The following is a 48335-nucleotide window of genomic DNA, read 5'->3' on the forward strand; positions in this document are numbered from 1 at the left end:
AATTCCTTCAAGTTGACGTCCAGTGTTTTGCTCGACAGAACTTACCCGGACATACCCTACTTTTTGGCCTTTCACTTTTTCACGCCCCAATTGGATAAAAATGAACAATTTCGTAAATTATAATTCTTTAACACTAAAGTTACATGTTACTTATGATTAAAAATCATTTAAATGATACATAATTTCATGAACTTTCATATTGTAACTTTAGGGTATACTTTAAAGTTACACAAAACATCTATATGAAGACTAAAGTCCAAATTAGTGTTTATGTTGGTTCAATGTATTACATTTCGTATTTTCTATTTGTAACGTAATTTCAGTAATATTATGATTATGTTTTAGAACTTCTAAGGCCTTTTGATAGAGTTGATCTGTATTGCTATTCGGAGCAACCAAATGAGCAGTTAAATGAATATTTCTTGAGGATATAGCCCAGACTTTCAACTGATGAATCCCTTCAACGCCCTCTAGCTTCAATAAATCATTTCTTAACGACTCAATATCAATCTCATCAGGAACTCCTTCAAGCAGAATATGAATACTTTGTTTTAATAAAATCCAAGTTCGAGGTAAGACCCAGAAGCCAATTAACACAGCGATTACGGTATCAACCCACATCCACTGGGTAAAATAAATAACTATTCCTCCGATAATCACGCCTATCGATCCTAGAGCATCACTAAGAACTTCTAAATATGCACCTTTTATATTTAGACTTCCTTCAGCACTAGCAGAAAGGATTTTCATTGAAATCAAATTTATGACCAAACCAATGACCGCGACAATCATCATTCCAACACTTTGAATTTCAGCAGGATTCGTAAAACGTTGATAAGCTTCATATACAATATATATTGCTACCACAAAAAGCATCACCGCATTAAACAGAGCCGCTAAAATTTCAAATCGCTGATAGCCAAAAGTTCTTTTATCATCTGCGGCTTTTTTACCAATTTTGATAGCGGCAAGAGCAATAGCTAAAGCGGCTACATCAGTAAACATATGAGCTGCATCAGATAACAAAGCCAAACTTTGGGTAATAAAAGCAGCGACAACTTCTACTATTAAAAAAGTAGTCGTTAAACCTAAGGCAACCATTAACTTCTTACTATTTTCTTCAGTAACAACCGCATGGCTATGATCATGATGTTCTGACATAAAATATTTTCCTTATTCTATTTATGATGAGCAGAGATATTGGATAACAGCCAATATCTCTGCTGTAAATCGACTAATCTATTGGATTAAGAAACTTTCTTTTCATTTATCCAACGATAAAGCACGGGTAACAGCACCAAAGTTAGTAATGTTGAAGAGATAATCCCGCCAATCACTACGGTTGCCAGTGGCCGTTGAACCTCAGCCCCTGTTCCGGTTGCCAGCGCCATTGGTACAAAACCCAGTGAAGCCACACAAGCTGTCATCAACACTGGTCTTAAGCGCAAAATAGCCCCTTGCCACACGGCTTTATGCACTGGATATTTGTCCCTTAATTCCTTAATAAAGGTCAGCATTACCAGTCCATTGAGGACTGCAACACCAGATAAGGCAATAAAGCCAATTCCAGCTGACATCGATAATGGAATATCCCTTAGCCAAAGGAACAGCACACCACCGGTCAAGGCAAAGGGTACCCCGGTAAAGACCAATAGACTTTCTTTGACATTGTGAAAGACCGCCATCAGTAAAATAAAGATAGTGATTAAAGCCAGTGGAATCACGATTTGCATCCGTGCTTTGGCTGAAGCCAAATTTTCAAACTGACCGCCATATTCTATCCAATAACCACTTGGCAAAGTGTATGCTTTGAGCTGTGTCTGTACATCAGAAACAAAAGACCCTAAATCACGCCCTTCAACATTCGTTGTAACCACAACTCGGCGTTTACCATTTTCTCGACTGACTTGGTTGATTCCTTCAATGGTCGAGACTTGCGCGACATCCGACAATAAAATACTGCCACCATTTGGAAGCTGAATAGGTAACTGGGAAACAGATGCGACACTACGGTCTTGCTCTCCAAGACGGATAACAAAATCAAAACGACGATCGCCTTCTAAAATCTCTCCCACGCTTTGTCCACCAATACTGGTTGCCACAAGGTCTTGAATTGAACGCACACTCAAACCATATTGTGCAGCCAAAGTTTTATTTACCTCGACATTCAGTAATGGCAAACCTGAGGTCTGCTCAACTTTCACGGCACTGCTACCCGATATTTGCTGAATGATTTTGGAGATTTTAGTCGCCTCAGTATTGAGGACATTCATATCATCACCGAAGATTTTCACACCAACATCACTACGCACACCTGAGATCAATTCATTAAATCGGAGTTCAATCGGTTGTGAAAATTCACTATTATTGCCTGGAATCGTGGCTAAATACGTCACCATACGGCCACGTAATTCATCTAAACTTTCTTTAGGATTTGGCCATTCTGAACGAGGCTTTAACATGATATAGCCATCTGAAATATTGGGTGGCATGACATCTGTTGCAACCTCGGCTGTACCCGTTCTGGCAAATACTGCCTTAATTTCAGGGAAACTCTTTAAAAGAAGTTTTTCAGTATTCTCCTGAATACGTAAAGACTCTTCTAAGCCTGTACTTGGTGAACGTAACTGTTGTACCGCAAAGTCTCCTTCACTGAGCTGTGGTGCAAATTCACTGCCGAGTTTGGTACTGATAAATCCCGTAATCACTAATACACACAGTGCAAAAGTCAGCACAACTGCTTTGTATTGATACGAAATATCAAGAGTTTGCTGATATTTAGCTTTTAGCCATAACATCCAACGACTTTCTTTTTCTTGAATATCGCCTTTGACCCACAATGCCACAGCAGCAGGCACAAAGGTGATCGATAAAATAATGGCTGCAACAAGGGCGAGTACCACTGTCAATGCCATCGGATGGAACATTTTTGCTTCCACACCACTTAAAGCAAAAATCGGCAAATACACCACCAAAATAATAAGCTGACCAAAAATAAGAGGACGACGTGCTTGGCGGGCAGCCAGAAAAACTTCCTTAAAGCGTTCACTTTGTGTGAGAGGTCGTTTTAACAGTTGCTGTGTATGGGCTAAACGCCGGATACAGTTTTCGACAATCACCACAGCACCATCGACAATGATGCCGAAATCGAGTGCACCTAAACTCATCAGATTGGCACTGATATTTTTCTGTGCCATCCCGGTTAAGGTAAACAGCATAGAGAGTGGAATGACACAGGCAGTAATCAAGGCAGCACGGATATTCCCTAAAAACAGGAACAGAATGATGATGACCAGGATTGCTCCCTCTACCAAGTTTTTCTGAACGGTTTTAATCGCCTTCTCAACCAAGGTAGTACGGTCGTACACCGTTTCAATCACTACCCCTTTAGGCAAACTATTCTGAATATCTTGAAGCTTGGCATCCACAGCTTTAGAAACAGTCCGGCTATTTCCACCCATCGCCATCATGGCAACCCCTAAAACGGTTTCTTTGCCGTTATAGGTTGCCCCACCGGTTCTTAAATCATGCCCAATAGAGACTTGCGCAATATCACCAACCCGAATTGGGCTGCCATTTGGGCTACCCAGCATGGTGTTCTCAATATCAGAAAGCCCATTGAATGCACCCGGTACACGTACCGTCAGTTGCTGACCATTGTCTTCAATATAACCTGCACCTCGGTTCTCATTATTTTGCGCTAAAGCCTGTTGCAGTTGTTCTAATGAGATATTCAGTTGCTGCATCCGGTTTAAATCGGGAGAGACCACATAGGTTTTTTCAAAACCACCAATACTGTTGACCTCTGCAACTCCCTTAACACGTTGCAGTTGAGGACGCACAATCCAGTCCTGAATCTCACGCAAATCCATCGGCGTGTATGCAGTTCCATCCGGCTTTTTCGCATTCGGATCTGCCTTCAGTACCCATTGATAAATCTCACCGAGACCCGTAGAAACGGGGGACATCGTCGGTGCGATTTGTGCAGGCAACTCAGATTGCGCCTCCTGTATCCGTTGGTTAATCTGCTGACGGGCCCAATAAATATCAGTCCCATCTTTAAAGACAATGGTGACTTGAGAGAGTCCATAACGGGATATGGAACGGGTAAGCTCCAGATCCGGAATGCCAGCCATGGCATTTTCAATGGGATAGGTAATCCGCTGTTCGACTTCAAGCGCAGTAAAACCCTTGGCTTGAGTATTAATCTGGACTTGGGTATTGGTAATATCGGGTACAGCATCAATCGGGAGTTTCTGATAGCTATACACCCCGACCGCAATCCAGGTACAGACAAAGAGCAACACCCAAATCGCATTTTGTATGGAAAACTGAATGATTCGTTCGAATAAACCTTCTGGTTTTGGCAGATCAGAATTAATGTTCATGGCCTGCCTCGTCTTTTTCTAATTCAGATTTCAACAAGAAACTGCCTTGAGCGATATACTTCTGCCCTTCAGTCAGCCCAGAAATCACTTCAAGCCATTGTCCATCACTTGAAGCCTGCCCCAATTGCACTTTCTGTGCTTTTAAGTGGACTTGACCTTTTTGTTCTGAATCTACGATGAAAATACTGTCTTCACCTTCAATACTTTGCAGCGCAGACTTTTGAATCCGAAGGGCTGATTTTGCTGTAGCTTCCGGAATCAACACTCTCACTAGCACATTAGAACGCAACTCAGTAGCTTGCGCATCGAGTTTTGCGCGCACCACCAGACGCCCTGTTTGTACATCTGCCTGAGAGGTTAAGCTTTGTACAGTAGCTTTATAGATTTGATCTGAATCATTCACTTTAAAGTCAATTTTTTGCCCGGCTTGCAGTTGACCTGAGAATTGATTCGGCAAATTAAACTCAAGCCATAAATCTTTCAGCTGTTCAATGACAAAGAGCTGATTAGCCAGTTGCACATTTTCACCGACCACAATATCTTTTTGACTGATCACCCCAGAGATCGGTGCTTTAATCAGAAAACGCCCATTGTTATTGCCACTTGCACCTAATGCATTTAAACGTGCTTGTGAGGACTGGACAGTAATCTGCGCTTGACGGTAGGCATTTTCGGCACGCTGGTAATCCTGTTTGGCAGAAATCCCCTGTGACCAGAGTTGCTGTTCGCGCTGGTAATCTTTACGGGCCAAATCCAGATTCACCTGTGCCATACGCAGATTTGCCTGTTGGTCGATCAGTTCAGGCACGATTAGTACAGCCAGCGTTTGTCCTTTTTGCACGCTCTGTCCTAAAGCCACATTGACCTGCTCGACATGACCACTAAAATTAGGCGATATATGCGCTTGTTGATCGGTATTCACCACCAATTTACCTGGCAGGGTTGTCAGCTTTTCAACCAATCCTGTGGATGCAACAGCAACTTTTAAACCTTGTTCAACCATTTGTTGGCTGGTCAGTTGTATTTCGCCTTCTTCAGCATGTCCTTCTTCAGAACTATCTTCATCAGAATGTTCGGCATTTCCCTCATCATGACCATGCCCCTCAGATTCAGTTTTTTTTGAACTTAACCAAATAACCAGACTGACCAAGACCGTAATCAGAATCAAAATTGCAATCATGAGAGACTGGGATATTTTTCCGTTTTGCTTGGCGTTCATTTTATCGTGCTCCCCCATTGATTAAATTTTGCGATGCTTCGACTGCCTTTTTATTCAGTTGTGTATAGGCATCCGAACGGCTAATTTCTTCATAACTTGTGCCAATACTGAGTGCCTCAGCTGCGAGGGCAGTTTGCCAAGCTTGACGTAGAATTTGTAATTGACCCAATCGAAGATTCTGCAGTTGGGTGGTTGCTTGCTGAACGTCGGTAATGGACAGTTTCCCTGCCTGAAACCCTTGTAAAGTACGGCTCTGAACTTTGGTCGCCAAAGTAACTTGTGCTGTTGTGGCATCGAACTGGCTACGTAAACCTTTGAGCTGATGCATGCTGTTGGCAATATTGAGTATTTGTTGCTTCAGCTCACGCTGCTGCTGTTGGTTCAGCAATATTTGCTGTTGCTGGACCATCGGGATCGCATATTGCTGGCGGTTGAAAATATTCAGTGGAATAGCCACGCCGATTGCCAAAGTCGTATCGTTGCTTTCATTAGGGGTTTTGCTACGTTTCATGCCTACATTTAAAGTCGGATTGGGACGTGCCTGAATTCTTAAATTTTCAATTTGATGATCCGATTGCTGAATGTTCAAGGCATAGAATTTTTCTAGCCACCCTTCAGCAATATACCGTTGCACAGTTTGGAGACTTTGCTCTGGCCAAGGGATAGCGGTTTTATTCAATTGAAGATGTGAAGATGTTTCTCCCCCCCACAAATTAGACAGCTGACGACCGGCAGCTTGTTTATTCAGCATCGCTTGCTGATAAAGTCGTTGGATTTCTAGCGCTTCAATTTGGGTACGCTCAAAATCAACCAGGGCAATACTGCCTGCCTGATAGCGTTTCTGGGCACTGTCCAGATTGGCTTTACTTGTTTTTAACTGTACTGAATAAGCAGACTGCTCAACCTCAGCAAGTGCAAATTGCGACCATGCAAATTTAACAATCAGTTGGCTTTGTGCCTTCCATAATTGCTGTTGCAATTGGATTTGTTGATTCGAGGTATTGGCAATCACCCGGTTCAGCTTACGCTGACCAAATAGATCTAGAGGTTGACTAACGCCAACATTGAATTCCTGTTCTTGACCTGAGCCAAAGCCAGACTGTTCTAAACTTATACTTGGATTCTGCCATAACCGACTTTGCTGAATATTCAATTCAGATATTTGCTGAACTTGTTGCCACAGCTTGTCTTGAGTCTGGTAACTTTGTACTTTTGCTAAAGCGGATTCAAAGCTGGTAACGTTTTCAGCATAGCTATATTGCATAGCCGCTGCACATATACAAGCAACCAAGCTATGACGCAAGAGTATAATTGATTGTGAAGACATGATTTTTCCCACTTATTTAAATAATAAAAGTGGTGGGAATGTTTTAGGCTACCCCACCATGAGCGGGGAAAATTCGGGAGGTGGGCTTTGTTGAAACAGGTCAGGAGCCTGATAGCTGTTTTTCCAATGAAATTGTGGATTCACTTTAACTTCAGAGCTTGGATGAAACACATCTACTTTTTCATTTTGTACAATCAAATGCGTCATCGATGGTAGATGATCTTGATGATCTTCACCGATTTCTAAATCGCTACTGAATGTTTTTATGTTTTCTGACTGTCCATTATGATCGTGTTGACGACTATCGCTGGCACACAAGGTATTTTGGTGATGACCAAAATGATAACTCTGCTGTGATTGAGGCTGTTGTTCATGGACACAAAAGGCCGCCGCCACATTCCAAAAGCTTTGGAACATGAACAATCCAACCAAGACTGTAATCCATGTAGTAGAACGCATCATCATAACAATCGAAAAATTTGTACCAAGTATAAGGCTTAGAGCCACTCCAAGGTCAAGCTTAATAAATTAAATTAAACATTCAATGAACACTGAATAGCCGGCACTTTTGCAAATTTACCTTGTCTCTATAAGCTCACATCAATTTCAGGTAAGAATAACAATAGATAGTGAACCGTACCGGGTTTGTCGGAGACTTTTTATTTAAGTTAGGCCACCTGACCTAACGGGTTAATCTTATCATTGTACATTGCTTCAAACTCAAAAGGCGATACATTGTCAACGGCATTCTAAAATTGACCCCTTTTACCTTACAAATGGCAAAGTAAAATTGCCCCCTGAAATCAGAGAAAGAGCGGTTCAATTACTAATTGAATCTGAAAAAGATTATCCTTCTACTTGGGCAGCAATCACAGCTATTGATCCTAAAATCGGTTGTACTCCTGAAACATTGCGTGTTTGGTATCAAAAATATTTAGATCAACAAAATCCTGTCAAAGTACAACAGATATCTGATCAAGAAAAAATGAAGGGTAATCCCCCCTAAAATACTAGCTCTTTAAAAGAGGCAGTATTATGCTTTTACAACATGGTGTTTAACTTGAGAAACTGAATTTAAAACAATCTACTGTAACTCTTCCAGACAGATATGAAATTAATCCACCCCTAGCCCCTTAAACACAGCATCTACCGGATCTGCATAAAAGCTGGTCTGGAACTTGGTAAACAGTTCCACAGGAATCGTTGGGATATCTGCCGCACTACTCATTGGCAAAGCAACCTTCTTGGCACCCGCATCAAAAGCAACTTGCAGACATTCGGCAATACTTTCCACCGGAGTCACTGAACCACCCAAGCTCATATCACCCAGTACCACCATCTGACTTTGAACCGATCGTCCTAAGAGGCCAGAAGCGAAAGCCACTAAACTTGGCAGAGCAAGATGGCTGAGCGGCCCGGTATTCTGTAATTCCACCACATGTAAATGGAAATCATGTTCCAGCACCTTACTCCCCCCCGATATTCTGGATGCATTGGCCTTGAAGTAGTCAAATGCGATTTTGACCTGCTCCTTGGCACTGCTTGAATTCCATAAGCCAGATGTCGCCAATTTTCCAGAACCTTTGGTCACTTGAAGTTCTAAGCGGTATAAGCCTGGCATGCCCTTATTACTCAGCCCGATGGTATACAGGAAGCCTGGTTTAGCAGGACCTTCGGGAATAAGTCCACCTCCACCCTGCTCTTTTACCGAAACAAAATGCTCTTCTAGGGTGTCATTGTCGATATAGCTAAAATGCACATCATAGAATTCCATCCCCCCAATTTTTTTCAGCTGTTCTTTGACCCGACGGCGCACCTGCAGCGCATATTCCAGGCATTGCCGTACATCTTCTTTGTTAAATTGACCATGTGGGTAGAGCAGCTTCATCAATCCAGAAACCGTCTTGCGAACGGCAATCACATCACGCTGATTCAGGTTATTCCCTAGCTTAAAGTACTTCTCAATGGCATCCGCAAAACTACGCTTACGCATTTCCCGGAAGAACTCAGCCAGATAATCAACGATCAAGCCATAACGGTTGGTAAAGAATTCCGGGCGCATTTTCGGAATTTCCCAACCCGGGATATAGGCATGAAAGCGATCAAAGAATGCTGAATCGATCATTGCTTCAGGAAAAGGAGCCAATAAGTGGCTAGTCTTCACCAAGGATTCAACACTTTGGTTAATATTACCCACAAAAACCATCGAAGCTGAGGCTTCCATCTGTTCACGACCACGGGCAAAAGATCCTGAGGCCATATAGTCTTTCATGATCTGTACGCCATCTTTGTCCTTAAAGGAAATACCGGCAACTTCATCAAAGGCCACCACATCCCACAACCCCACCAGACCAATACGGCGGCTACTCATGTTATAGAACAGGTTGGCGACAGTCGTTTGTCCACCGGAGACTAAAATACTATTCGGTGAACACTCTTTGTAAATATGGCTTTTCCCGGTACCGCGTGGTCCAAGTTCACAGACGTTATAGTTATTTTCAACGAACGGAACCATACGCGCTAATAGGTGCCATTGCACGTCCTCTTTTAACGAAGCCGGTTCCATGCCGATCGAACGGATTAAACTCTCGCGCCACTGATCAGTGCTTAATGCTGCTCTGCCACTGAAAAGTTCATCCATATTCATATTCGGCATTTGAATCGGCTTGAGTAAACTCACCCCAAATGGAGAACTAGTCTGTCCTTCTTCAAAATAATAACTGAGCGTAGCAATGACCCAGATACCACCAACAAGTAATTTTTCATACTCTTTAACGATGCCTGCCGAGATTTCGGCATCTTTGATACCCAGATTACTAAAGGAGGCTTCGTATTTGTCCTTACGCTCATTCAGCTTTACGGTCACCCGATCAATGACCTTATAACTGCCCCGTTCACGGACCAGGGATTTCACCTTCTCGGCTTCATCAGGTCGTACATAGTTCTCTGCCAGAACCGTCTTTACGTTACGTAGTCCCTGTTCAATGATCTCTGGGTCATCCGAGGCACAGTACATCCCCAGCAGGTATTCGAGTACATAGACAGGGACATTGGCCCCTTCTTTAATCAGTTTGGTCAGATCCTTGCGTACTACCCGCCCAGCAAAGTGTTCATTCAGCAGCTGATCGAGTTCTTTATCGTTAGCAGATTCCATGTAGGCTACGCTCTATCGTTAATTCGTTATTAGAAGAAGTCATCGGTAAATGCCAAATCAATGGTGACCTTATAGCGTTGCATCTCGATATTCAGGTCTTTGTCCTTCAGTACCAGGAAGTAATCTTTCTTACGGTCAAAATCAGTGCCAGACAATGACAGCCTGACCTGCTTGACCCGATCGGCAACAGAGTCGGTACTGCTATCAAAAGTCAAAGTTTCTTCACTAGAAACTTTAAGATCCCCATCATAAATGGCAATGGATAAAGTCACTGGCATGACCAGCTCACTGACAGCTTCAGTTTGCATCAAATCAAACTTCTGGATGTTATTGACCATTTTCAGCGTGGATTTGGTAGAAATGACCTCAACTTTACGCTTGGTCCGCTGTCCAGCCTTTTCACCACGTAGCTGTTTTACCGTTAGTACAGGCACCACGATTTCCTGAGGCATGATGCCACCATGCACGAAACGTGAGCCTCCTACAAAATGGAAACGGTTCGCCCCTTTTGGAATCCAGAAATCAGTCGCAGATCGTGTGCCTGCCGTAGCTTGGGTTGAGCCTTTCCATGCTTCCTTGCTCTCTGGTAAACCATGCCCAATCACATAGCGTTTTTTGCTTTTCAATGTATTGGCAGGTTTTTCAGTCAAGCTTGAACGATCCGCAGATTCCAGTTTACTTTGCTGGAACAAGAAGCCATGGTCGGCTGTGATCAACAGGGTAGAAATATTGAAATGCATCAAGATTTTGCGGCTAAGTTCAGTCAGCTCTTCAATGGCATGTTCCACCGCCATAAAGGTTTCTGATTCTGTCGAGGCACTGTCGCCCCGAGCATCAATCACGTTGTGATAAACGTAAATCAAATCATGGTCTTTAAGTGCTTCACGGCCTTCATCACGCGACCAACCTTTTACCGTTTCAGCGGTAACCGCCAATCCATTATAGGCAGCCAGAATTTTGGATCGTGCTGCAGTCCCTTTGCTGGACTGCCCATCTACTAAAACATCATCACCTGCGGCCTCTTTGTACTCCAAAGTCTGATGCGGCAACAACGAGGCCATGCCAAGTGTGGTGTAACTTGGGACAACACCCAGCTGTGAAGACAAGGTCGCTTCAGAATAACGCTTTTCATTGATACGATCACGCAACTCTACCGCAGCTTCATAACGGAAAGCATCACTGATAATTACCACAATACGGCGTTTCGTTGCAGAATTGAGTAAGGGTCTGACGTGGGTATCGTAGAAGTTCTGCTGATTTGGGATATCTGCCACTTTCCAGACATTCAAGCGTTGCTCAGCTTCTACACGCTCGCCCCAGTTTCGTGCCAAGTGGTCAATAAACCAGTAGGAATAGCAATTTTCGACTTCTTCATCGAGTTTTTTCAGGATATCGACATGAGCGCGTTGAGAAGCAGCACTGTAGTGGCGATAGGCCATATCAAAGCGATACAACTCCTGCTCGTAGGCTTTATACAAAGCTTCACTGGAGTCGAAATAGAAACCGGCATCAAACTGCTGTCGCAGGCTAAACAGCTCAATGGCTGCCTGCAACGCAGTATAGACAGTACGATATTTACGGCGTGTTGCATCATCCTTATGTTTGGAAGCCCAATAACCATCCAGACGGGTAGAAATAATCGTTCTGAAATGTTCCAGTTCAGCTTTGGTTGCTGCAGGGATCTGGCTGGCCAGATCGACAATGATCTTTTGTTCAATCACTTCAAAAGTCATCACATCGAGCAGCTGCTCCAGATCAAAGGCCCCGACCTTCTCCTGGATCCGCAGTGCATTGGCCACGGTCTGGGAGAGTGAATCGAAGGTTGGGTAGTATTTGGAACTGTCTCTCCAGCGCGACAAAAAGGCTCTGGCTGTTGCACGGGAGCTGACTGATGACATCACCAGTTCTTGAGCCCATAGCGGTACATCGCCCAAGCTTTCACAAAAACCTGTGCTCATCAAACGGATAAAGAACGTACCGAGCTTGAATGGTGCTTCCCCATTCAATTCTTCAACCGATGCTGGATAACCAATTTCCGCCTGTAATGCGGTGACCAAAGCCGGCACCAGTTGGAATTTTTCCAGTTCAGCAAAGGATTCCGGATTGACTTCCAGAACCAGGTTCTGCTGTACCATTTCATCTGCCAGTGCCAGAACGATATGCATGAGTTCGGCACTGTCGGCCTTGACCACAGCTGCAATCATGGCCATATCCAGATCCTGTGCATCTGCATCAGGCTGGATATAGCGTTTCAATGTACTCAGACGGGCTTTGGCTTTGAGGAATTCTTCACGTTTGACCAGATGTTCTCTTAGACTCTGCTGCTGTAAACCCAGCTCATTGAAGATAATTGAGAAACGATCGGCATAAAAGCTACGTGAATACAGCTTGATGTCCAGTAACCAGTCTTTTTCAGTTTCAGGCTCAGGACTTGGAAAATACAGCAAGTATTTGCCCTGCTGATCCTCAAGTTCCAGTTTAAGCTTAATCGCAAGGCTGGATTCTTCTGCCATATTCAGAATCTGGACATCATTTAGCTCTAGGGCTTTGATTTCTTCAGTAAATGACTGTTCTGCATCGTACCAAAAGACAATTCGATGCTGTTCAGTATAAAAGGCTTGTTCCAGGCCTTGTTGAAGTTGACTTAAGTTCATGCAACGACCTCATCAAGGTCTAGTACCGGAGAAAAAGTATTCATCATTTCTCCCCCGTAATCGCTTTGACTTCAGCCAACAAGTCCCCAAACTTGCCATAATTGACTTTCACCCCATCATCCAGATCTAACGTAATACGCTGATCGGCATAATGACGCAGCTTTTCTTCAAAAGTACTGAGTTCAGCCTGTTGCTTATGCAAATCTTGCAATTTTTTCTCGATGCGTTTTATTTCAGCCGCCGAGTCACTGTTTTCTTTGGCAGTTTCTAGAGAGTTAGCATAGGCTGCCATTTTGGAAATCAGTGGCATGACGTATTCAGTACGCATACGTGCCAAGGTACTTTCGTTATAACGATGCAAGTACACCAATGCTTGGAAAGCCCCCTGTTTACCACTGCTAAATAACCAGTAGATCGGGCGCTTTTTATAGGTCTGCATGTGGTCTTTATAGAACTTGCTGGCGAGGTAACGGCGAATGGTATCTTCAGCTGTTTCACTGGCTTTTTTATCTAAGCTTTCTGCCAGCCACTGCATATTGGCATCCAGCGTGTCTTTGCCCCAAACGGCAGTTAAGAACTCTTGGATACGATGCGTCGCATCATCTTCAAACCAGTGCATTTCGGTCAGTGGAATAATACCGTCAGCATCGGCTGGGAATGTTTGATAGCGGCTGGCATCAAAGTCTTGATTGCCTGCATGGGCATAGATCAGACCTGGTTCGTCCAGACTATAACGTCCCATCATGCAACCAAGAGCATAAGAGACTAAACGCTGGCTGTCTTTTTCACGGTCAGCACGGGTGAGGGTAATTTGCTCATCTGGTACATCAGGCGTCAGTTCATCCTGTAAACCGTAAGCGTCAATGAACAGCTTGTTGTTTTCTTCTTCCAAACGTTTCATTTCCGCCACGGCGTCAGAGTTTTGTTGCTGCCAGGCTGTAAAGGCGTGTTCTAAGTTTAGCTGTTGAGTGCGGATGATTGGGTTCTCAGTAAAGTCCCATGATGTTTCATAAGAATCCCAGTCATACTTTGCAATTTGAATGCATGTTTCTACATGGTTATTTTTTTCGGTCACTTCAATATAAGGTAATTGTTGAATATTACCTACCTGAAAGTTTACAGTAGGATTAACGACTTTCATTAATTGTGGAGCTATATATGAACACAAGAATCCAGTAATTACTTTGTAGTGATTATGTTTTGGGAATAAAGAAGACCCTCCGACATCAAATATAAAACCTGTTGGATAATATCTAACACCAAAATATGAGGCACTTATGAATGACCAACTCACTGATTGTCTAAAGTAAAATTCTGTGTTTTGTGGTCTAGATCGTTGTTTACCATTTGCATCTACAAAGTTTTTTATTTCATAACCATCATTTTCCCAATTCACGACAAGTTCTTGATTGCCATACCACTTTCTAAACTCTCCGCCTTTATTGTAAGGAAACCATTTCTTACCTGATAATTGTGCTTGGCCACTACTCTTCATCCCAAAGCCGACTTGAGAGATATTAATTTCTGACCATAAGCGTAAGAAGCGATTGTTATCAGCCGTTGCAAGCCCTTGTCGTGCATCAGCTACCTCTCCTAAGGAAGGACTTTTCTCAAAAATTTCTCCGACTTTATCACTCACCCAATAAGCCACGGGACTACCAGGAATTTTCTTAAAGTCATTTACAGAAGCATAAAAACATTTAGATAATTTAAATGCTTCATCCAATTCTTCATTGGAAGAAACACTGCCTTGCTTTTCAAATAGTCTCTTATACGCTCCTTTGTAATTTAAAATCGGAGCCTTTTGAAATATAAATGCACAGCTACCAAAATCAGACCCAAAAACACCACGACCATTATGGCTCATCGTTTGTAAATTTGTGGTTTCAAACAACCATATTCTTAAATCTTCATAACTAGATAAGAACATCCAGTTAGGAATTGTAATCATGCCAATTAATGCACCTGCTTTAGATAAAGAAGAGTTTCTAACCATAAAGCAGGTATATAAATCACCTTTTGCAACCTTATAATTCTTTTCAATAAATTTTTTTAGCGTAGGCACATAAAACTTATTCCCCATATACGGCGGGTTGGCAATCACGGCATCATATTGTTTAGCAAGTAATTTAGCCTGTTGAACGAAAGGCAATAACTCTTGCGCTGACTGTTGCGCAAAAATATCCCCTGACTCTAAAGCTGTATTCAGCTTGGTTTCTAAGTCAGGTAGTTTTTTAGCAAATGCTTGAGGAATTTGAATCAAAGAACCAAAGGTCGAAGCATGTTCAAATAAGTCCAGCAGTTCTTTTAAATCTGCCTGTGCAATACCAGTACTTGCCAAGTCCTGACTGAATGCATCTAAACGTTCAGGCTGACTATTTTGTAGCGCAATAATATTCAGCTTCGGTGGATTGCTAAATAAACGGCGGTCATCCTCACGTGCTTTCATCAACAGCGCAAAACTGGCGAGCTGTGCTGCACGGGTATCAATATCAATACCGTACAGGTTATTTTCCAGAATCAAACGCGGAATATCCCGACTGCGGTAACCACGTTCTAAGTAAATCGCTTTCAGGCAATCATAGGCTTCCACCAGAATATGCCCCGAACCACAGGCAGGATCGAGCACCGTAATACTTTCAGGGTTTAAAGTATCGCCATCTTCACTGATCCGCACATCTATCAGCTGTTTTAACTGGGCATTGACTTCATCGGTCTGTTCCGCTGGCTGAATATAGTATTCCCACTCACTGGCAAGCGTACTATCAGGCTGTGCCATCATCCATAAACGACCCACACTGTTCTGTACCAGATATTTTACAATCCAGTTCGGGGTGAAGAGCTGTGTTGCGGCAGGAATATCTTCACTTTTGACGACTTTACCAATGACTTGATCTTTCTTTTCAGAAATATAGAACTGATACAGCCAGCCAATAATCTGTACATCCGACCAGTCTTCTTCCGGAATGCTGCTGACCAGATCACGGATCAATGAGTCAGTTTTGGTCAGGTTATCCGGTAATAACAGTTCTGACTCATCAGACACCTGTTCGAACAGGAGTGGCATGACCTGATTCAACGCATGACACTGCGCCAGTAACAGTTCACGATAGAGTTCTTCGTCTTTATTGCCATCCAGCTTCAATTCAGCCACACGGCTGGCATCTAAACCTGGTAGGTCAATATCCAGACATTCTTCCAGAATCTGTGGCAAGCCTGCACTACCATCTGCACTACTCAGTACACGGCGACCATGATCCAGTAAGCCTTTGCATTCCATGTAACGAATCGCACAGAGACGGTTAAACCAGCTGTAAGCAATATAATCAATCGTCTGCTCAAAACTGCTGGTTTGAATGCGTTTGATCAGCTTGTCACGAGGTTTCATGACGGATAGCGGAAAAACCTGATCGCCAATCAGCAGCAAGTCGCCTTTCTGTTCAGCCGGTAAAATGCGGTCTGCGGTGATGCCATACTTGGCGGCCTGCTTGCGCATGGCTGCGATAAAATCGTTACGTGCTTGCGGTGCGTATTTTTTAATATGACTGGTATTCATCTTTAAACCTTTAATCAATGACTGATGCCGATATCCCTAAGCCGAGTTAGCGGATACGCACACGCTTTTTATCACTCACAATTTTTTTCAATTCAGCTTTGAGTGCGTCTACAAACTGATCCACTGATTCTTCTGTTTCCAGATAGACACTGCTGGAGGTTTTGCTGTAAATGCTGGCGACATCGACTTCGACAACAGGTTTCGGTGGCACTACGGCTGTCGCAGGCTGTACCGGACTCGCAGCAGGTGTTGATGTAGCTGGGCTGGAGGTGGTTGCAGTGTTGGTTACACTCTCTACTTTGCTCTGAGCCAGTTGTGCCGCTTTGGCCTGACGCTGGATTTCCGCCTGAACTTCACTTTCCAACTCATACAAGGCTTCATCAAAACGCTCGACGGCGGTTTGGGTTTGCAGCATATAGATGGTGGACAGGCTAGTTTCCACTTCAATATCCGCTTTGAGCAATTGCAGCGGACGTAGTAGCTTGTTACTCAGCTCAGCGGTAGCGATGCCACTGTTTTTAATCTCGGCTTCCAGCTGCTTGATCTTGTCATCAATGTGTTCTATCGCCTGATTGCGCTTCTCAGTCAGCAATTTCTCATTGACGCTTTCCACTGTGCGAACCAAATCAGCCACTTTATTTAACAGGCCATAGGGCGATTCAAGGGTGGCAATACGGTGTAATTCGGAGAGGGTTTTTTTTGCCACCTCATCACTACCCAGTGCCTGTTTGTTCTTCTCAAAATGACGTAAGGCCTGTTGCAGTTGTTGCCAGCTCGGCATCTGGTTACTAAAGAATTCATGAATATCACGGTAGTCTTCTTCCAGATCCAGATAGTCGTCCTTGTTCTCAACCACGGCCTTAAAGAAATCAAAGCTGTCGCTATTCGCCAGCAAACGCTCCAAAGCCAGAATCGATTTTTCAATCACTTTCTTGCCCGGGAACTGTCCGACATCAGTTTTACTCTTATAGGACTTAAAGTTAGCTAACCAAGTCTTAAAATGGTGCAAATAGAATTCAAACAGCTCTTTTTCTGTCGCTGGTCCCATGGCCGAGAATAGGTCTTGGGTGAGTTGGCGTGCCTGTTTCAACACCTGATCATCAGTCTGACGCTTTTTAATGATGGCAACTTCACGGCGACGGCGGCTGTTTTGTAAAGGCTCAAAGGCCTCTTTCAGCTGCAAGCTGCCACCATTTAACTGCAGTGAAATCCGCCCCATTGCCGCCAGCTGACCTACCAGTAGTAAAATCTCGGCATCCGGCCAACCATAAGGACGTTTAGCAAAACGCTCGACCACGTCAGACACCAGAATACGTTCTGTACCGGTTGCACGCAGCGAAATATACTGTTCCACTTCCTGTAGGGCTTTCGGATTGCTCTGTCCGCCATCCAGAGACAATCCGAGCTGTGCCATATCATCTACAGTCAATACGGCGTTCAGTTCACGCCAAGCATCCTGCTGATAGACCTGCAGATAGCTCAGTTTGGTATAGGTGTTTTCCAGCAGATAACGACACGCCTCATCCAGCTTGCTGGAAGGGCTAGAAGATGAAAGCTGCAGATGTTGACCCAAGGCATAACTTTCCGCGTCCAGCAGCATTTCCTCGACCCGGGCACGCAGACGTTTTTTACGTTCCTGGTTCTCACGGCCACGGTCTGTCAGAATACGGGTGATATCGGACTGGGTGCCATCATCATTTAAACGAATGAATTTATTGGTTTTCAGCCAAGTTCTGAGCTCATTAAAGAACTGCTTGTCATCACCGAGTTTAAAGAGCACCTGTCCTTCAGCACTTTTACCAATACAAAAGGCTTCGCTGTAAAGGTTGTATTCAGTATCTAAAGGAGAAATGATTTCAACTTTCAAATCACTCTCATACTTGCCATCTAGGCTATGGCTATCCAGAAAACGACCCACCACATAGTCCATTTTATTGGCCTGATGGCGGTACTTGTTCTGATCCCGGAGTAAATCTTTAAAAATGAGATTGGCTAACTCTTTATTTTCTTCTGAAGCAGCTAAGTCAGTGGCTTTAATTTTTCGGGTGATATCACGTTCTTCATTGGTCAGGAACAGGAACTCATCGCCATTCCTCGTAATCAGGCTCTCTTTTTCCAGACGCTGCAGGCTCTCTTCAATCCGCTTGCGCAATGCCAGCTTATCTTCATCAATTTTCTCAATCGACAAAGTCACCAGGTTATCCAATGTGCCTTTGATGATATCGACATAGCGGATCATGAACAGGGTACGCAGCATCTGCACATCAAAACCATCCAGGGTCTTGTTCTGCCCTGCCTGGTCGATGGTACGTTTAACCGCTGTATCTAGGAAGCCTTCAACTGAAGTATAGAAGCGGTGGAAAGGAACCAGTGCCCCGACTTCATCTGTGGCAATCGCATTCGCGGCCATCTGGAACGCATCCAGCATGGACCGTTCACCATAGGCCAAGTGTGCACCGGTCGCACCGACTTTACGGATTTCTTCAAATACTTTTTGCACCAGCTGGAAATGGTACGGCGCAAAAGGATAGTTATGAATAAAGCTGTCTGGCCCCTCATAGTTCTTGAGGGTTGGACCTGAACGGTCAAAGGTAATCTGATTTTTTAAGATATCGCCCTTTTGCTCAAACACCGATCTGAGCAATGCTTCTGCTTCTGGGGTTTTGCGTAATAAACGTTTCTGGATGACTTCATCGGTATTGGAACTGGACAGCGATAAACGGGTTTTAAAACGTCCAGCAATCTTGGAGAAGTCATTGGCTTTGGAAGAAGACATCTCACCTAGAACCGCGTCGATGTCTGCCTGTGAGGTGACGATAATCCAAGCGCGGCCTTTACAGATCGTACCCAGGTTTTCAGTAATGGTTTGCAATGTCAGCATCAAGCGGGTATCACTGCCAATAAACTGCCCCACCTCATCCACCAGGAACAACATGCGTTGCTGGGGTCCTTTGCTGTCCAGGTATTCTTTCACCCACTGACAGAAGTTTTCGACCGAAACACTAAAGGTCTGCTCAGAATCCTCAAACCATTTATGCGCAGCTTCAGCAGATAAGTTGAGGGCTTGGGAAATCGCGGTTTCAACATCATCCTGATAGAACTGATAGCCGTCACGCTCCTCTAGCCAGGACATGCCGCTGGATTCCTCAAACGCCTGTTTAAAGCGTTCGTAAACACCTTTCTGGCTCAGGTGACGTTCCATATGGGCAATATGTGGATGATCCGCGCTAAACCCCTGATACTCGTTAAACACACGTAAAAACACATTCAGGATCGGATTGCCATCATCATTGGAGCTGGCTTTACTGTCGATGTTAAACAGGATGACATCGGCATGATGGCTAACGGCCTTGCCAATATCGGCACGGATAAATGCATCGCGGATTTTAGTTTCATCAAAGAATTCTGCAGCACTGCGTTCGTTACCTTCCGCATCGCGTACCACTTTATTGGCCAGAATATACGACAAGGTTTTCAGGAAGTGTGATTTACCTGAACCAAAGAAGCCTGAAATCCACACACCGACTCGGTTGGCAATCGAAGGATCGCTTAGGTCTGTACCATAAGACTGGAAAAAGTCCCGAAAATGCTTTTCCAGTTCATTGGTGACCACATACTCATCGAGTTCCTGATATACCGTGGTATTGTCATTCTGATCTGCCTTGACCACCCCGTTTATCGCACGATCTAATGGCTTGTAAAAAAGTTCTTTAATGTTCATCTCAATCCATTCCCCCGAATTCTTATTTCTATTTGCCGTGTTTAAGGCACTAATCTGAATGCTCTGTAGTAATTGTTGCTTGGAATCTTTCCAAATAAACTCATCGCTTGACCGTCGTAATAACCTGGGTAAAACAGCACCACTGGCTTATGCCCCAGTAACGAATGCAAACTGTTCAATAAGTGATGGGCACGTAACAGTGGCCAAACCGACCCTACCCCAGTCATCAACACAATATCTTGTGCATTGGTGGCATATTTACTCACCAGATAGGGCGCGAACTTATCCATATGCAGTGGGCCTTTCAGCGCTTTGAGCAGCGCCTCATCGCCTTTGGCTTTTTGCATTTGAATGGCTTTATCGATGAAGTTACGCTCAGCCAGATAATCCACCACGGCTTGCAGCAGGTTGATATTCACCACCTTCAGCTGACTGTGTTTTTTCTCCAGCATCCCGTCTAGAAAATGCAGATATTCGCGCACCTTCAACTCATCTTCAGGTGCATAATCAAAAATCCAGAAGCCAATTTCATTGCCCAATCCTTGCCCGGTGAGAAACTCGGTTGAAAGTATTCGCTCTGGAATCTGGTTCAGACGCTCATGTATTGTTTGACTCATTGCTGCCCCTCTACAACTAACGCGTCCATACCGACACTTCCATAGATCTTTTAATGCGTTGTTTATAATGTTCTTCCAACAGGCTACGGAGCTCTGCTCTGACGATCACACGTTGCAACTCCAGCTTACGGGTACTTTTTAAGTAACCAGCTTCTGCCAGCATGCGAAATACCACCTGCCCCATTTTTTTCTTGCTGGACTCTTTCCATTCACAGATATCAGGATCGCGTTGCGAACGCTCCTCCAGAAAGTCTGACCAGATATAACTGTCCAGGTATTGAGCCTGAGAGATATAGGCCTCTCTCATCACCGTTTCCATAAACTCAAGCAGCAACAGGTTGCGTTCCAATGCGCCACAAAAAGCCACCTGGGTCGCCAGCTCATCATCCCCATCACGCAAAGCTTTCCAGAAATCAGGCTCTAAGCGCTCAAGACGCTTACGAATGGCAGTGGCGTTACGTTGGGCTGAAGCAGGCGTTCTTTTTTGCAGAATATTGTCAATCTGAATGGCCTGATGCCATTGTTCTGGAGTCGCCTCTCGTAATAACAGATCCGCGATCAGCCGGCTTTCACGTACCATCAGTGAGCCACCAATTAGGTCACTGTCATAATGAAATTGTTCTAACATAGCCAATCTCCTATGAAGCTTGATCAAACAGGTAAGATGACAGCTTTTCGATATCTGAACCTTGTAACACCAAGGGATATTTCAAGGCATCTTCCGCCTCAGCCAGCGTGATCGCGGCCTGATAGCGCTGCAAGGTATAGTGAGCCAGGGCTTTTTTCACCGGAATCTGTAATCTGCCATCAGGCATGCCGAAGTCTTTTTCGACCAGCGCTTTTTGAGCTGCATTCAGTTTTGGATTCGGGATCAGCGTCAGTACAATTTCTTCATGCCATTGCTGATCCTGAGCAGGGTCTACTGACTCAATCGCCATCACAACAGGTGTGCGATCAATTCTGGAGAGTAAAAAGTTCTTAAACTGCTTGCTCTGATGGCAATAGGCACGGACATGCCAGCGAAAACCGGTATACACCAGGGTGTGTGGGGAAATGATGCGTTCATGCCACTGCGGATTCTGCATCGAGGCATAAATCATTTTTAAAGTACTTTGGTTGCGGCAGGCACGCAAAACTTCCCGAATCACTTCAGGACGTACACTGCGATCAGGTAATTGAACTGCTGCAAGATTCGGTTCTGGCATCGCAATCAGGGCATGCGATTCACTGACCAAGCCCGAGAGCATATTGAGATATTCATTGATATGCGCTGTAGTCAGTACAGGCTGGAAGCTGGCTTTAGGCACATAACCCTTGACGGAGGGGTCATGAATCAAGGCATCGGGGTTATACAGCGTATTATAGCGCTTGATATCCGCAGAAGCCTGCTGTCGACTAAGTCCAAACCAGCTCATCAAACGATTGGTAACCAAACGACCTTCCCAGTATGCAAGCAGCTCGATCGCTCGCATTCGTAGCAGGACTTCATGCTTATCTGTCGTCATATACCAATCAGTCAATAAATAGCAGCTTTAAGATTACCCTACAGCAAATATACAGTAAACATTTTTGACGGTATTTAAAGGTAGTATTGCAATCATCAGATAAAAAATATACTAGTATCCTGATGATAGCCGTCAAAGTACGATCTCTAGCAGATCATGGATCCTGGTATAGCGCGTGAATTGAGCTAAGTTTTAGAATGAGAGCAATATGGGTTTTAGATTTCGTAAAAGTATTAAATTATTCCCGGGTTTTAAAATTAATCTGACCCATAAAGGCATCAGCAGTGCCAGCATTGGCAAACCTGGTGCTTCTCTAAATATTGGGAAAAAAGGTACGCGAACCAGTGTCGGCATTCCAGGTACGGGACTATCTTACTCTAAACACCAACCTTACTCTAAAAAGACCCGTGTTCCACAACCGACATCGCTAGAACACACGGAATATAATCCTCAGAATTTAGAACAACCGAAGACAAAGATCTGGCCTTGGATTATTTTTGGAATATTGTGTTTTATGGTGGGTGCCGTCATTTTTTAGCAAGAACAGCACTGTATTTTGATCAAAAAAAAAGCCCACATGGATGAATGGGCAAACTAAGGAATTAATATCCTTCAGAAACTCCAGCGCAATTCTCGCTACTTTCAGTAAGCGACTCTGGCTCAATCATGATAGTCTGACTCAATCGAGTCGAGGTAAATCGATCCATCACAATTGGAGCAGAAATTATGCTTGAATACATTCTTGAATGATGCTGAAAAGTCTTTGATTTTTAATTAATAAATAAGAGTATACATGTCTACCCTCAACTTTACTTATTTTCAGATAGCAACCAATCGAGAGCACTCATTTTTACAATACCATTATAATTCGCTTCAGTCCCTATCGTGTCTAAGGTAAGCAAATACTTGGGATACGAATCAGAAATTTTCTGTAATGGACGTAACTCTCGGCTGAGTGTCTCCTCATTGAGCGTTTCTAATGCCACCTGATAATAAGTTAAATTCTGTAAAGTATCGACAGCAACAAAATCAATTTCATATTCATCAACCCGCCCTACATAGACCGTATAACCTCGTCTGACAAGCTCAAGATAAATCACATTTTCTAAGATATGACCTTGATCAGCATTAGCATCAGGCAACATAATCCGGCGCAATCCGACATCAACTAAATAGTATTTTTCAGAGGATTGTAATAACTCACGCCCGCGTACTTTAAATTGTGCGGCACTATAAAATAACAAACTGTCCTGTAAGCCCTGAATATAGCGTTTTACTGTTTCAAATGAGATTTTAACCCCACTTGAAACAAAGGTATTTTTAATTTTATTGATGGAAATAGGTGAGCCTGTCACGCTTGCCAAATATCTTGCGACACGCTCGAGAGAGTTAATATCGGCAGTATTCAAACGGGGAATAACATCTTTAAACATTACACTGGCATAGACCGCTTGCAAGTAATCATAAGTTTCCTGCTGGCTAGTCATGGCAAGCGTATAAGGGAAACTACTGCGCGTATACATGGCATACAAATCACGATTGGATAATTGTTGGATGATCGGATTATTTTCAATATGCCACTGTTTAAATTCTTGGAATGACAGAGGTAGAACGTGTTGCTCGATATAGCGTCCTGTAAGTAAAGTCGCAAGTTCTCCACTTAGAAAGAATGCATTTGAGCCTGTAATATATAAATCGATATAATCCCGAACATATAAAGAGTCGACTACTTTTTCAAAATTAGTAACATGTTGTATTTCATCTAAAAAAACATAGTTTTTTTTACTTTTATCAACTTTGGACAATACATAATCATGTAGTTTACGGTAATCGGTGAGTTCTTCAAATTCCATAAATTCGAAGTTGATGGCAATGATGTTTTCGGCTTGTACACCCTGTGCTTTTAGGTCTTGTTGAAACATCGCCAATAAGGTGGATTTTCCAGAGCGACGCACACCTGAAAGTACTTTAATGACATCACGGTCTTGCCATGTATTCAGAAATTTTAAGTAGCCATCACGTCGAATATTAGCGCTTCTCATTATTTACACTTAGAATCTAAAGTTTTAATAAATTCTATCAAATTTTAGAATGTATATGTAAATATATTTAGTTTTAAGAAAAGTTTAAAGGTTAAGTGAAACATTCAAAGCTGCTGTAGAAGCATGTAAACAGCAGATCTGATCAAAATCCAAATTCTGTCTTTTTGATTATTTTCCATGTCATGTTATTTCATTGATGCTACGAGTTAACTGCTATATAAATTAAGTGAAAAGTAAATGGAACTAAGATGTTAACTAGAGTGGAACTCATTTTTGTTGTGCTGATGGTCTCAGCCTTAATCCTAATTGCTTATGAAATGCTAAAAGGTTTATTTTAGAGCATCTATACAATTTTTGATCAAAAAAAGCCCACAGAGGGAATCTATGGGCGAAACTAAGGACCTTGACGGTCATTCAGAAACTACAGCTAGTTTCTGGTTGTGATTCTGGACTGAATTAAAAATAACCATATTGGCTGAATGTATCAAAAGTTAAATCATGTGATTAATCATTGATACATCTGCAAAAATGAGCTCATCGCTCTGTTGATTAATACAGTAATTCACCAAACAAATCCGCTCTAATCTGTTCCAGACTCAGATCTGATTTCATCCTATTACAGATGGGATGAACCAGCAGACCATTCTCTAGAACACCTTGCCCACCTACGGCTTTGGCAATCCGATGATCCGATTCAGTAGAATCAAGATAGATCAATCCATCACAAATGAGGCAAAAGTTATGATTACCCACCACAAAATTGTGCTTAAGTAAACTTTTGGTTAATGCTGAAAAGGATTTGGGCTTTGAGCGCGAGATTGGACTAATCGACTCCACATATCCCACCACATGCTTCACGACCGTATCATCATAATTCCCCAAAAATCTTTCAACATAAAACTCATTAAAGTTTATGTATTTGAAGGCCTTAGACATGGACAGAATAAATGTATTCAGGCATTCCTCATCATCAAAATCAACCTCCATTTCCAAACTTAAGCAAATAAAGGCTTTATAGACAATTTGTAGCCGATCATAGCCCTTGATACCACTGCCGAACTTGCCGACCGTTTCGGTGGTCGCCACGGGGAAATTGGCGATCAAGAACTCAATACTACGGCGTACCCGGGTGAAGTCCTTGAAACTAATCGTTCGATGATGAATCTGCATGCGACTTTCATGAATTTCAAACACAATTGAAAACCATGCTAGAAAGGAAGTAATTTGAAAACGCTGGTCCTTATAAAAATATAAGAACGGATGTAAGCCCAAACTCGGAACCCCAGTATTTTTTACAGGAGTGGCCATTCTGCAAAGGGCCGTAAACAGATGTGACATGATCTTTTCAACGCGTTCACCCTGATTCAGGCTCATGATATTATGAATCCGATCACCCGCGATGATATTCATGAGCTCATTGACCAAGCCAATTTTTTTGCCATGACTCATTTCAGTATCTAATAAGATGGTAGAGAAAAGCAGCTGATGGATCCTCTCCCCCAACTCGATGAGCGCATTTAAACGTGTATATTGAAGCTCTTCTAAATTGGATTTATTGTCATTGATATAACAACAAGCATAGATCGCATAATATGCATCACTTCCCCGACTTCTTAGATGATATTCCTCATATTTATCCAGGCGTTTAGTATCTGAGTTAATCGATTGGAATACGCGTCGTGCATCTTCTGGAGTACCAAGCACTTGCCGGAAACTGATTTTAATATCGTCTAATTTAGATTTTTGTTCTGCAAATTTAGGATCAATACAAATTTTTTGGAAGTCAGCCAGATCCCCTAAATGATTTCGCAGGTCACGAATATCTTCTTTTTGTTGATCGCTAAAATTAGGCGCTTGAGTGGCTTGTTCATCTGCAAAATATCTCTTGACCCACGCATAAATACTCGAAAGACGATGCGCCCCATCGATAATATAGATGTTGCCGTGTATATCTTTCCAATACAAGATACACAAATTGATATTTTGATCTTCTGTGCAATTCCCAATAAAGTTTGCAATTTCCCGCACACTCCAACATTCAGTAGAACGCTGGTTATCCGCTTTAAATAAACATTTGATGATGGCATGCTTTTCAAAATCAGTCAGTGCAACTTCAAAATTGTCTCGTTGCATTGATGGTGACATTTCTTCTGGCAACATGACTTTACGCTGAATGATATTCGTCAGTAATCGAGTTTGGCCCATTTTTTGTTTTCTCCAGGCAGCACTTCTCTATATTCGCTCAAATACGAAATTTGAAAGTGCATATCGTTCAATTTGGTTAAAGCGATGAATTAAATGACCGTCAATATCCGGTCAGCGCTAACAAAAGAAACGTAAGAGAAATGGGGATTTGAGATAATGAAATCTTCATGCTGAGTACCTGTAGTTTAGATTTTACTATCTACAACCATCTTTTTCCACGAGATGGAGGTAGACCAAACAGGGGTGGAAATACCGCACTACAGAAGACGGCCAGTCATCGACTGCCCTGCCTGGCCTACCATAATGGCAAGCTAAGCATAATAAGCACAAAAAAACCGCTTAAAGCAGTTTTAATGCTTCTGTAGTAATTTTCAGGTTTCCACGCCTGATTACAGATTTTACTGTAATGTAATTATCATATTTGTATCTTTTTCTTTGGTCAAACCAAATTAGACTTTTTTTAATCATTAATTCTATGAAAGGACCTCAATAAATTAAAATATTGAGCATTATTAAAACAAAAAATCAAATTCGCGGATTCCCAGGCCTTTGCTTGGCAAATCAGATTTTGACAAAGCAAAGGCCTGGGCCCCTTTTGAACCACTTATTAAGCTTAGGCTATTTTTAGAATATTTATGATTAGCAGTTTTAACTAAAGGCTAGAATAAGGAATTTTCATTTATGAGCATTAACTCATCAAAACAGATTAATTCAACTTAAATACAGTTTCTATCTTCAGCAATGTATAAAATTGATTAAAAATTATCAACATAATATGAAAAAACGTACTTTTTATTTGGTTAAAAAACCAAAAAAATCAACCCAAAATAGAGGGTTACATTATTTAAAACTGATTCTCCAATTAATTTAAAACAACACTCAATTTCATATTAAATCGCTTTTAATTTATTATTTTATTAACAACAAAAGGTATTATTTATATCAATAATATTTCAATTAATTTTAACGTAGCGTGATTATTGTCTTGCGTCTCAACAATGCTGTTTTTTAGGCTAAAAAACACTCAAAAAGCCTAAAACCCGGGGTTGGATTTTCACCCTTAATTACCCAGTTTTTGAGCGATAAAAACTCACTTTTCTGCAAAAATATGCTAAAAAAAACAAAGCTGTAAAATCAACAAAAATATCCATCTGATTTCAATGTGTTTTTTTTGATGAATTTCCGTTGATATCGTCAACCTCTGATAGAACCTCTAGGCACTCTTTCATCTTGTAAAAGACGCTTTGCAACAGCATCTTTTGAATAAAATTATTATCTTTTTTATTCCATATTTTATATTTTTTTATTTTCACCTCACCCTTTTTTACATTATTAAATTCACCCGGAATATATTCATCCCATTCAAAATTATCTAAATCTTTTGAATAAAGTTTATTGATAAAATCTAAGAATCTTTGATAGTCAATCAAGTCATTTTTAGATGATACCTTAAAGTTCAAAATAGGACGATCTTTTTCAAGTGAAATTTTATTTTCTAAACAATCAAAAAAATGTTTAAGATCTTTCTGGGTTACATTTTTATTTAAGTTAAAAGGTTGCTCAATCTCATAGAGAGTAGACCATGTCACCATTTTATTCCAAGTAAAACCGATAAGATCCTCATGATTAGCATCATTTTTGACGTGACTTGTATAGAGAGAAAACGGCTGGCTGATCGATTGAATGAACTTCAATACTTCAGGATCGATCGTTGCTTTTTCTTTTTTTTCCCGCCACTTCCGGTATTCCTCTAAAAACGTTTCACGGTATAAAAATACGTCCTGTTGTTGAGGCTGCTTCTGCTTTTTCTTGCTCTTTAATGCAGCAGTTTGAGAATTATTTTCTGTGTGTGAATGAATCTTCTTCATCAATTTTAAAATATCTCTTTCATTCGACTGAAATTCAACTTTGAAATCGCGATGCATCAACTGACTATCGCCTAATAATGCCTTGATCAATTGAGGTGAATATTCACGGTTTGCTTGATAAAACATGTCAGCAATCAGGATATTCAGATGATGCAGATAATGTCTTGCAGTGATCCGAATGTCTTCATGCCCCATCAGATGCGCAAGTCGAGACCAGGCTTGGGCACTACGCGATGAAGCATCCTTCATACTGGGTAAAATGTGCTTTTTAAGCTTACGCCCAAACTCGGAATCATAGTCAGTAAAACAACGTACCAGTGCTATGCTGCCTTTTAAAAGGATAGCCAAATGTGAAGCGGTACTATGCCTGAAAGCGTGAAAGGTATATTGATGATCGTTTGTCCCTAATACAGTATTAAACAGCAACTGGGTAATTTTTGATAAATTTGTACTGGATAAAGGTTGTTCACCCAGCATAAAGAGCTGTTTGGTTTTTCTATTGCAGACTGCTGCAGTCGGTTTAGAGCCAGGTAACAGGTTTTGATAAAAGCGACAAAATCCTGTGAACTCGTCCGGTGCTAAGAAATGAACTAAATCAAACTGACGCGTGGCATTATCACTTTTCAGATCACGCTCAGAATTTAGACGAATCCTGAGGGTGAGATCATCAATATCACCCATTGTTTTTCTCATTTTATGGTCAGATCGATCGTCTTTCTGCTGATCTAAAGCGGATTCAAACACATAATAGAGCTGTCGATTGTCAGGATGTTTTCGTAACTGCGGAGATACAAAATCATCGATACAGATCCCGGCAGCTTCATCAATACGCAAGCCCAGTCTAAATGCCAATGTATAAACCCATTCTAGACAGGTTGCATCCTGCTCAGTCAGACCCAAAGCTTCTGGGTATCCTCTAAGAATCCGTATCATCAATTGAAACATCTGCGGACTAATGAGTCTGGTTTTTAAAAATAAACCGTCACTTTGACGTTCATATAAATATTGCACAATCGGTGCACGATGATTCTTGACTAAGTATTGGTGAAAAGCTTTCAGCCGATCAAAGGCATAACCCGAGGTATTGTATTTTTTATTGTTGTTGGTTTGGGCGGTCGTTTTATGATTTCTCTGATCATTCAGCAGTTTTTCTTCAACAATCGTGCGATACATTTCCTCAAACTGCTCTTCAGTGGCTGTATCTAGATTGATCTGCTGTTCTAGAATACAACAAAGTAGGTCAAGCACAAAACTACTATAGTAACGCTTGATCGTGGAGACTTTAATCGCTGCTTTCACATGATAAGCAAATTCGTTTTCTAACCACTGACACACGCGTAAATGTGCAATAGCCACTACATAATCTAGGTACTCGCCATTTCCAGCCTCATACGCAGATTTATAGTCCTCAGATTTTTGGATGCTTTCTTGGAGTTGATCCGCAAGCTGTTTGGGTTTGATATCCTGATGAAAAGATAAAAGCCAGGATTTCAGCTCATGACGTTGACCGGTTCGTCGATCATGAAATGTTTTGACTGTAACTGTAGGCATCTCCAAGTCTAAGAGTTGAGGCTTTTTTTCAAGATTTTTGATTCTAGCTTGAATAGTTTTCCAGCAATCGGGTTGATCATAGAGCTGTGTATACTGCTCATAGATTAAAGGCGAAGTGATGATCTGATTGTTCAGTACACTGGTACTTAACACATCCAGATTAGGAATCTCTTGCCACAAGACATAATCCATATGCTTAAAAATGGCAAAACCGGTCTTTTCCAAGCCTTTTAAAAATAGCTTCACGTGATTAAGCTGTGCAAATGGCTGATCCTCACGTGCTTTTCTAGAGTCCCCCTCCTCCGCCATATTCAGTACAATGTTTAAATGGATTTTAAGTTTTTCTAGCAGTAAGGCTTCAGGCTGATTCCCCGTTTCAATTTCACTCTGTTCTTTTTCCCAGTACAGCAATGGCGAAGTGCTTTGTAATACATACCCTTGCGGTCCATTGATTAGCTCCTGAATCCGTCGATAACATAGCATCGCAAAGGCATTGAAATAAATGTGTTGGGTTTGCCATAACTCCGCCTCTTCTTCGCCATCCTGACGATAGATGTTGCCATACTTTGTCGAGGGCAAGGTGTATGAAAAGACATAAGCCTTTTGAACCTTTTCGGCATCTGAATAGATCGGAAGCAAGCCACTATCTAGGTTCATATGAAAAATCGCATCATGAATGGCTATCAGTCGTTCAGGTTGCATGCATCCCTGATCAAAAATTAATGAAATACAAAGACATTCAAACAAGGTATTCACTAATTTTTGTTGCTCTTTAGCCGTAGAGTCTAAGAGGATACCTTGAGTTTGTTGTTTGAGATAATCCGCCCAATTCACATACAGTTTTTCTTTTACCTCGACGAGCATAGTACCCTGCTGTAACTTTCGTCCTGAAAAAACGTTGTCTAGACGTTTAGGTGTGTAGACTATCCAATCGGGCAACTTAATCTCATAGCTCTCGGCATAGGAAGGGTAATCCTTTTGCCACTGCTGGTTTTTCTCGTTACAAATCCGTTTCACTTGTTTAAAACAGAATTGAAGGTAATCTGCAGCATTGCCCTTAAATTTGGATATTTGGCAGAGCTGCTCTAAAACTGCTCTATAGAGAGTAAACTTGTCCAGAATTTGCTGATCAAGCCACTTAAAATCAATTTGAGCAAGGTCAGAATTTACATCTGTGTATGTAGCAGTGATCAGCTGAGAAATTTCCTTAAAAATGTCACCGATTTCTCTTTTAATGGCATTTTCTAATTGCGTAACAAGTGATGTATCAAGCACAAGATGGTCCTTTAAAGCACTTCAAGCTTTGCGATTTCTAGTTTGTTGAGCAAGCTTTTAACTTGTTGCTGAATGTCGTGTTTGTAGAGATAAGGGCTTAATCCAGAAATGTGACTGAATCCCATGCTCTGCTTATCATGGGTATATAGCGTATTGTGAATGTCACCACTCAGGGCGAGATGATTTTTAGTGAAATGCCTTGGCCAGTTTTTATAAATCTGTACAGTCTCTTTAAGGTAATTCGTGACAAAATCAGCAGACATGGGCTGTAACTCCAAATGCTCCACGACTTCAGCAAGATTCACCTGACCTTTTTGGGACTTGATCCGAGGATGTGAGATGACATAGAGCATAAAACCATCGTTTTCCAATTGCGCTTGCAAACTTTTTATCCCGAGTGATTCGATGGTTTTCGTCAGATATTTTCGATATGCATTGAAATGATCCTGCCAGTAGCCTGTAACAGGAACAGGACGTCCTACTTTTCGTGAATCAGTTTTTTTATCATGCACGTAAAGCAGTTGTGCCTTAGGATCATAATGTTTCAGTAACCCCGGCATGCCGACTATTGGACGCACCGTCAGGCAGATTAAGGAAAGATGCCACATCCAAATGCTGTAAGCATTCAGCTTCTCGATCAGATTCGCTTGAGTATTGGCTAATGTGTTTTTGACAAAATGATAAAGCTGATTAAAAAATTTACTCGCGGCCTCTACAGTCCAGCATCGCTGACTGCCGATACGTTCCTCACGATGAAAAATATGACCAGGGTGTTCATCCTCAATCCATGGTTCACCTTTTCTACGGTCTAATAGAACATTAATATAGCCTTGAAAATGCTGGTCGATTTGATCGATCTGACGCCCTTCATAGTTCCATTGCACGATATGACGGCTATCTCTGTTGGCCAGCAAGTGTGCGACCAGGTTATCATCCGTCTCCATATCCATATAAAAATAGATTTGCCGCTCTAACATACCACAGGTGATTTCGCCAATTGCATGCTCTTTAAAAATTTCCCGCAAAAAATTATTGTACTCAATCACACAAAATTCAGGTTCCTCTAAAGCCTCTAAACTGGTGATCCAGGGTGCTGGCATGCGCCATTCCAGGGTTAAGGCCCGATTATAACGCTGTGCTTTATCTTGCATGGCACCGGAATGATTGGCATTCAACTTAGGATCGATCACCCAATAATAATGGATGACTTTTTTGACTGATTTTTTTTTAATTCTACCAATATCAATCAAATACTTGATCTTTTGAAAGACCGTTGGACTCAGACCGGTCAAGAGACACATCAGACCACACACAGCTAAAGCCGATTGATATGCATCATTTCTCTTATTTTCTTGATAACACTTCTGCAATCGCTGATATACCTCAGTTAATAAACTGGGTTTCAGATAAAGCGGATTAGTTTTACAGGCTAAGTCACGTCGCTGAATTCTCTTAGCTTGCTTTTCGAGCTGTTTCTGTTTGTCATCAGAGAAACTCCCCTTCACCCGCTTGGCGATCTCATCCTGTTCAGGATCGACAAGATTGGCCTCTGTATCCTGTCCAGTATCCTCATTCTCTACATCCAACGATGATGTGCCTGAATCAGATTTATAGGTCATGCCCTTTTTAATATCGTTAATTAAAGCCTGAACATTAATTACTGTTGAATTTAATCTACTATTGGCAATCTCGTTGAAAACAATAATAAATTGTTGAATATAACGGCCAAGATTAAGCTGTTCAAAATCATTTTTTATTGTTTTACGCTCTAAAAGAATTTTTAACTCGTTGGCATCAAATTCATCCATAGCTTGGAGTTTGCGTGTAACTTTTTTATACAACAGTTTATTTTTCTCAGTATTCGATAACTGCTTTTGCAAAAGAAGTTTTAAATTATAAGATACTGTGTTGATTTTATTGTTGTTTTTACAATTATTTAGAATAACCTGTTTTTCATCCTTTTCATCCTTTTCATCCTTTTCATCCTTTTCATCCTTTTCATCCTTTTCATCCTTTTCATCCTTTTCATCCCTTGTAATCTGAGGCTCTAACAAGATGATTTCCTTCAGTATTTCACACAAGGCTGCAGTACAAAGATAGGAATAGATGAATACTGCTTTTTGTTGGTCGCTTAGTTCTCCTATAGATGCACTTTTAGCCCATTGCGTTAACCCTGCTAATAATTTCTGTTGTGTCACTATCCGATTATTTTTAATCACCACATGTATTTTGTGAGCAGCAGCATACAGTTCCTGTGCCTGCTGATCTTGCGCCAAGAGCTGAGTCAAAATTTGTTTTTTTACACTCAGGGGTTGATTGACCCATTCTTCCAATAGTTTAATTTGCTTGTCAGCTGACAATTCATCAGTTTGGCTCATAAAGCTACCATAATTTTTCAGGGTAAAAATTGATATTCAGGTTTCGTTCGAACTTGAGCTTCAAGTCTTTATTCAGGCCAAAGTATTTTTTATAAGTGTTTGCACTCAATTGAACACAACGCTGCGGATTTTTTCCCACCTTCATATACCGTGATAATGGCAAACCTAAGGTATCGGACAATTGAGTAAAAAAACATGTAAATAGAACAGCATGTACCTCTTTATGTTTGTGCTTTGGAACCTGTTCCAAATCTAAAGAAATTTTATGGATTAACCATTTTAGAATTTCAAATTCATCAACACCTTTATGGGATTTTTCACCCTTGTTAAGAATTCTTTTGATATAAGCATCCAGCTTGTTTTTAAGATTCAAGATAAAATGTCGAATAAAATCTGGTAAATCTAATATCAAAACTGCACTTAACTTGGTCAGGACTTCAAGTGATTTTTTTTGCATTTCCAATTTTTTTCTATCGTAACCATCTCAGCTGATACTGGCTGTATAAACTCAATACTGTTGAAATGGCTAATTTTTAAATTTACAACTTAGGCTCAACAGAATCTGTTAAGCCTAAAAAGGCAGATCATGAAGATAAAAATATTGTTGATTCTGATATGGATGAAATTTTAGATCCATCAGAAGATCAGTTACCGTTCTGGTAAGCATTTTTCCCTTTAACACTTTTTAATTCAATATGTATGATAAATAGCAGTACCCAATATTTAAAAAAATATTGGATACTCAATTATAAATTTCCACAGTGGAAATTTATAATTTTTATGGGTGGTCATCTAAACCGGCAAGAAATTCTTCTAACTTTTCAATCTTTTCTTGATTAAATTCAGCATTTAAACTGGTGCGAATATTTAGGACTGTTTTCCCATTGAGACTTTTCTCGATCTTAATCGAACCAAATTTAAGACCATTTTTATTTTTTAAGATCATTTTGTTTACTAGAGAGGCATTTTCGATGCTTTGATCTTGTTTTTTAGCTGTCTCTTGTACCGTTAGTGCTTTTTCTATTTGATAAATGAATTTTTTTGATGGACGATTTGTTTCTGTAAATTCATTTAGGTACTTTTTCCATATGGTTAACGTGGTATCTTCAACTAGTTGATGGTTAAACTTTAAAACCAGTTTATTTAATTCAGTTAACAATTGTTGTGCGGTTGCACCTGAAATCGCTTTGGGGTGGATTTTTAGATCTTCTTTTATATAGTTTGGCAGTTTATAAAAGCTCATTAATCTAAAGTATTTAGATTGATCTAATTGATATTTTTGAGTAATAAATTCTATATTTTGTATAGTATAACCAAACTCATCGCAGTGTTTTTGTATAGCATTGACTAATTCAAAATCACTAAGATTTGACCGATGTAAATTGTCAATCAATGAAATTAAAGCTGTCTTTTCTGTAGATTTATCATCTCGAATAATTGCACGAATAGTCTTATGTTTTAATACATCACGAACAGCTCGAAACCTTTTTTCTCCACCAACAAGCTCATATGTTTCTTCTTTTTTGATCACAACAATCGGATAAATTTGCCCATTCGTTTCAATACTTTTGGCAAGCTTTTCAACATCTTGTAAAACTTTGTCTGTAATAATGCGAGGTTGATGCTCTGAGAAGTCAATAAGCTCTATAGGTAGATCAACAATATTATTTTCAGTCGATGATACCAATGCAACTTTGCCTGTTCCTGCTGCATTAATAAATGCTTGTTCCATTTCAAAGGCATCATCAAAATCGACAATGAGTGGTTTTTTCGCCATTACAGGATCTCCACCAAAAATTCATTTAATTCATCTTTTGCTTTACTACTACCCATTTCTAATACTGATTTTCCTTCGATCATTGCATCGCGAAATTGTTTGCGATCACGCACAATGGTATTTAGTGTTTTCACAGACTTGACTTGTTGTAGCAACTCTAAAGCAGCATCAATTTCTGTAGATTTGGTATTGGTTGGTGCTTTATTTAAGACTACAAAAGTTTCTAATTTCTTATTTACTTGCTTAGCAGCATTTACCAATCTAAGCACAAATGGCAGCACTTCGATATCTGTTTGACTAGGTTGCGTTGGAATAATAAGAACATCTGCTATTAATAATGCTGAACGAAACTCAGCTGAATCACGTCCTGCAACATCCAATACAATATATTTATTATTATTTTTTAACTGTTGTAGTTCTTCTTTTAAATTATCTTTGAGCGAAATGGTTGTAATCGAGTCTTGTGTTCTACGTTTACTCCATTTTATAGAGGATTGTTGATCATCTCCATCTACAAGAATAGTCTGACCTTTTTTGCTCAGAGCAACAGCTAAATTGGTTGAGAGTGTGGTCTTTCCAACGCCACCTTTCTGATTGGCAATTACGTATATTGTCATGGATTAAATATATAAAAATTAAATTTATATTAGCATAATTTTAAAAATTAAAAAAATATTTTTAATTTTCCACAGTGGAAATTTAAAAAACTAAAAGCCTTTTTTTTCTTTTGTGTAGTCCCGGCATTTGATGGATCGGATCAATCTTAAAAAGTTCAGGTTCATCTATCCACTGTTTGCAGATGAATTCGTAGGGAGTCAGGCCCCTGAGTGTTTTGAGTCTGCGGTCGAAGTTGTATGTAGCAATAAAATCAGCAAGGTGAATGCATAGCTGAGTGTGATCGTCGTAAGGCTTTGTTGCACAAACCTATCTGTAAAGGGTTTTTCAGCGATATAATTTTCAAATGAAGAAGCCTACACACAAAATCTACCGCACAACCAATTGGCCCGCATATAACCGAGCACTCATGAGTCGCGGAAATATTGTCATTTGGTTTGATCCTGCTACGCAATGGTATGCTCCATCAAAAGGCAAACAAGGGCGAAATCAAACCTACTCCGACGCAGCTATCCAATGCTGCTTAATGATTAAATCCTTATTCCGTCTATCTTTACNCGGATTAAATTGGACCGCACCAGATTACAGTACGCTTTGTAGAAGACAAAAGCATATTGATATTGCAATCAGCTACCAAAAAAGTAGCGATGGGCTGCATCTACTCGTAGACTCTACAGGCATGAAGTTTCTAGGTGAGGGCGAATGAAAACGCAAGAAACATGGAGCTGAATATCGTCGCCAATGGCGTAAACTACATATTGGTATAGATGCCAAAACCCTACAAATACGAGCAGTTCAGCTTACAACCAATAATGTCAGTGATTCACAGGTGCTTGGTGATTTACTTAATCAGATTCCACAAGATGAGCAGATTGACTCTGTTTATACCGATGGAGCTTATGACACCAAGCAATGCCGTGAGGTCATTGCAGATCGGCAAGCACATGCGGTGATTCCACCTAGAAAAAATGCGAAACCATGGAAAGATACAAAGAGTAGCTCGCTAGAGCGAAATGAATTACTTCGAACAGTTAAACGTTTAGGCAGGACACTATGGAAAAAATGGTCAGGCTATCATCGGCGAAGTTGGTTGAAACTAAGATGCATTGCATCAAATTATTAGGAGATAAACTCAGTGCAAGGAGTTTTGATAGCCAAGTGAATGAGATCCATGCACGTGTAGCAGTCCTTAACAGATTTACGGAATTAGGTCGACCACTTACCCAAGTTACGCCTTAAATTTGGCTCAATTAGGGGCGCTTTGCATTTCAAATCTTTGTGCAACAAAGCCAATTTAAACTAATTCTAACTGTTCGGCTTCTTCTGTAACTTCAATATCTTCAGCAGCAGAATTTTCAAATTCATCATTTAACCAACGCTGTAATAAACTACGCATTCTTGAGCTTGGTACATAAATATTGATTGGGTTACCTTCACGAATAGCAGAACGCCATATCCATTGGACCATCTCAGATAGAGCGAATACATCTTCCTTAACAGGGAATCCCTTCATAGCTGAAGCTTTAACAACCATTGGATTTGGATATAGGTTCATCAAGTAAGCTAAGTTGGTTTTGTCTTTGTATTCGTTAGTTGCCTTTGTATTGAAGGCTAACCATTCTTCTTTATAGCGTGATCCAGCAATTGCTGAATGTGCTTCTTTAAATGAAGTCCAAAGTCTATCTGACTTTTTCGCTTTAACATGGTTACGGAAATAGTTATCAAGATTTTTTGACAACTGCTCACATAAAGCTTTCTTATTTGATTTGAATTGGCTTGAACTCAATGCTGTAGTTTTAGTACCAATCTCATTGATAAACTTGTTATCTGAAATAGTGACTAAATGCTTAATTTGAGAAGGCTTGTTACCAAAACGGATCAGTTCATACTCAACGCCATACGATTTCAAATACGCTGACATTTGAGAGCCTTCAAACATATAAGTAGCAATCCAGACTTCTTTAAAAGATCTCAGTGTGTCGATACTCAATTCCCAAACAATCAGCTTCTGGTCCACATACAAGAGCTGACCGAGATCACACATTGTTGCTAGGTTTTCATATTTCGTACCCGTCGGGTCACCACCGTTATCACCATACTTTTCACGGTTGAAACGAAGAGTGACAGCATCATCATCAACATGAATCCAACCTAAACGGAAAAGAGCTTCTAACTCTGTAGATGAATGCTCTGTATATACATCATAGACTTGAATTGTTTCGTCAATAATCAGTACATAGTCTTTCGCATCATCCAACATATTTGGTGTTAGGTTCATAAAAAGCTGATGTGTACTGACTACGTTTTCTTTGTTCTTTAACAGGTATTGCAAGCTTTCAGCTTTATTTCCACCCTTATAGCTTGGATGCTTGAAACGTCTTTCCTTCAAAGGAGCATCATCTAAATATGCGTAATGAACGCTTGTATCGTCTTCTGTGGTAATTAAAGGACGTTTTAATACATCTTCAGGATCGTATGTTGTACCTGAAATACGATGGCATTCATCAAGTAATGGAGTGATGTAAAGAAAGTTCTGGTCTTTTTCTGCTGTTCTAATGTTTTCTATAATTTGAGTAGTCTTACCGCTACCCATCATTGCATCATAAACTTTAAACACTGTGCTTATTTTTCCTATTTGCACGTTTTATTATCCTCATTGCATATTGTTGTAATGGAAGACTGTTCTCCCCTCTTGAGACAGATTATATTACATCAAGACAGATAATGTCAATAACTTGTCTTGTGGATCTATTTTTGTCTTGAATTGCTTTATTTGTCTAGCTAAACACTTGTTTTGTTTTTAAATTTAAAACTGTGGATAAGTAAGACAGATTTCGGTCTTAATTGATCTTAGGTTTTATACGGCTTTCGCTGCAATTCGATACTCAAATTACAGTGAATTTATAAAGGAAAATTTAAAGGCTGTAGACAAAACCTTGTCTTAGACATTTTATAACTACTTGTTTTTAAAAATGAAAAAAGCAAAAACCTTAAAACAAAAATGTACGGATTCTAGGTACACATAAGCGCACACAGACATAGCACCTAAAGCCTATTTACTGACCGCCCTCTGTTCCTTCCATTACTGTAGCTATTGCATACAGTCGGTTGGTTGCTCAAACATTTACTTCAGCATAGCTTCGTTGTTACTCGCTATACTTCGTAAAGTTTCGAGCTGAGGTCCATTCTTTTATAACTCAATGTTTTCAACTGATTTTGAAGGAAGCTTAAAAAGTCTTATAAAATAAGGCTAGACAAAACCTTGTCTTGGGACTATCAAAAAAGTCAATCTTTTAGGGCTTTTTTTAACTTGAATCTTAAAGAAGAAATTATAAAAAAATACAGATAACTAATTAATAAATATTTAATTAATTTTTCAAATAAAGAAAAAGAATAGAGCGATATATCGAACTCCTTTCAGTCGTTCTCATATCTTCTTATAGAAAAATAGTTGTTCAACCTATAACAAGCTTCTTATTCATTTCCTTAACAGTCAATGAATAACAACCTTTAACAGTCAGATAATCAATCTTTAATCTGTATCCGTACCTTAACAGGCACGTATCCATATCAAACATTGAACTGACTGCCTACTAATCTGTTTTGTATGCTGTTTATTTTTCAATACTAATCAAATAGAATGAAGCTACAACTTTACATATAACTGTTTAATATGAAAAAGATAGTTTTAACTTTACTGTTGGCTTGTACTGGTACTATGGCTCAAGCTATTGAAGTGGATCATAATTACAAATTTAGTCTTTGTGCTGTAGCGGAGGATATAGCCAAAAGTTCTGTCGAAATACAAAAATATGAAGACATAGGAAAAGAAGAATTTAAGGTAGGTTATTTCAATACTTTAGAAACACAGTTAAACAAGCATTCCTTTTATAAAAACTATTATAAGCAACTAATTAATGCAGTTGTAGATGAGTTCTGGAACGTAAGAGATGAACAGTTAGCAAGTGATGTAGCTTTCCTTACGTGTATGACACTTGTAGAGGGAACTGATTTTAAAGACTACAAATACGAATAGCCTATGCAGAATAGGTATTCTTATTCCTAAAAGTTATAAGGATTGACAGTATAATAAAAATATGTTATATATGTATCTGTTTTCTATAACTAAAAATTATAAGCAAACAGAAAAACAATAAGAATAAAAACAACTTCAAATAAAAAGAGATACAACCATGTATTCAGTATTCATCATCACCAATAAAAAGAAATTCGTATTAGCAACATATCAAGACTTCAGTCCTGAGCTATCAGATCAAACAAAGCTACAGCTTATTCTAAATGGACCTACTGTTCCTGTAACTGTATTTGAACAGTACTTCAAAGCTCCTGAAGACTTTGAAATTAAAACTTTTAAAAGCGGTATCGACAATGCTTTAGAAGCAAGCCTAGAAGTCAACAACATTAATCTGGTACAAGCCAATAAGAAAGCAACAGCAGATGCACGTGTACCTGTATTACCAAAAACAAGAAAGCCACGTACTAAGAAGACAACAAATGAAGATCAAGGGCTGTAAGCGTCAAGCCTTCCTAGATCAAGCTATACTGAATGGCGGTCAACCAATCTTCTACCTAATCAAATGCTGGAATAAGGAAGTGAACCGTACCGGGTTTGTCGGAGACTCAATATTCTGAGAGACTATTCCGATGAAAAAACCAACCTATACCCCCGAAATTAGAGAAAGAGCGGTTCAATTACTAATTGAATCTGAAAAAGATTATCCTTCTACTTGGGCTGCAATCACAGCAATTGCGCCTAAGATTGGTTGTACTCCTGAAACACTTCGTGCCTGGCATCAAAAGCATTTAGATCAGCAAAATCCTATTAAAGTACAACAGATATCTGATCAAGAAAAAATGAAGCAAATGGAACGTGAAATTAAAGAATTAAAGCGTGCCAATGAAATTCTACGTAAAGCAGCCGCTTTTTTCGCCCAGGCGGAGCTCGACCGCCCACACAAATAATGGTGGATTTCATCCATAACAATAAAGACTTATATGGTGTTGATGCGATTTGTAGGATTTTACCGATCGCAGCTTCAACTTATTACCGAACTTTAGATCTCGCTGACAATCCAGAACATCGAGCGAAACGAGATCTACATTATAAGCATCATGCTGAACAAATTAAACGAATTTGGAAGGAAAGTTCAGGTCGATATGGTGTACGTAAAGTTTGGCAACAATTGAAACGTGAGGGTTATGTTATTGCACGTTGTACAGTTGCTCGATTGATGCAGAAGCTAGATATACAAGGTGTTTGGCGTGGTAAGAACAAACAAACTACCCGCAACCGAGATGATCAAAAACGAGCAGATGATTTAGTGAAACGTAATTTTAGTGCTGATCGACCTGACCAATTATGGGTCAGTGACTTTACGTATATTCAAACTCATTCAGGCTGGGTCTATACCGCCTTTATTATTGATGTGTTCTCACGAGCAATTGTTGGATGGAAAGTATCTACACGGATGAATACAGATATGGTGCTCGATGCACTTGAGCAAGCATTGCACGATCGAGGCATGCCAAAGAATGTGATTCATCATTCCGACAGGGGTGTGCAATATCTTTCGATTCGCTATACCAATCGTTTAGAAGCAGCAAATTTACGAGCATCAGTCGATACAACTGGTGATTCATACGATAATGCTTTGGCTGAAACGGTGAATGGCTTATACAAAACAGAGGTGATTGAATATTTAAAAGCAGATTGGCAAGGTTTAGCAGATGTACAACTTGCGACACTAAACTGGGTAGATTGGTTCAATAAAAAGCGTGTACACAGTGCACTAGGTTATGTGTCGCCTTTTGAGTTTGAAGCAATGTACTATGATAAGATTAACCCGTTAGGTCAGGTGGCTTAACTTAAATAAAAAAGTCTCCGACAAAACCGGTACGGTTCATGATTTTCATAGTGGTTTCCTTTGGTTTGGATTTGCATTAATCGGTTATCCCAAAACACCGCCGAAGGCGGCACTAACTATTCTTCCTCTTGGTTTGACCTCTACGTTGACATAAGTAAAGGTCTGCTCAAAGGAACATCATTTGATGATTCACATCAACCATTCATCGTAATTTCATTGTCTTCGATTAAGCTCATCCCCTATCATTTGATTATGTTACATATTCAATTGTTGGGGAGTGAATTGTATGGTTGGACAACGTGGAGGTAGTCGAGATGGTGCAGGTAGAAAGCCTCTATATGATGAACCTACTAAGGTCATTCGTGTGCCTGAGTCTAGAATTCTTGAAATAAAGAATTACCTAACAGGATCAAATAAAGCCAAGTTCAATGATGTAGCATCTATAACCCTAGTGAATCCAAGCTCTGTAATGAGTATTCCTTTGGCTTCAGAAAAGGTTGCTGCTGGCTTCCCTTCTCCTGCCCAGGATTATGTCGACAAAACATTAGACATGAATGAACACCTCATCAAAAATGAAGCAGCAACATTCGTTGTGAGAGTCGCTTCACTTTCCATGAGGGATGCAGGTATTGAGATTGATGACGAACTGATTGTAGACCGTAGCATTGAAGCCAAGCATGAAGACATCGTGATTGCACTGATCGACAATGAGTTCACTGTAAAACGCCTCATGATCGAAGGTGATGATAATCGTTGGCTTAAAGCAGAGAACCCTGAGTATTCCGACATTCATCTGCAAGATGGGCAGGAAATGCTAATTTGGGGTGTAGTGACTTTTGTCATCAAGCCATTCAGAAAGCGTTAGTAGCGTTCATCATTCTTCTTGGTTTCTTAACATGGAATGTAAAAACAAGATCTACGCTTTAGTAGACATCAATAACTGCTATGTCAGTTGTGAACGCATCTTTAACCCAAGCTTGAACAATAAGCCTGTCATTGTGCTATCCAACAATGATGGCTGTGCTGTAGCACGTTCCCAAGAAGCCAAAGACTTGGGCATCAAGATGGGTGTTCCTCTCTTTCAGATCAAGGACATCGTAGAGCAGCATCAGGTGCAGGTGCTATCGAGCAACTATGCATTGTATGCAGAGATGTCTCGCAGATTCATGAAAATCCTGTCCGATTTCGTATCTCCCAAAGAGCAGGAGATTTACTCAATTGATGAGTGCTTTCTGGATCTGACAGCTCATTCAGGGAATTACGACTTGACTGAATATGCCCATCAGATTCGTCAGCGTGTGTTTTCTTGGCTTGGTTTACCTGTATGTATTGGCATTGGACGCTCAAAGACTGAAGCGAAACTAGCGAACCATATTGCCAAGAAGAACGCTTACTTCAATGGTGTTTGCAACTTGGTTTCAATGGATCCATGCTCTGCTGAAACTCTGCATCAAGCCATAGATGTTGGTGAAATCTGGGGCATAGGTCGAAAGCATTCCAAGAAGCTCAACAGCCTGGGGATTCATTCAGTTATGGATTTTGTCTTAACTTCCCCTCTGGTGATCAGGGACCAATTCTCTGTAGTGATGCACAGAACCTTATTGGAACTGCAGGGAATTGCTTGTATTGAACTGGAACATACGCCACCAGCCAAGAAGCAAATTATTGCGAGTCGCTCATTTGGTCAACGCATCTACCATATTGATGATCTCAAGGAGGCTATGTCGCTATATGTCTTGGATGCGGTTAGCAGACTGAGAGATGATAATCTGTTGTGTGGTTGTCTGATTGGTTTCGTACAATCAAACCCATTTGATAGCTCAAAGCCCTTCTACAACAAGTCTTTATCCTTGGCTTTACCAGAACCTACCGACAACTTATTGATGCTATCTAAACTCGCTACAGCGATGATTGATGGCCTGTATGCCAAAGACATTGCCTTCAAGAAATGTGGCGTGATTCTGACGTGTCTCGAACCAAAGGCAAGCCATGTATATGACATGTTTACCGACATGAAGCATATCGAGATCAGTGATGCTTTGATGGATTCCCTTGAAGCGATTCATCTTAAGTATGGCAAAACCAAGATTGCCTTGGGCGCAAGTTTAATGCCGAACAGAACATGGAATATGTCACGAAATCGGCTAACACAGAACTACTTTAAATGGGATCAACTGCTTTGCGTAAAGTAAATGTCCTGCCTATAAATTGATTTCGTTTTAGTTTCTAACTAGAGCGGAATATCACTTATAAATACACTTTTAGTTGTTCAAACAAGTGGTACCACCTCTGTATTAGTTATCAGGTAAATTACTTTAGGTTCTTAACAATATGTTGGGACAAATTGATCTAAAGCCATCAATATAGTTTAACTAAGGCTATTCAATGCGGAGTTCGATGAAGTATGAAATACTGCTCAAATTCATCAATCGGCATCGGTCTACCAAACAGATAGCCCTGGTAATGATAACAACCCTGTTTTTCTAATACATCCCGTTGAGCTTCGGTTTCTACACCTTCAGCCAGCACAGAAATTCCCAAAGTTTTTGCCAAAACAATGATCATTTTGGTAATTTCAGCATCATTGGCACTCACCATAATATCCCGAACAAAACCTTGATCGATTTTTAATTGATCAATCGGAATCCGCTGTAAATAAGTTAAAGAAGAATATCCTGTACCAAAATCATCTAGAGAGAACATCACCCCGTAACGTTTAAGAACCGTCATTTTTTCAATAATGTCTTCTACCCGCATCACTAAGGCGCTTTCAGTAAGTTCAAGTTTGAGTAAGTGTGCGGGAGCTTGTGTACGTTCCAAAATTTCGAGTACGTCTTGAACAAATTCATCGCGAGCAAATTGGCTAGCACTGACATTTACAGCCATGCTGAGGTGAGCAGTTTGCGGATACTTGGCCCAGTCACTCAATTGTTGGCAGGCACTTTCCAGTACCCATTGACCCAGAGTAATAATGAAACCATTTTCTTCTGCGACGGGTATAAAACGAGCAGGGGAAATCATTCCTTTAACTGGATGCAGCCAACGTAACAAGGCTTCTACTCCTGTCACCTGTTGTGCACCATTCACTTGTGGCTGGTAATATAATACCAGCTGGTTTTTTTCTAGTGCTTGACGTAATCCGGTATCAATCTCAGCACGCTCCTGAACCTGAGATTGAATCTCAGGATCAAAAAAGCGATAAGTATTTCGACCATAATTCTTTGCGTCAGACAGTGCCATATCAGCACGTTTAATTGGATCTTGGATATTTTCACATGCTTCTATCCCAAATAGGCTGATCCCAATACTGGCTGAATTATGATATTCAGAGTCGGCCAAAAAGTAAGGTTGAGTGAGTGTCTGTAAAATATATTTTGCGGTTTTTTCTAGTTGTGGGATAGCTTCCATCTCTGAGCTTCCAAGATGATCAAGCAGAACCACAAATTCATCACTTCCCAGTCGTGCAACCATTTGATTGGCTTCTACGCATTCTAGCAGGCGAGTTGCGACTTGCTGTAATAAGTAGTCTCCGGTTTCATGGCCTGCAGTGTCATTTATAGCTTTAAAATTATCCAGATCTATTAACAGAACAGCGCCGAGCTGTTTTTTATTTTTTGTATCTCTCATGCTCTGTTCAAGGTGTTCCAAAAATAGGCTACGGTTTGGCAGTTTAGTCAGAGAGTCATAAAACGCTAGCAAGTGTACTTTTTCTTCTGCAGCTTTATAGGCAGAAATATCGTTAATCGTTGCAACATAATGTGTGGTTTGGCCATGCTCATCACGTACAGCAGCAATCAAGATGTGTTGTGGATACAGTCCGCCATTTTTGCGCTTATTCCAGATTTCACCCTGCCAAGATCCTGTCGTGCGAATATGGTTCCACATGCTGGTATAGAAGTTTTTGTCATGCAGGCCTGATTGTAAGATTTTAGGTGTATAACCAATCAACTCTTGTTCACTATAGCCAGTAATTTCTGTAAAAGCATGATTAGTGCGTAAAATAACCAAATGAGGATCTGTAATCAGCATCCCGACTTGAGAGTTAAATGCGGTCGCTGCAATACGCAGGTTTTCTTCTGCTTTTTTACGTTCGGTAATATCACGTGCCGAGCAGAAGAATACCTCATCATCATCAAGATGCACCAGGATTGAACTGACTTCTACCGGATAACACTCACCTTGGGCGTTTAGATAACAGGTTTCAAAGCGAATACCTCCAGGTGTAGAAATCCCTCTATTGATCAGCTCTTGCAACTCAGCCTTATTATAGTCGTTATCCCAGTAACACAGGGTTTTGCCCAAGGCTGCCTGCGGAGTACTACCAATCATGCGAAAAAAGGAATCACTACCTTGAAGAAGCTTGCCTTGGCGATCTAGAACATGAATACCATCTTGTGCATTACGTAACAGCATCCGACTACGACGATTGGTCAACATATTTGCCCGAATTTGCCGCCAAAGTAACCATCCAGCAATCGTGGTCACCGCAATGAAGAGTAATCCCAGCAAAACGGCTTTAATAACATCTTCATACCATTGGGCCAGATAGTCTTTTTCACCGAAGGCAACAACAACAAAAATAGGCATGCTACTTAGCTTGCGAAAGTTACCAATACGCGGGATTTTATCTGTAGTTCGTCGAGTATAAATAGTGCCAGACTGTGCGCCGGAGTGAACCAGTTGTGACAGTTCCGGTGGCCCCCCCACAAAACCCACCTTTCCGTTCGGTGTTTTAAGCATGGGATTACGTGCAATAACTCGCATATCCAGGTCTTGTAACAGTACCACTCCTTTAGGGCCTACATCCAGTTCTGCAATCAGATGATTAAAGTAGCTAGCAGGTAAAGTAGTGATAATCATGCCTGCAAAAGTTCCATCACCCTGATTGTAACGTCGTGCAAATAGATGAACCCAGCCTTGGCCATTTGGATCTCTCATCAGCTTGGTGACAAACAGTTGATCCGTACTTTTTTGTTGGGCCTCTTTAAAAAAACTATAATTTGCATAATTAGACCTCTGACCGTCCATATCATGATCAGCGAATTGGACTTGACCTTTTTCATCGGTAATGTGTATTCGAGCAACAGAACCGATCCAATTTTTTTCTTTTTGAATAAAGATATTCATCTCTTTATGATTTATTTGTTTTTTTTCACGTAATTCTTTTTCGATATAGGTTTGTAAGGTATATAAAGACAAATTGATTTCTTGAGTACTGCTGCTCACGCTTTTTTCAAGCAGTGAGGTTAAATTTTCTACACTGGTCCGAGCTTCAGCTTCTTCGCGCTCACGTGAAGTATGTAAGGTATAGACTAGTAAGCTGATCATGAACATATTCATGATCACTACAGTCAGGACAAGAAGTTTAAAAATAGATTTTTTTTTTGCAGCATATTTGCTCTGTGAGATAGAGAGATGGATCCGGAAATTTGAACAACTTCTATAAGTGATATTCCGCTCTAGTTAAGCCACCTTGTTTTGTTGGGGTAGCTGATCATAGTAAAACTCATTGGGTGTCATTTTGTCTAGACTCGAATGAGGTCGTTTCAAATTATAAAACTTAAAATATGCACTCAATTGCTTTTTTGCATCTGTGACACTGCTATAAGCTTTGAGATACACCTCTTCATATTTAACGTTCCGCCATAATCGTTCAACCATCACATTATCAATCTATGAGCAGTATACTGCGCAAGTTTACCATCCATACTGATTTGAATGCCATTTATAAAAGGTAGCATTACTCATGCCGTGTTCACGGCAAAGGGTCGCTACAGGTGTGCCAGATTCTGCCTGTTTCAAGATGGACATGATCTGACTGTCAGTAAATTTAGATGTTTTCATGCAGAATCTCCTGCTCGTATCTTAAGAGAAAATTCTACTTTTAGATCCTATTATTTTTAGGGGGGATTACCATATCTATGAAATTTGTAAATTCATCTTTAAATAAAATAATTTAAATAAAACTATTGTTAAAATAAAGTTATATAAATTTTTAAAGTATTGATAGTGAGTAGTTATGAGTCTTTTTTATGAAAACTTTAGAGATTTTGAAGATGCTGGTAAAGCCATTTTAGAGTATTTACATAATCACTTAGGTTTTAATTTATGGATGATTACTCGTACAGAAGGTAATGATTGGATAGTTCTTCAAGCTAAAGACAGTGGATATGGAGTAAAAGCAGGACAAGTTTTTAATTGGACTGATTCATATTGTTCTAAGATGGTACTAGGCAAAGGGCCACGTATAGCACATGATTCAAAAAAAATTCCATTATATGAAGAGGCTGGAATTAATAAGGTAGTGGATATAAATGCATATATAGGTCAACCTTTATTGAAGGAAGATGGCTCTGTTTTCGGTACATTATGTGCTATTGATCCATCAGTACAGCCTAAAAGTATAGAACAATATAGTGATTTATTAGAATTATTTAGTTTATTACTCAGTCGAATTTTACAGAACGAAATGGCTTTGTTGCACAAAGATTTGAAATGCAAAGCGCCCCTAATTGAGCCAAATTTAAGGCGTAACTTGGGTAACTGGTCGACCTAATTCCGTAAATCTGTTGAGGACTGCTACACGTGCATGAATCTC

27 protein-coding genes, 7 pseudogenes and 1 other annotated feature are annotated in these 48335 nt (G+C 40.5%); of the genes and pseudogenes, 9 read left to right on the plus strand and 25 right to left on the minus strand.

What is annotated here, in order from left to right; all coding sequences use genetic code 11:
• The 6 genes and pseudogenes from AC07E5_RS04045 to AC07E5_RS04070 form a co-directional block, all read right to left on the minus strand.
• Window positions 1-75: pseudogene (locus AC07E5_RS04045) on the minus strand (recombinase family protein); the annotation flags it as partial.
• A 186-nt stretch (window positions 76-261) separates the two neighbouring features.
• Window positions 262-1161, minus strand: a complete 900-nt coding sequence (locus AC07E5_RS04050) for a cation diffusion facilitator family transporter (RefSeq protein ID WP_005028603.1) — start codon at window positions 1159-1161, stop codon at window positions 262-264.
• An 86-nt stretch (window positions 1162-1247) separates the two neighbouring features.
• Entirely contained in the window at window positions 1248-4388 is a 3141-nt protein-coding gene (locus AC07E5_RS04055; RefSeq protein ID WP_016658776.1) for an efflux RND transporter permease subunit, read from the minus strand.
• Window positions 4378-5607 carry an efflux RND transporter periplasmic adaptor subunit gene (locus AC07E5_RS04060; protein WP_016658777.1) on the minus strand — a complete coding sequence of 410 codons (1230 nt, stop codon included), beginning with the start codon at window positions 5605-5607 and terminating at the stop codon, window positions 4378-4380. The genes AC07E5_RS04055 and AC07E5_RS04060 overlap by 11 nt, the downstream gene beginning before the upstream one ends.
• A 1-nt stretch (window position 5608) precedes the next feature.
• Entirely contained in the window at window positions 5609-6934 is a 1326-nt protein-coding gene (locus AC07E5_RS04065; RefSeq protein ID WP_035269736.1) for a TolC family protein, read from the minus strand.
• Window positions 6935-6982: 48 nt separating this feature from the next.
• Entirely contained in the window at window positions 6983-7396 is a 414-nt protein-coding gene (locus tag AC07E5_RS04070; RefSeq protein WP_225530251.1) for a cation efflux protein, CzcI-like, read from the minus strand.
• A gap of 292 nt (window positions 7397-7688) precedes the next feature.
• Between AC07E5_RS04070 and AC07E5_RS04075 the strand changes: the two are divergent.
• A pseudogene (locus AC07E5_RS04075) lies at window positions 7689-7925 on the plus strand (hypothetical protein); the annotation flags it as partial.
• 123 nt (window positions 7926-8048) lie between these two features.
• Here the strand turns inward: AC07E5_RS04075 and brxL are convergent.
• The 7 genes from brxL to AC07E5_RS04110 are packed head-to-tail and all read right to left on the minus strand — an operon-like array spanning window position 8049 to window position 22141.
• Complete coding sequence (brxL, locus tag AC07E5_RS04080) at window positions 8049-10088, minus strand: protease Lon-related BREX system protein BrxL (RefSeq protein WP_005021615.1); 2040 nt, start codon at window positions 10086-10088, stop codon at window positions 8049-8051.
• Between the two features lie 29 nt (window positions 10089-10117).
• On the minus strand, window positions 10118-12742 hold the full coding sequence (pglZ, locus tag AC07E5_RS04085; RefSeq protein WP_498624665.1) for a BREX-1 system phosphatase PglZ type A: 2625 nt from the start codon (window positions 12740-12742) through the stop codon (window positions 10118-10120).
• Between the two features lie 43 nt (window positions 12743-12785).
• Complete coding sequence (gene pglX, locus AC07E5_RS04090) at window positions 12786-16298, minus strand: BREX-1 system adenine-specific DNA-methyltransferase PglX (RefSeq protein WP_498624666.1); 3513 nt, start codon at window positions 16296-16298, stop codon at window positions 12786-12788.
• Window positions 16299-16344: 46 nt separating this feature from the next.
• Window positions 16345-20019 carry a BREX system P-loop protein BrxC gene (gene brxC / locus AC07E5_RS04095; protein ID WP_498624668.1) on the minus strand — a complete coding sequence of 1225 codons (3675 nt, stop codon included), beginning with the start codon at window positions 20017-20019 and terminating at the stop codon, window positions 16345-16347.
• 41 nt (window positions 20020-20060) lie between these two features.
• Window positions 20061-20636: a DUF1788 domain-containing protein gene (locus AC07E5_RS04100; RefSeq protein WP_002010699.1), complete on the minus strand. Its 576-nt coding sequence runs from the start codon at window positions 20634-20636 to the stop codon at window positions 20061-20063.
• Window positions 20637-20652: 16 nt separating this feature from the next.
• Window positions 20653-21264 carry a DUF1819 family protein gene (locus tag AC07E5_RS04105; RefSeq protein ID WP_498624670.1) on the minus strand — a complete coding sequence of 204 codons (612 nt, stop codon included), beginning with the start codon at window positions 21262-21264 and terminating at the stop codon, window positions 20653-20655.
• Between the two features lie 10 nt (window positions 21265-21274).
• Window positions 21275-22141: a helix-turn-helix transcriptional regulator gene (locus AC07E5_RS04110; RefSeq protein WP_498624672.1), complete on the minus strand. Its 867-nt coding sequence runs from the start codon at window positions 22139-22141 to the stop codon at window positions 21275-21277.
• A gap of 208 nt (window positions 22142-22349) precedes the next feature.
• Between AC07E5_RS04110 and AC07E5_RS04115 the strand changes: the two genes are divergently transcribed.
• Window positions 22350-22679, plus strand: coding sequence for a DUF4236 domain-containing protein (locus tag AC07E5_RS04115; RefSeq protein ID WP_000506885.1), 330 nt, complete (start codon window positions 22350-22352; stop codon window positions 22677-22679).
• A gap of 271 nt (window positions 22680-22950) precedes the next feature.
• Here AC07E5_RS04115 and AC07E5_RS04120 read toward each other — a convergent pair whose 3' ends face one another.
• From AC07E5_RS04120 to AC07E5_RS04155, 8 genes and pseudogenes are all read right to left on the minus strand, one after another.
• Complete coding sequence (locus AC07E5_RS04120) at window positions 22951-24183, minus strand: ATP-binding protein (protein WP_001255534.1); 1233 nt, start codon at window positions 24181-24183, stop codon at window positions 22951-22953.
• A 549-nt stretch (window positions 24184-24732) separates the two neighbouring features.
• On the minus strand, window positions 24733-26388 hold the full coding sequence (locus AC07E5_RS04125; RefSeq protein WP_498624674.1) for an HNH endonuclease signature motif containing protein: 1656 nt from the start codon (window positions 26386-26388) through the stop codon (window positions 24733-24735).
• Window positions 26389-27545: 1157 nt separating this feature from the next.
• The gene (locus AC07E5_RS04130) at window positions 27546-31082 is read right to left on the minus strand and encodes a hypothetical protein (protein ID WP_498624676.1); all 3537 of its coding nucleotides are present in this window, start codon (window positions 31080-31082) and stop codon (window positions 27546-27548) included.
• Between the two features lie 11 nt (window positions 31083-31093).
• On the minus strand, window positions 31094-33460 hold the full coding sequence (locus tag AC07E5_RS04135; RefSeq protein ID WP_099518079.1) for a hypothetical protein: 2367 nt from the start codon (window positions 33458-33460) through the stop codon (window positions 31094-31096).
• Between the two features lie 4 nt (window positions 33461-33464).
• The gene (locus tag AC07E5_RS04140) at window positions 33465-33917 is read right to left on the minus strand and encodes a hypothetical protein (protein WP_031974804.1); all 453 of its coding nucleotides are present in this window, start codon (window positions 33915-33917) and stop codon (window positions 33465-33467) included.
• Between the two features lie 321 nt (window positions 33918-34238).
• Window positions 34239-35237 (minus strand): ParB/RepB/Spo0J family partition protein, encoded by a 999-nt coding sequence (locus tag AC07E5_RS04145; RefSeq protein WP_001085468.1) that lies wholly within the window; start codon window positions 35235-35237, stop codon window positions 34239-34241.
• Window positions 35237-35854, minus strand: coding sequence for an AAA family ATPase (locus AC07E5_RS04150; RefSeq protein ID WP_000158575.1), 618 nt, complete (start codon window positions 35852-35854; stop codon window positions 35237-35239). Before AC07E5_RS04150 ends, AC07E5_RS04145 begins: the two co-directional genes overlap by 1 nt.
• A gap of 82 nt (window positions 35855-35936) precedes the next feature.
• Window positions 35937-36143, minus strand: a pseudogene (locus AC07E5_RS04155) (hypothetical protein); the annotation flags it as partial.
• Between the two features lie 55 nt (window positions 36144-36198).
• On the opposite strand from AC07E5_RS04155, the pseudogene AC07E5_RS04160 reads away from it, so the two are divergent.
• A pseudogene (locus AC07E5_RS04160) lies at window positions 36199-37091 on the plus strand (IS5 family transposase).
• A gap of 55 nt (window positions 37092-37146) precedes the next feature.
• Here AC07E5_RS04160 and AC07E5_RS04165 read toward each other — a convergent pair.
• Complete coding sequence (locus AC07E5_RS04165; RefSeq protein ID WP_020753597.1) at window positions 37147-38493, minus strand: YonV C-terminus-related protein; 1347 nt, start codon at window positions 38491-38493, stop codon at window positions 37147-37149.
• A gap of 1032 nt (window positions 38494-39525) precedes the next feature.
• Here AC07E5_RS04165 and AC07E5_RS04170 point away from each other — a divergent pair.
• The 5 genes from AC07E5_RS04170 (at window position 39526) to AC07E5_RS04190 (ending at window position 43929) form a co-directional block, all read left to right on the plus strand.
• Window positions 39526-39888 carry a hypothetical protein gene (locus tag AC07E5_RS04170; protein WP_020753598.1) on the plus strand — a complete coding sequence of 121 codons (363 nt, stop codon included), beginning with the start codon at window positions 39526-39528 and terminating at the stop codon, window positions 39886-39888.
• A gap of 157 nt (window positions 39889-40045) precedes the next feature.
• The gene (locus tag AC07E5_RS04175; RefSeq protein WP_020753599.1) at window positions 40046-40387 is read left to right on the plus strand and encodes a hypothetical protein; all 342 of its coding nucleotides are present in this window, start codon (window positions 40046-40048) and stop codon (window positions 40385-40387) included.
• Between the two features lie 130 nt (window positions 40388-40517).
• A protein-coding gene (locus tag AC07E5_RS04180; RefSeq protein WP_087513996.1) for an IS3 family transposase occupies window positions 40518-41737 on the plus strand; the annotation gives its coding sequence in 2 pieces (ribosomal slippage) (window positions 40518-40794 and window positions 40794-41737; 1221 coding nt in all).
• Window positions 40793-40909: a sequence feature (AL1L pseudoknot), on the plus strand. Its footprint overlaps the gene before it by 117 nt.
• Window positions 41738-42023: 286 nt before the next feature.
• Window positions 42024-42602 (plus strand): LexA family protein, encoded by a 579-nt coding sequence (locus tag AC07E5_RS04185; protein ID WP_020753601.1) that lies wholly within the window; start codon window positions 42024-42026, stop codon window positions 42600-42602.
• A gap of 31 nt (window positions 42603-42633) precedes the next feature.
• Window positions 42634-43929 carry a Y-family DNA polymerase gene (locus AC07E5_RS04190; RefSeq protein WP_498624679.1) on the plus strand — a complete coding sequence of 432 codons (1296 nt, stop codon included), beginning with the start codon at window positions 42634-42636 and terminating at the stop codon, window positions 43927-43929.
• A gap of 190 nt (window positions 43930-44119) precedes the next feature.
• Here AC07E5_RS04190 and AC07E5_RS04195 read toward each other — a convergent pair whose 3' ends face one another.
• The 3 genes and pseudogenes from AC07E5_RS04195 to AC07E5_RS04205 form a co-directional block, all read right to left on the minus strand.
• Window positions 44120-47065 carry a bifunctional diguanylate cyclase/phosphodiesterase gene (locus tag AC07E5_RS04195; protein ID WP_498624680.1) on the minus strand — a complete coding sequence of 982 codons (2946 nt, stop codon included), beginning with the start codon at window positions 47063-47065 and terminating at the stop codon, window positions 44120-44122.
• Window positions 47066-47200: 135 nt separating this feature from the next.
• Window positions 47201-47463 (minus strand): annotated as a pseudogene (locus AC07E5_RS04200) (integrase core domain-containing protein); the annotation flags it as partial.
• A pseudogene (locus AC07E5_RS04205) lies at window positions 47453-47581 on the minus strand (transposase); the annotation flags it as partial. The pseudogenes AC07E5_RS04200 and AC07E5_RS04205, both read right to left, overlap by 11 nt.
• A gap of 175 nt (window positions 47582-47756) precedes the next feature.
• Here AC07E5_RS04205 and AC07E5_RS04210 point away from each other — a divergent pair.
• Window positions 47757-48215 (plus strand): annotated as a pseudogene (locus AC07E5_RS04210) (GAF domain-containing protein); the annotation flags it as partial.
• Window positions 48216-48335: the final 120 nt, after the last annotated feature.

The organism is Acinetobacter seohaensis, from assembly GCF_056431365.1.

Coding starts and splice junctions, on each gene's coding strand:
- AC07E5_RS04105 (WP_498624670.1), bottom strand. CDS start 21,264: ATGTTAGAACAATTTCATTATGACAGTGACCTAATTGGTGGCTCACTG.
- AC07E5_RS04060 (WP_016658777.1), bottom strand. CDS start 5,607: ATGAACGCCAAGCAAAACGGAAAAATATCCCAGTCTCTCATGATTGCA.
- AC07E5_RS04185 (WP_020753601.1), top strand. CDS start 42,024: ATGGTTGGACAACGTGGAGGTAGTCGAGATGGTGCAGGTAGAAAGCCT.
- AC07E5_RS04125 (WP_498624674.1), bottom strand. CDS start 26,388: ATGGGCCAAACTCGATTACTGACGAATATCATTCAGCGTAAAGTCATG.
- pglX (WP_498624666.1), bottom strand. CDS start 16,298: ATGAATACCAGTCATATTAAAAAATACGCACCGCAAGCACGTAACGAT.
- AC07E5_RS04150 (WP_000158575.1), bottom strand. CDS start 35,854: ATGACAATATACGTAATTGCCAATCAGAAAGGTGGCGTTGGAAAGACC.
- AC07E5_RS04145 (WP_001085468.1), bottom strand. CDS start 35,237: ATGGCGAAAAAACCACTCATTGTCGATTTTGATGATGCCTTTGAAATG.
- AC07E5_RS04065 (WP_035269736.1), bottom strand. CDS start 6,934: ATGTCTTCACAATCAATTATACTCTTGCGTCATAGCTTGGTTGCTTGT.
- AC07E5_RS04110 (WP_498624672.1), bottom strand. CDS start 22,141: ATGACGACAGATAAGCATGAAGTCCTGCTACGAATGCGAGCGATCGAG.
- AC07E5_RS04175 (WP_020753599.1), top strand. CDS start 40,046: ATGTATTCAGTATTCATCATCACCAATAAAAAGAAATTCGTATTAGCA.
- pglZ (WP_498624665.1), bottom strand. CDS start 12,742: ATGAACTTAAGTCAACTTCAACAAGGCCTGGAACAAGCCTTTTATACT.
- AC07E5_RS04195 (WP_498624680.1), bottom strand. CDS start 47,065: ATGATCAGCTTACTAGTCTATACCTTACATACTTCACGTGAGCGCGAA.
- AC07E5_RS04135 (WP_099518079.1), bottom strand. CDS start 33,460: ATGAGCCAAACTGATGAATTGTCAGCTGACAAGCAAATTAAACTATTG.
- AC07E5_RS04120 (WP_001255534.1), bottom strand. CDS start 24,183: ATGAGAAGCGCTAATATTCGACGTGATGGCTACTTAAAATTTCTGAAT.
- AC07E5_RS04070 (WP_225530251.1), bottom strand. CDS start 7,396: ATGATGCGTTCTACTACATGGATTACAGTCTTGGTTGGATTGTTCATG.
- AC07E5_RS04115 (WP_000506885.1), top strand. CDS start 22,350: ATGGGTTTTAGATTTCGTAAAAGTATTAAATTATTCCCGGGTTTTAAA.
- brxL (WP_005021615.1), bottom strand. CDS start 10,088: ATGGAATCTGCTAACGATAAAGAACTCGATCAGCTGCTGAATGAACAC.
- AC07E5_RS04100 (WP_002010699.1), bottom strand. CDS start 20,636: ATGAGTCAAACAATACATGAGCGTCTGAACCAGATTCCAGAGCGAATA.
- AC07E5_RS04170 (WP_020753598.1), top strand. CDS start 39,526: ATGAAAAAGATAGTTTTAACTTTACTGTTGGCTTGTACTGGTACTATG.
- brxC (WP_498624668.1), bottom strand. CDS start 20,019: ATGAACATTAAAGAACTTTTTTACAAGCCATTAGATCGTGCGATAAAC.
- AC07E5_RS04140 (WP_031974804.1), bottom strand. CDS start 33,917: ATGCAAAAAAAATCACTTGAAGTCCTGACCAAGTTAAGTGCAGTTTTG.
- AC07E5_RS04055 (WP_016658776.1), bottom strand. CDS start 4,388: ATGAACATTAATTCTGATCTGCCAAAACCAGAAGGTTTATTCGAACGA.
- AC07E5_RS04050 (WP_005028603.1), bottom strand. CDS start 1,161: ATGTCAGAACATCATGATCATAGCCATGCGGTTGTTACTGAAGAAAAT.
- AC07E5_RS04190 (WP_498624679.1), top strand. CDS start 42,634: ATGGAATGTAAAAACAAGATCTACGCTTTAGTAGACATCAATAACTGC.